Source organism: Streptomyces sp. NPDC034084 (assembly GCF_055575535.1).
In genome coordinates this window covers 62,509-118,635 of sequence record NZ_JBVISK010000001.1, presented here as the reverse complement: position 1 = coordinate 118,635, position 56,127 = coordinate 62,509, and the positions used below count along the sequence as shown (strand labels likewise).

Sequence of the window (56,127 nt, the reverse complement as noted above, 5' to 3'; positions counted from 1 at the left end):
CGGCATCGACTTCGACAACATCAAGTACTTCGTGCGGTCCACCGAGAAGCAGGCCGAGTCCTGGGAGGACCTGCCGGAGGACATCAAGAACACGTACGACAAGCTCGGCATCCCCGAGGCGGAGAAGCAGCGCCTCGTCGCCGGTGTCGCCGCCCAGTACGAGTCCGAGGTCGTCTACCACCAGATCCGTGAGGACCTGGAGGAGCAGGGCGTCATCTTCGTCGACACCGACACCGCGCTGAAGGAGCACGAGGAGCTCTTCAGGGAGTACTTCGGCACCGTCATCCCGGTCGGCGACAACAAGTTCGCCTCCCTGAACACGGCCGTCTGGTCCGGCGGCTCGTTCATCTACGTGCCGAAGGGCGTGCACGTCGAGATCCCGCTCCAGGCCTACTTCCGCATCAACACGGAGAACATGGGCCAGTTCGAGCGGACGCTGATCATCGTCGACGAGGACGCCTACGTCCACTACGTCGAGGGCTGCACCGCCCCCATCTACTCCTCGGACTCGCTGCACAGCGCCGTCGTCGAGATCATCGTGAAGAAGGGCGGCCGCTGCCGCTACACGACCATCCAGAACTGGTCGAACAACGTCTACAACCTGGTGACCAAGCGCGCCGTCGCCTACGAGGGCGCCACCATGGAGTGGGTCGACGGCAACATCGGCTCCAAGGTCACCATGAAGTACCCGGCCGTCTACCTCATGGGCGAGCACGCCAGGGGCGAGACCCTGTCCATCGCCTTCGCGGGCGAGGGCCAGCACCAGGACGCCGGCGCCAAGATGGTCCACATGGCCCCGAACACCTCCTCCAACATCGTCTCCAAGTCGGTGGCGCGAGGCGGCGGCCGCACCTCCTACCGCGGTCTCATCGAGATCGGCGAGGGTGCCCCGGGCTCCAAGTCCAACGTCCTCTGCGACGCGCTGCTCGTCGACACGATCTCCCGCTCCGACACGTACCCCTACGTGGACGTGCGCGAGGACGACGTCTCCATGGGACACGAGGCCACCGTCTCCAAGGTCTCCGAGGACCAGCTCTTCTACCTGATGAGCCGCGGCCTCACCGAGTTCGAGGCCATGGCGATGATCGTCCGCGGCTTCGTGGAGCCCATCGCCAAGGAGCTCCCGATGGAGTACGCCCTGGAGCTCAACCGGCTGATCGAGCTGCAGATGGAAGGCGCGGTGGGCTAGAGCGCCCCCCAGACCAGGCAAACGACCCGGGCTCAGTCGCTGAGCCCCGCGAGCCCGCCGCACGACGGCAGGTCCCCGGCCGGCGCCGCAAGGCGCCCGGCCGGACCGGCCCTCCGCCCGGGGCGGGCCCGTAAGACGAGGCAGGAAGAGAGCAACACGACAGCCATGGCTGAGGCTCAGAACATCCCGGCGGGCTCCACCACCGCCGGCTCGATCGCGGTGGCCGCCGAGTCCACCGTCGCCACGCGCATGAGCGCGCCCCCGTCCTTCGACGTCGCGGACTTCCCCGTCCCGCACGGCCGCGAGGAGGAGTGGCGGTTCACTCCGCTGGCTCGACTGCGTGGACTCCACGACGGAACCTTCGGCACCGCCGTCGGCGTCAAGGTCGAGATCGAGGCCCCCGAGGGCGTCACCGTGGAGACCGTCGGCCGTGACGACGAGCGCCTCGGCAAGGCCGGCACGCCCGTCGACCGCGTCGCCGCCCAGGCGTACTCGTCCTTCGAGAAGGCCTCGGTCGTCACCGTCGCCAAGGACGCCGTGCTCACCGAGCCGATCCGCATCTCCGTGCACGGCCAGGGCGGCGTCGCCTTCGGCCACCAGGTGATCGAGCTCGGCGCCTTCGCCGAGGCCGTCGTGGTCCTCGACCACACCGGTGACGCCGTGCTCGCCGCCAACGTGGACTACGTCCTCGGCGACGGCGCCAAGCTGACCGTCGTCTCCGTCCAGGACTGGGACGAGAAGGCCGTCCACGTCGGCCAGCACAACGCGCTGGTCGGCCGCGACGCCTCCTTCAAGTCGGTCGTCGTCACCTTCGGTGGCGACGTCGTCCGCCTCCACCCGCGCGTGGCGTACGCGGCCCCCGGCGGCGAGGCCGAGCTCTTCGGTCTGTACTTCACCGACGCGGGCCAGCACCAGGAGCACCGCCTCCTGGTCGACCACAACACCCCGCACTGCAAGTCCAACGTGGCCTACAAGGGCGCGCTGCAGGGCCAGGACGCGCACGCCGTCTGGATCGGCGACGTGCTCATCCAGGCCGCGGCCGAGGGCACCGACACGTACGAGCTCAACCGGAACCTGGTCCTCACGGACGGCGCCCGGGTCGACTCCGTGCCGAACCTGGAGATCGAGACCGGCGAGATCGCCGGCGCCGGTCACGCCTCGGCCACCGGCCGCTTCGACGACGAGCAGCTCTTCTACCTGATGGCCCGCGGCATCCCGGAGACCGAGGCCCGCCGCCTCGTCGTCCGCGGCTTCTTCGCGGAGCTCGTCCAGCAGATCGGTCTGCCGGACGTCCAGGAGCGGCTCCTCGCCAAGATCGAGGCGGAGCTGGAGGCCTCCGTCTGATGGCCTTCGTCCGAGTCTGCGCGCTGAGCGAGCTGGAGACCGACACCCCGAAGCGGGTCGAGGTCGACGGCACGCCGGTGTCGGTCGTGCACACCGAGGGCGAGGTGTACGCGATCAACGACATCTGCTCGCACGCGAACGTCTCCCTCTCGGAGGGCGAGGTCGAGGACTGCGCGATCGAGTGCTGGCTGCACGGCTCCAGCTTCGACCTGCGCACCGGCAAGCCCTCCGGCCTTCCGGCGACGCGCCCCGTCCCCGTATACCCCGTACAGATCCAAGGGGACGATGTGCTCGTCTCCGTCACCCAGGAGTCCTGAGTCACCCATGGCAACGCTTGAAATCCGCGACCTGCACGTCTCCGTCGAAGCCGAGAACGGCACGAAGGAGATCCTCAAGGGCGTCGACCTGACCGTGAAGCAGGGCGAGACCCACGCCATCATGGGCCCCAACGGCTCCGGCAAGTCGACCCTGGCGTACTCGATCGCCGGGCACCCGAAGTACACGATCACCAGCGGCACCGTCACCCTCGACGGTGAGGACGTCCTGGAGATGTCGGTCGACGAGCGCGCCCGCGCCGGCATGTTCCTGGCCATGCAGTACCCGGTCGAGGTCCCCGGTGTCTCGGTCTCCAACTTCCTGCGCACCTCCGCCACCGCGATCCGCGGTGAGGCCCCCAAGCTGCGCACCTGGGTGAAGGAGGTCAAGTCCGCGATGGAGCAGCTCCAGATGGACCCGGCCTTCGCCGAGCGCAACGTCAACGAGGGCTTCTCCGGCGGCGAGAAGAAGCGCCACGAGATCCTCCAGATGGAGCTCCTCAAGCCGAAGATCGCGATCCTCGACGAGACCGACTCCGGCCTGGACGTCGACGCGCTGCGTCAGGTCTCCGACGGCGTCAACCGCGTCCGTGAGACCGGCGAGGTCGGCACGCTGCTGATCACGCACTACACGCGGATCCTCCGCTACATCAAGCCCGACTTCGTGCACGTGTTCTCCGGCGGCCGCATCGTCGAGTCCGGCGGCGCCGAGCTCGCCGACAAGCTGGAGAACGAGGGCTACGAGGCCTACAGCACGAAGGGTGGCGCATCCGCGTGACTTCTGCCCATCAGGGGCTCTCCGGCCTCCTCGACACCGAGGCGATCCGCAAGGACTTCCCGCTCCTGGATCGCACGGTCCACGACGGCAAGAAGATCGTGTACCTCGACTCCGCGGCGACCTCGCAGAAGCCGCGGCAGGTCCTCGACGCGCTCAACACGTACTACGAGCGTCACAACGCCAACGTCCACCGCGGCGTCTACACGGTCGCCGAGGAGGCGACGGCGCTGTACGAAGGCGCCCGTGACAAGGTCGCGGCCTTCATCAACGCGCCGAGCCGCGACGAGGTGATCTTCACCAAGAACGCCTCCGAGTCGCTCAACCTCGTGGCCAACATGCTGGGCTGGGCCGACGAGCCCTACCGCGTGGACCACGAGACCGAGATCGCCATCACGGAGATGGAGCACCACTCCAACATCGTGCCGTGGCAGCTGCTCTCGCAGCGCACGGGCGCGAAGCTGAAGTGGTTCGGCCTCACCGACGACGGCCGTCTCGACCTCTCGAACATCGAGGAGGTCATCACCGAGAAGACCAAGATCGTCTCGTTCACGCTGGTCTCGAACCTGCTCGGCACGGTCAACCCGGTGGAGACGATCATCCGCCGCGCCCAGGAGGTCGGTGCGCTCGTCTGCATCGACGCCTCCCAGGCGGCCCCGCACATGGTCCTGGACGTGCAGGCGCTCCAGGCCGACTTCGTGGCCTTCACCGGCCACAAGATGTGCGGCCCGACCGGCATCGGCGTGCTGTGGGGACGGCAGGAGCTCCTGGAGGACCTCCCGCCCTTCCTCGGCGGCGGCGAGATGATCGAGACCGTCTCGATGCACTCCTCCACGTACGCTCCGGCCCCGCACAAGTTCGAGGCGGGTACGCCCCCGATCGCCCAGGCCGTCGGCCTCGGCGCGGCCGTGGACTACCTGTCGGCGATCGGCATGGAGAACATCGCGCGCCACGAGCACGCGATCACCGAGTACGCCGTCCGGCGCCTCCAGGAGGTGCCCGACCTGCGCATCATCGGCCCCACCACGGCCGAGGACCGCGGCGCGGCGATCTCCTTCACGCTGGGCGACATCCACCCGCACGACGTGGGCCAGGTCCTCGACGAGGAGGGCATCGCGGTCCGGGTCGGCCACCACTGCGCGCGGCCGGTCTGCCTGCGGTACGGAATTCCTGCGACCACGCGGGCGTCGTTCTATCTGTACTCCACCCCCGGCGAGGTCGACGCCCTGGTCGCGGGTCTGGAGCACGTACGGAACTTCTTCGGCTAGGGGACGGCTCGTGAAGCTGGATTCGATGTACCAGGACGTCATCCTGGACCACTACAAGCACCCCCACGGGCGCGGTCTTCGGGACGGCGACGCCGAGGTGCACCACGTCAACCCCACGTGCGGCGACGAGATCACGCTCCGCGTGAAGTACGACGGCTCGCGCATCGAGGACGTGTCGTACGAGGGCCAGGGCTGCTCCATCAGCCAGGCCTCGGCCTCCGTCCTCAACGAGCTGCTCGTCGGCAAGGAACTGGCCGAGGCGCAGAAGATCCAGGGCACCTTCCTGGAGCTGATGCAGTCCAAGGGCCAGATCGAGCCGGACGAGGCGATGGAGGAGGTCCTGGAGGACGCGGTCGCGTTCGCCGGGGTCTCCAAGTACCCCGCCCGTGTGAAGTGCGCGCTGCTCAGCTGGATGGCGTGGAAGGACGCGACCGCCCAGGCCCTGGGCGACGCGGCGGAGAGGAAGTCGGCATGACCGAGAACGCCGAGGCCACGATGAAGCCGGCCTCCGAGGAAGAAGTCCGTGAGGCGCTGTACGACGTCGTCGACCCCGAGCTGGGCATCGACGTCGTCAACCTGGGCCTGATCTACGGCATCCACATCGACGACTCGAACATCGCGACCCTGGACATGACCCTGACGTCGGCGGCCTGCCCGCTGACCGATGTGATCGAGGACCAGGCGAAGTCCGCGACGGACGGCATCGTCCGCGAGCTGAAGATCAACTGGGTCTGGATGCCCCCGTGGGGCCCGGACAAGATCACGGACGACGGCCGCGAGCAGCTGCGCGCCCTCGGCTTCAACGTCTGATCGCAGGTGTACGTGAGAACGGCCGCGCCCCTCGGGGGCGCGGCCGTTCCGCGTTCGTCTGTCCACGCCCTAGAGGAGTCCGGCCGCCCGGGCGAGTTCGGGGGCCAGGTTCTCCTTGCGGATGCGCTGGTCCACGTAGAGCAGGGCGGTCACCAGGGGCGGGAAGAAGGACACCACTGCCTGGCTGATCAGCTGGACCACGGCGAGGAAGGCGAAGAGGACCGCGAAGGAGGCGATCAGGGTGGCGGGCTCGTCGCTGGAGAAGTCCGTCGCCGCAAGCGGGGCCGAGGCCAGCAGGGAGAAGACCTGCTGGATCAGCATGCTCACCACGGAGGCCATCAGACCGGCGGCGAGCAGGAAGCCGAACACCCGCCACCAGGAGCCCCGTACCAGGGACGAGGAGCGGCGCATCGAGGCGAGGGCGCCCTGCCCCTCGATCACGGCCGCCGCCGGGGCCAGGCTGAACTTCACCCAGATCCAGAGCGCGACCGGCAGGGTGACCATCGCGCCGGCGAACGCCAGGAACGGCGCGATCAGCGGGCCGGTCCGGACCGCGAGCAGCGCCACGGTCAGGGCGACGAAGGCCCCCAGGAAGAGCACCGCCGGGAGCAGCAGCGCCAGCGAGGTCAGCAGCACGGTGCCGAAGATGGCGGGCGTGCGGGCCCAGGCCCGGCGCCACACCGCGCCGAAGGTCGTCGGCCGGCCGAGGACCGCCTCCTGGACCACCACCGGGCAGGCGGCCGCCACCACGGTGTTGGCGCAGAGGAACACGATCACGGCGACCACCCAGATGGAGCCGAAGGCGACGAGCAGCGGCCGGATGTCCTCCCACCGGGGGTCCTGGCCCGCCGGCAGGTCGAAGACGGCGAGGTCTCCGACGGCCGCGTACGCGATGCCGATCGCCGCGCCGACGACCAGGACCGCGCCGCCGTACACGGCTCCCGCCACCCCGAGCAGCTGCTTCCAGTAGCGGCCGAAGGTGGAGAAGGCGCCGCTCAGGATCGTGCCGAAGCCGAGCGGCGCCAGGGGTATCACGCCGGGCTTCGGCGGAGGGGGCGGCGGCGGATAGCCATAGCCGTAGGGCGGACCTGGCGGACCTGGGGGATACGTCATGCGGGACACCGTATAGGGCGGCGATGTGGCGGGGCCGACGAGGACTTCGCGCGGCTGCCGCGCGAGGACCCCGCCCCGCGCCCGGTCGCCGTCCTGGAAGGCATCTGCCTCCGGCTCCTGCTCATCGACGGCGGCTACGACGAGGAGTACGCGCGCGTGACCCCCGCCCGGGACCTGAACGAAGCACCGAAGCCGCCCGTCGGGGGCTCGTCGGAACCTCCCGCTGACTCGACCGACACCTGAGACCGGTTGGCCGGGGCGGGGGCCCGCCGGTTAGGTTTTCCGTCATGACCACTGCTCCTCGCACCACCGGCGCCGTCGCCGCCGGCCTCGCCACCCTCGCCGGCGACGGCACCGTTCTCGACACCTGGTTCCCCGCCCCCGAGCTGACCGACGCGGCCGGCCCGGCCGGCACCGAGCGCCTCACCCCCGACGAGGCCGTCAACGCCCTCGGCGAAGGCGCCGCCAAGGCCCTCGGCGTGGACGCCCGCCGGGGCGTCGAGGTGGTCGCCGTCCGCACCGTCATCGCCTCGCTCCACGAGAAGCCGCTCGACGCCCACGACGCCTACCTCCGTCTCCACCTGCTGAGCCACCGGCTGGTCAAGCCGCACGGCCAGAGCCTCGACGGCGTCTTCGGCCTGCTCGCCAACGTCGCCTGGACCTCGCTCGGCCCGGTCGCCGTCGACGACATCGAGAAGGTCCGGCTCAACGCCCGCGCCGAGGGCCTGCACCTCCAGGTGACCTCGATCGACAAGTTCCCGCGCATGACGGACTACGTCGTGCCCGCCGGGGTCCGCATCGCCGACGCCGACCGCGTCCGCCTCGGCGCCCACCTCGCCGCCGGTACCACCGTCATGCACGAGGGCTTCGTCAACTTCAACGCCGGCACCCTCGGCACCTCGATGGTCGAGGGCCGCATCTCCGCCGGCGTCGTCGTCGGCAACGGCTCCGACATCGGCGGCGGCGCCTCCACCATGGGCACCCTCTCCGGTGGCGGCAACGTCGTCATCTCGATCGGCGAGCGCTGCCTGATCGGCGCCGAGGCGGGCGTCGGCATCGCGCTCGGCGACGAGTGCGTCGTCGAGGCCGGTCTGTACGTCACCGCCGGCACCCGGGTCACCATGCCCGACGGCCAGATCGTGAAGGCCCGCGAGCTCTCCGGCGCCTCGAACATCCTCTTCCGCCGCAACTCGGTCACCGGCGCCGTCGAGGCCCGCCCGAACAACGCGGTCTGGGGCGGCCTCAACGACATCCTGCACAGCCACAACTGATCCGGAGGCTCCGCGTCAGCGGAGCGCGGAGTCCACCCGGACCAGCGCCTCGTGCGCCGCGCGCAGCCCGTCGGCCGTCTCCCGGCCGGCGGGCTGCAGCGGTTCGCGCACCGGGCCGCCGAGCAGCGCCTTCACGGTCACCGTGCCCGGCAGGCCCGAGGCCATCATCAGCTCGGCCAGCGGCAGGGTCCGGGCGTGGAGCCGGGCCGCGCCCGCGGTGTCGCCCGCGTCGAAGGCGTCGAGGACCGCGCGCAGCTGACGCGGCGCCACGTTCGCCACCGTACTGACGTAGCCGGCGCCGCCCACCGCGTACAGCGGCAGGTTCAGCTCCTCGCAGCCCGAGTAGTACGCGAGCCCCGTCTCCGCGATCAGCCGCGCCGAGCCGAGCAGGTCGTACGCGCAGTCCTTCACCGCCACGATCCGGGGGTGCCGGGCGAGCCGCCGCATCGTCGCGGGCTCGACCCGGGTGCCGGTGCGGCCGGGGATGTCGTAGACCATCACCGGAAGACCGGTCGCGTCCGCGACCTTCAGGAAGTGCGCCTCGACGGCCGCCTGCGGGGGACGGCTGTAGTACGGGGTGACCACGAGCAGCCCGTCCGCCCCCGCCTCCTCGGCCTGCCGGGCGAGCTCCGCGGTGTGCCGGGTGTCGGAGGTCCCCACCCCCGTGAGGACCGAGGGGCCGGGGCCGACCGCCTCGCGGACGGCGCGGACGAGCGCGGCCTTCTCGGCGTCGGTGGTGGTCGGGGACTCGCCCGTGGTGCCGTTGAGGACCAGCCCGTCGCAGCCCTCCCCGACCAGCCGGACGGCGAGGTCGCCCGCCGCGTCGAGGTCCAGCCCGCCGGCGGGGGTGAACGGGGTGACCATCGCGCAGAGGGCGCGCCCGAAGGGACGTTCAGTGTTCATCCGAGAAGTCTGTGCCCGAGCGACCGTGAAGGTCCACTTAGATCTGCTTGGTTCGAGATTTCAGTTTCTGTGAACGGTGGCCGTCTGGCATGATCGGCCGGGCGCGACAGGGGGACATGGAGAACAGCACAGCATGAGCTCACACAGCACAGCCGACGAACGGCGCGTCGCCCTCGTCACCGGCTCGTCCTCGGGCATCGGAGCGGCCGTCGCCCGACGGCTCGCCGACGCCGGCTTCCGGGTCGTCGTCAACTCCGCCCGGTCGGCCGAAGCGGGCCGGGCCCTCGCCGCCGCACTGCCGGACGCCGTCCACGTCCAGGCCGACGTCTCCGACGAAGCCCAGGCCGCCGGGCTCGTCGCGGCCGCCGTGGAGGCGTACGGCCGGCTCGACCTCCTCGTCAACTGCGCGGGCACCACCCGGTTCATCCCGCACGACGACCTCGAAGCCGCCTCGCCCGAGGTGTGGCGCCACCTCTACGACGTCAACGTCATCGGCGTCTGGCAGACCGTCACCGCCGCCGTCCCGCACCTGCGGAAGACCCGCGGCGCCATCGTGAACGTCTCCTCCCAGGCCGGCGTCCGGCCGGGCGGCAGCTCCATCCCGTACGCCGTCTCCAAGGCCGCCGTCAACCACATGACCAAGCTCCTCGCCAAGACCCTCGGCCCCGACATCCGCGTCAACGCGGTTGCGCCCGGACTCGTCGACACCCCCTGGTTCGACGGGGTGGAGGGCGCCGACGCCGCCAAGGAACACGTCGCCGGGGTCGTCCCGCTGCGCCGGATCGGCCGCCCCGAGGACATCGCCGGAGCGGTCTTCGACCTGGCCCACGCCTCGTACATCACCGGCGAGGTGCTCCTCGTCGACGGCGGCGGGCATCTGCTCGGCTAGGGCCTGCTGCTGGATCAGGACCGGAAAAAGCCCCTAGAGCGCCAGCTTGAAGCCGTCGTGGCTGCGCGCGAAGCCCAGCGAGGCGTAGAAGCGGTGGGCCTCGGTCCGCCGCTTGGCGCTGGTCAGCTGGACGAGCGCGCAGCCGCGCTCCCTCGCGCGCGCCACGGCCCGCTCCATCAGCTCCCGGCCGAGCCCGCCGCCGCGCCGGTCGGCCCTGATCCGGACCGCCTCGATCAGGGCCCGCTCGGCGCCGCCCCTGCCGAGCCCCGGGATGTACGTCGCCTGGAGGCAGCCCAGGACGAGGCCGCCGTCCACCAGGACCAGCACCTCGTTGCGCGGATCGTCCTCGATGGCCGCGAAGGCCCGCTCGTACGCCTCGGTGACGACGACCGACGCGGGGTCCACGACCGTGTCCTCGTCGGCGAGCAGGGCGAGGACGGCGGGCAGTTCAGCGCGGGTGGCGGGGCGGAGGGCGAGGTCGCGAAGGATCACGACGCGAAGTCTCCCACGACGAAGGCCCTTGACCTCGACCTTGGTTGAGGGGGGACGGTGGAGTCATCCGAGGAACAGGAGATTCCATGAACGCCGTCGCCCCCCCGATGCCCGGTCCACCGCTCCACCGGCGGCGGCGCGTCGAGCACGGGGGAGCTGCCCGTCGTCGTCATCGTCGAAGCCGACTTCGACGGGCCCGGCGCGGGGCGCCGGGAGGAGTGGGTGGACACCGTGTTCGCCGCCCTGGACGAGGACGCGGCGGCGCGACCGGTGCCCGGCGGGATCAGCGCCCAGTTCCATCTGTCCACCGACGGCGGCCGGGTCCTGAACTACGCCGAGTGGGACAGTGAGCAGGCCCATGGGGAGTGGTCGGCCGACGAGGCCCCGCTGAGCGAGGCGTGGAAGCGGGTGCGGCACCACCCCGGGCTCGTGGGCGGCAGGGTGCGGCGGTACACGCCCGCGCTCGGTCTGAACGCGGGCGTGTGACGGGGGCCGTCAGGGGCGGAAGCGCAGGACCTGGGGGTCGTGGTCGCTGTCCTGGTCGGCGAACTCGGCGTTGATGTGGACGCTGTCGTACTCGAAGTGGTGGACGCCGGGGCTGGTCAGGATCTGGTCGAGGACCTGGCTGTTGCCCTGGTACACGTACGAGTAGCGCTCGCTGCGCGGCAGCGACTTCACGGCCGGGTACAGCGCGCCGCCGTCCGTCAGCGCCTGCGTGGTGCCGGAGAACTCGAAGTCGTTGATGTCGCCGACGACGAGGACGTCCGCCTGCTTCTCGACGGCGACGATGTCCTTCACGAAGGCGTTGACGGCCTGGGCCTGGAGCAGCCGCTTGGCGTCGGAGGAACGGTTCGGCGGCTGGTGGTGCGAGACGATGGACTCGTCGCCGCCCTTCGAGCCGAAGTGGTTGGCGATCACGAAGACCGTGCGGCCGCGGAAGACGAACTCGCCCGCGAGCGGCTTGCGGCTGCTCTCCCAGGCGGCGTTCGCCGGGTCGACGCGGCCGGGGGAGAGGGTCAGCGCGGCGTGGCCCTTGGTGCCCGTCACGGCGGTGGCGGTGGTCGCGTCGCCGCCCGCGCGGTCCGTGAAGGAGACCCGCTCGGGGTTGAAGAGGAAGACCTGACGGATGTTGCCGCCGGGCTCGCCGCCGTCCTTGCCGTTCTCCGGGTCGATCGAGCGCCACTCGTACGCCGGGCCGCCGGCCGCCACGATCGCGTCCGTGAACTTCTTCACCGTCACGTCCGCGGCGACCGTGCCGTCGTTCTTGGCGCCGTTGTTGTCCTGGATCTCCTCCAGGGCGACGATGTCGGGGGAGGCGAGGTTCTCGACGACCGCCTTCGCGAGCGCGTCGAACTTCTCCTGCGGGTCGCTCGGGTCGAGGTTCTCGACGTTGTACGTCGCCACGGCCAGCTCGTTCTTGTGCTGCCTGTCCGTGGTCTCGCGCTCCAGGCCCTCGTCGACGACCGTGCCGAGGGTGCGGGCGGTCAGCGTGTAGCCGCCGAACTGGTTGAAGTCGAGCGGGCCCTCGGTGGTGCCGGTCAGCCGGTCGCCCACGTTCGCCTTGGGGAAGGGCTGCTGGGCCAGCGGGGTCAGCGACTGGATCTGGAGCCGGCCGGTGTTCTGGGACTCGTACGAGCCGTAGACCGTGCCGCCGCGCAGGTTGCGGTTCTCCCAGGGCTTCACCGTCACCCAGAGCTCCGCGTACGGGTCGGTGGCGCCGACGATCCGCGAGGAGTCGATCCGGACGTTGGTGCCCTCCAGGGACTCGTAGTAGTCCAGGGCGTACGTCTCGGGGTCCAGGGTGAGGCCGTTGATCGAGCCGCCCGCTGCCGGGTCTCCCTCGGGGGCGTACTCCTCGGGCACCGACCAGGCCGAGATCGTCACCGGGGCCGGGACCGGGTTGCCCTTCGAGACGACGGTGACGACCGGCTTGGAGATCTGGGTCAGCGACTGGTTGCCCGAGGCCAGGCCGCCGGGGACGTACTCGGTGACCGTGCCGTTCAGGCTGACCGCGTCGCCGACGGCGACGGTCGGGACGGAGCTGGTGAAGACGAAGATGCCTTCGCTGGTGGCCGGGTTCGCGTCGGCCTCCGGGTCCTGGATCCAGAATCCACGCGAGCCGTAGGTGCGGACGCCGGTGACGATGCCCGTGACGCCGGTGACCTGCTTGCCGACGAGGGGGGAGACGCGCGTCGTGCCCTGGATGTCGTGGACGCGGACGCCGGCGGCGCTCTCGGCGGTGAGCTCCGATGCGGCGCTCTCCGCGGCGGCGCTCGACGAGCCCGCGAGCAGCCCCGCGGCGAGGGCGGAGGCGACGACGGCGGAGACCGCGGCGAATCTCGGTATGGACGAAGACATCAGAGGCTCCGAGGGTGCTTGGAGGAAAGGCAGATGGATCTACGCGCGTCAATCTCTTGCGAGACCCCCGCACTTGTCAAGGGTCGACGGGTGTACGAAGGCTGACGGATCCGTGAACCGGCTGACCGGGTCCCGGATGCGTCTACCCTGAGGACCGCTCTCCGAGCCCCCTTCACCTTCACCCCCGCACGCGTCGAGGAGATCCCACAGATGTCAGAGCACCCCACCCTTCCCCCCGTTCGGCTGCGTGCGGACGCGGAGCTGGCGCGGGACGCCCTGGCCGCCCCCCTCCTCGCCCAGGCGGTCCGGCTCGCCCGCTGGGCGGGGCCCGAGACCCGGGTCGACGCGGGCGGCGAGCTCGTCGACGAGCAACTCCCCGAGGCCGCCGGGGTCCTCGGGCTCGCCGACGACGAGGACGGCGAGACCTGGGCCGGCGACGCCTGGCGGCTCGCCGTCGACACCGGGCTCGTCGCCGTCGAGGACGGCGAGGAGCGCGAGGACGCCGACGTCCCCGGGCGGGCCGGCCCCGGCGAGAACCTCGCGCTGGTCACGGGCGGTTCGCCCCAGGACGTCCTCGGCCTCTGGCTGGACGGCTTCGACGCCGTCTTCGCCGACGCCGTCGCCCCCGTCCTCGACGACCTGGACGCGATCCTCGGCGAGGACGGCGAGATCGACTTCGAGGCGCTCGACTGGGACCCCGAGACGGAGGCCGATTTCCTGGAGGGCGTCCTCGGCAACCTCTACCTCCTGACCGTCAGCGAGGGCGGTGCCGGTGAGGGCCCCGTGCCGCTGCCCGCGCTCGCCGCGTCGATGGTCGTACCCGACGACATGGGCGAGCCCACCGACGACGTCCTGGAGCAGGTCTCGGACGCGATGATGCGGCTCGACGAGCAGTTCCGGCTGCTCGAACCGATCGGGCTCGTCGAGTACCAGCCCGTCGACGAGGCCCTGATGGCCGAGGAGGGCGAGGAGCCCGCGCCGCCCGTCGACGACGAGGACGTCACCCGCTACGGCATGGTCCGGCTCACCCCGCTCGGGCTCTACGGCGTCCGGGCCCGGATGCTGGAGGCCGGCGTGGACGCCCCCGCCGTCGGCGACCTGACGGACAAGGGCGCCGACGCGCTCCTCGACGGGATCGCCGGCTACCCGGAGGCCGCGGCCCGTGAGGAGACCGCCGCGTGGCTGGCCGGCCGGGACGCGCCCGGCGCGGCCCGCGAGCTGCTGCACGCCGCCCGGGGCACCGACCCGGGCGCCCCGCTGCGCCGCCTCCACTGCCAGCAGACGCTGTCCCTGGTGGGCGCCGAGGCGGAGCCCGCCGTGCGGGAGGTCCTGGACGACGCGGAACTCGGCGGTCTCGCCCGGGTCTGGCTCGCCGAGCGCGGCGCGACGGACGTGCCCGCGCCGCCGGAGTCGATGATCTTCTGGCTGGCGATCGACACGATCGCGGCGCAGCTCGACTCGGACGGCGACCTGGAGGAACTCCAGGAGCTGATCGAGGGCCTCACCGGCCGCCACAGCGGTTTCTTCGAGGCGGCCTGGCGGGTGGAGCACCCGGCGACGGCAGAGGTCCTGGAGGCGATGGGCCGCCTCCACCGGGACAAGCCCGCGGCGAAGGAGGCCCGCAAGGCCGCCTTCAAGGCCCGCTCCCGGTCGGGCTCCTGAGCCGGGGGCGGTGAACGCGGGGGTCGCCGGCGCCCCGGCGCGGTGACACCGGGGCCGCCGGCCTCCGGTGTCGTGCCGTGGGGCGCCCGGTGGTGTTTCCGTCGTGTTCAGGCGGTGTTCTCGGGGGCGCGGCAGGGTGGCCCGCGAGATCCGGCCACCACAGGGAGACCCCACCACCATGCCGCTCAACCGCAGAGAGTTCACCCAGCAGTCCGCCCTCGCCGGCGCCGGCCTCGTGCTCACCGGGGTCGTCGGGGCGCTCGCCACCGCGCCCGAGGCGCTCGCGTCCGACGAGCCGGAGGCGTACGGGGCGGGCCACGGGCACGGCCACGGCCACGCGCTCGGGTACGGGCCGCTCGTCGCCGACCCCGACGGGATGCTCGCCCTGCCCGAGGGGTTCTCGTACCGCGTCGTCACCCACAGCGGCGTGACCCGGCTGGAGTCCGGCGAGTTCACGCCGTCCAACCACGACGGCACCGCCGCCTTCGCCGGGCCGCGCGGCACCACGTACCTGGTCAACAACCACGAGCTCAAGGGCCCCCGCGCCTCGTGGGCCCACCCCGTCCCGCTCGCGGAGGGGCTCGTCTACGACCCGGCCGCGGCCGGCGGCTGCACCGTCGTCGAGGTCCACCGCGACGGCACCGTCGCCGAGTGGGTCGGCATCGCCGGCACCTCCACCAACTGCGCGGGCGGCCGCACCGCCTGGGGCACCTGGCTGACCGGTGAGGAGACCGAGGACCTCGCCGGTAAGAACGGCATGACCAAGGACCACGGCTACATCTTCGAGGTCGACCCGCGCGACCGCCGCGCCAACCTCGCCCCGAAGCCCGTCAAGGCCTTCGGGCGCTACGCCCACGAGGCCGTCGTCATCGACCCCAAGCGCGGCCACGCCTACCTCACCGAGGACGCCTCGGGACCCAACGGGCTGCTCTTCCGCTGGGTGCCGCCGCAGGGCTTCGAGCACGGCCGCGGGAAGCTCCGTACCCTCGCCGACGACGCCGGTGTGCTCCAGGCCTTCAAGTGCGTCGACTCCTCGGGCCGTTTCGTGGACGACCTGTCCCGCGCCTCCCGGATCGGCACCGTCTACGGCGTCGACTGGGTCGACGTCCCCGACCGCGACGCCCGCACCACCCCCGTCCGCAAGCAGTTCACGGACGGCCAGGTCACCCGCGCCCGCAAGCTGGAGGGCATGTGGTGGGCCGACGGCGGCGCGTACGTCGTCTCCTCCTACGCGCGCGAGGAGAGCCCCGGCGCGGCGCACGACGGCCAGGTCTGGTTCTACGACCCGAAGCGCCGCACCCTCACCCTCAAGGTGCTCCTCGGGGTGAACGCGGCCCCCGACGAGGACGGCGCCTTCGACGGCCCCGACAACATCACCGTCTCCCCGTACGGCGGTCTCGTCATCGCCGAGGACGGCGAGGGCGTCCAGCACCTCTTCGGCGCGACCGACTCGGGCCGCACCTACCCGATCGCCCGCAACGACCTCAACGACAGCGAGTTCACCGGTGTCGTCTTCTCGCCCGACGGCGAGACACTGTTCGCCAACATCCAGACACCGGGCATCATGGTGGCGATCACCGGCCCCTGGCGCCGCCAGCCCCGCCGCTGAGGCCGCTGAACCGCTGAGACGGCTGAGACCACTGCGACCGTTGAGGCCGGAACTGATCTCTGGTCAGCTCCATGGACTGACATCTAACATGTCAGTCCATGGACGCACTGCGGCCCGTGGGCCGGACCCTGCTGCGTGACCGGGCGTACGAGGCGCTGCGCGAGGCCATCGTGCGCGGCGACCTCGCGCCGGGCGCCTCACTGAAGGACGCCGATCTCGCCGAACGGCTCGGGCTCTCGCGCGCACCCGTGCGCGAGGCCCTGGCCCGGCTCGGCGACGAGGGGCTCGTCGAGTCCAAGCCGCAGAGCTACACCCGGGTCACCCGGCCGGTCAGCCGGGTCGTCCGGGACGCGGCCTCGGTGGTGCGGGTGATGCACGAGCTCGCCGCCAGGACCGGCGTGCCGCTGCTCGGCCCCGAGGGCATCCGCACCATGCGCGAGGCCAACGAGCGCTTCGCGGCTGCTGTCCGCGCCTCCGACGTGGAGGCCGCCCTGAACGCCGACGACGAGCTCCACCAGGTCCTCGTCATCGCCAGCGGCAACCACGCCGCCGCCGCGACGATCGCCCGCTACACCCCCCTGATCCGCCGCGTCGAGCGGCGTCTCTTCGGCGACTCCGGGAGCTGCGGATCGGCCGAACTGCACGCCCGGCTCATCGAGGCGTGCGCGGCGGGGGACGCGGAGGAGGCGGTGCGGGTCACCACGGAGATCTGGGCGGCCCTGGAGCAACTGGCCGACGACGCCATCGAGGTGGCCGAGGTCACCGGCATCCCCGCGCCCGCCGGTCCTCCCGCGCCCGCCGGTCCTTCCGCGCCCGCCGGTCCTTCCGCGCCCGCCGGTCCTTCCGCGCCCGCCGGGCGTCCGTAGCGCGTTCACGCCCGTCGACCAGCCGCCGTCACCCACCGGGAGCCGCTTTGCCCCTCACCGACTTCGACCGCTACCCGCTCCTCTTCGGGCCCTCCCCGGTCCACCCGCTGGAACGGCTCAGCCACCACCTCGGCGGCGCCGCCCTCTGGGCCAAGCGCGAGGACTGCAACTCCGGTGTCGCGTACGGCGGGAACAAGACCCGCAAGCTGGAGTACCTGGTCGCCGACGCGCTCGCCCAGGGCTGCGACACCCTCGTCTCCATCGGCGGGGTCCAGTCCAACCACACCCGCCAGGTCGCCGCCGTCGCCGCCCGCGCCGGCCTGAAGTGCGTCCTCGTCCAGGAGAGCTGGGTCGACTGGCCCGACTCCGTCTACGACAAGGTCGGCAACATCCTCATCAGCCGCCTCGCGGGCGCCGACGTGCGCCTGGTGAGGGCCGGTTTCGGCATCGGCTTCAAGGAGAGTTGGGAGCAGGCCCTGCGGGAGGTGGAGGAGGGCGGCGGGAAGCCGTACGCGATCCCGGCGGGCGCCTCCGACCACCGGCTGGGCGGCCTCGGCTTCGCGAACTGGGCGTACGAGGTGGCCGAGCAGGAACGCGCGCTCGGCGTCTTCTTCGACACGGTCGTCGTCTGCTCGGTGACCGGCTCCACCCAGGCCGGCATGGTCGCGGGCTTCGCCGCGCTCGCAGAGGAGGGCGGCCCGGCCCGCCGGATCGTCGGGATCGACGCCTCCGCGAAGCCCGCCCCCACGCACGAGCAGATCACCCGGATCGCCCGGAACACCGCCGCGCTCATCGGCGTCGAGCGCGAGGTGACGGCCGCCGACGTCGAACTGGACGACCGGTACCACGCCGGGGTGTACGGCGTCCCGGACGAGACCACCCTCGACGCGATGAAGCTCGCGGCCCGCACCGAGGGCATGGTCACCGACCCCGTGTACGAGGGGAAGTCGATGGCGGGCCTGATCGACCTGGTGGACCGGGGAGAGATCGGCCGGGACTCGACCGTGCTCTACGCCCACCTCGGCGGCCAGCCCGCCCTCAACGCCTACAGCGCGCTCTTCTGATCCGGGGAGGGCCGGTCGCTCAGAGCGCCTGGGCGGCCGGCTTCACCATGCCCCGGACGGTCCGCGACTTCACGAACTCGCCGATCGCCGTCATCTCCCACTCGCCGCTGAACTGCTTGACGAGCTTGGCCATCATCACGCCGGTCTGCGGCTCGGCGGTCGTCAGGTCGAAGCGGACCAGCTCCTCGCCGGTCGCCGCGTCGATCAGCCGGCAGTAGGCCTTGGCGACCTCGGTGAACTTCTGGCCGGAGAAGGAGTTCACCGTGAAGACGAGACCGGTGGTGTCGGCCGGGAGGCGGCCGAGGTCGACGACGATCACCTCGTCGTCGCCCGCGCCCTCGCCGGTGAGGTTGTCGCCGGAGTGCTTGACCGAGCCGTTCAGGATGGACAGCTTGCCGAAGTAGCAGCTGTCCAGGTGGTTGCGCTGGGGGCCGTACGCGATGACGGAGGCGTCCAGGTCGATGTCCTTGCCCCGGTAGGCGGGCTCCCAGCCGAGGCCCATCTTGACCTGGGAGAGCAGCGGGCGGCCGCCCTTGACCAGGGACACCGTCTGGTTCTTCTGGAGGTTGACCCGGCCCTTGTCGAGGTTGATCTTGCCGCTGGAGCCGGGGGCGGCGGCAGCGGCGGCCAGGGGAGCGGCCGGGGCCGTGGCGGCGATGCGCGGGTCCATCGGGGCGGCGGGCGGCGCGGGCGGCACCGGCGGGGCGGCAGGGGCCGGGGCGACGGGGGCCGGGGTGACGGGGGTCGGTGTGACGGGCGCCGGGGCGGCGGCGGGCTCGTCGTCCACCGAGACGCCGAAGTCGGTCGCGATGCCGGCGAGACCGTTCGCGTACCCCTGGCCCACCGCGCGGGCCTTCCACGCTCCGCCCCGCAGATAGATCTCGACGACCACCAGCGCCGTCTCCGTGGCCAGCCGCGGCGGGGTGAACGTGGCGAGCACGCTGCCGTCGTCCGCGTTGCGGATGGTGGCCGTGGGCTCGATGCCCTGGAAGGTCTGGCCCGCGGCGTCCGGGCTGGCGGTCACGACGATCCTCTCGATGCCGGCCGGGACGGCGCCGGTGTCCACCAGGATCGCGTCGGGCGCCGCCCCGCCGCCGGACCGGTAGGTGACACCGGGCCCGGTGGGCTGGTTGTAGAAGATGAAGTCGTCGTCGGAGCGCACCTTGCCGTCGGCGCCGAGCAGCAGGCCCGAGACGTCGAGCCGCACGGGCGCGGCGACGTCCACCGCCACGCGCGTGGCGGTGAGAGGAATGTTCGAGCCGGGGGTCATAGCGGTCATGCCAGGGCTAACGATCCGGCCCCCTTTGCCGTTCCCTTACCAGCGGCCGGTTCGGCCACTCCGGTGACGGGGGTGGGTCCCGCCGCCCACTGCCTCGCGGCATGCCGGGCATCCCGCCGTTCCCGGTCAGATCCGTCATATGAATATTCTTTCGGTCCATGGGAGCTGTGGGGGCCGGGGGCGGCACGGGGGCGACGGGCGGAAGCTCGTTCCGGACGGAGGACGTGGACGAGGCGCGCGAGGAGCTGGACGCGCGCTACTACGCGAACCGCATGGCCGTCGTCGACCGGGAGCGGCGCCCCTTCGCGGCCCGCTTCGACACCGTGACGCTCGGGCCGCTGGTCATCGGCGACCTCACCTGCGGCGCCGACGTGCGGATGAGCTTCGGAGAGCTCGGCGCGTACCACCTCAACGCCCCTCTGAGCGGGACGATGGAGATGCGCCAGGGCGGCGGCTCCCCCGTCGTCGCGACACCCGCCGAGGCGCTGCTCCTCGACCCGGCGGGTGACACCGTCCTCGACCGCTGGAGCGGGGACTGCCGGACCCTGTCCGTGAAGGTCGGGGCGGCCGCCCTGCGCGAGCGCCTCGAACAGCTGATGGGCCGGGCACCACGCGGCCCGCTCGTCCTCGCGCCCCGCCTGGACATCACGCGCGGCCCCGGCCTGAGCTGGGTGCGCTTCGCCCGCCAGGTCGCCGCGGAGGCGCTCGCCGGGGAGGGGCTCGCCACGCACGAGCTGGTCGCCAGGCCCCTCCAGGAGGCGCTGCTCAACGGGCTGCTCCTGGCCGCCGAGCACCCCTGGCGCGAGGCGCTCGCCCACCCGGGGGAGGCGCGTCGCCCGGCCCCCGTCAAGCGCGCGATGGACGCCGTGCGGGAACGCCCCGAGCACCCGTTCACGACGACCGAACTCGCCGCCCTGGCCCGGGTGAGCGTGCGGCGCCTCCAGGAGTCCTTCCGGGAGTACGTGGGGATGTCGCCGATGGCGTACGTGCGGGAGGTCCGGCTCGACCGGGTCCGCGAGGAGCTGCGGGCGGGCGCGCCGGACGAGGTGAGCGTGAGCGAGGTGGCCTGGCGCTGGGGCTTCGCCCACCAGGGCCGGTTCGCGGCGCGCTACCGGGAGAAGTTCGGCGAGTCGCCGTCCTGGACGCTCCGGGCGAGCCGCTGAGGCGTCGGGCGGGCCCGGGAGGGGGGCGTGCGCCGGTTCGTGATTCCGTGATCCAACCCGTCGCGCAATCCGGACAGGTGCCGCGTTCCGCGGCTCGCGATGATCTTCGGCCGGGCCTACGGTGAGCTGGTCGGGTGCGCCAGGGCGCACCGTGACCCGGGCCCCGGCCGGCTCCCCCCGTATCAGTCCGGCCGGGTCCTGCGTACCCCTGTTCAGTGCGGCCAGCGGGGCGGGTCCACGCAGAAGTGGCCGCCCAGGTAGAGGTCGTCGGCGCTGCCCTCCGCCGGGAGGCCCTTGTCGGCGACGATCTTCTCCGCGTACGTCTCCGAGTCGTCCTCCGGCGCGTAGCCGAGCGCCCGAGCGGTGGAGAGGTCCCACCGCGCGCGCGTGTTGGCGGACGAGCCGTACACGACCGTGTGGGCCACGTCCTCGGCGGTGAGGGCGGCGTGCAGGAGGCGGGCGCAGTCGGCGGGGCTGAGCCACATGGAGAGCATCCGTACCGAGGTGGGCTCCGGGTAGCAGGAGCCGATGCGCACGGAGACGGTCTCGATCCCGTGCAGGTCCCAGTAGAGCTGGGCCAGGTCCTCGCCGAAGCACTTGGACAGGCCGTAGAAGGTGTCGGGCCGGTGCGGGGTGTCGACCGGGATCAGCGGTTCGCCCTCGCGCGGGCGGCGCGTGAAGCCGACCGCGTGGTTGCTGGAGGCGAAGACCACGCGGCGGACGCCCTCCTCACGGGCGGCCTCGTAGAGGTGGTGGGTGCCGGCGATGTTGGCGGCCATGATCTGCTCGAAGCCGGCCTCCAGGGAGATGCCCGCCAGGTGCACGATCGCGTCGACGCCCCGGACCGCCTCGCGCAGCGCCGCGCGGTCCGCGAGGTCGGCGACGATCGAGTCCGGGGCACCGGGCACGGGAGCGACGTCCAGGAGGCGGAGCTCGTAGCCGTACGGGGGCAGCAGCTCCCGCATCAGCGTGCCGACGCCCCCGGCGGCGCCGGTGAGCAGGACGGTGCGGGGTGCGGACATGGGGCGGGTCTCCTCCGTCGAGTGGCGTTCATTCACATGGGTGGCAACCAGAGCGGCATTCACAACCGTGGACACGCTAGGGAGCCGTCCGACGGAGCGTCAAGATCCTTGACCGAGGTGCGCAATCGTCTTGACCGGCCGATCGGCGCTGCTCTAGCGTGCGTGAGGTCAGCGTTCATGCATATGGATGAAAGTCATAACTATGCACGACGGACTTCCCTGGGAGCGCCCGTGACCACTGTCCCGCTCGCCGGCCGGCTCGACGGCCTGCTGTTCTTCCCCGTCACCGCCTTCGCACCCGACGGCTCCGTCGACCTCGGCGCCTTCCGCGCCCACGTCCGCGCCGGTGTCGAGGCGGGCGCCGCGGCCGTGTTCGCCTGCTGCGGCACCGGCGAGTTCCACGCCCTCACCCCCGAGGAGTTCCGGGTCTGCGTCGCCGCCGCCGTCGAGGAGGCCGCCGGCCGCGTCCCCGTCGTCGCCGGCGCCGGCTACGGCACCGCCCTCGCGATCCACTACGCGCGCCTCGCCGAGGAGGCCGGCGCCGACGGGCTCCTCGCCATGCCCCCCTACCTCGTCGTCGCCGACCAGGCCGGCCTGCTCCGCCACTACACCGAACTCGCCGCCGCCACCTCGCTCGACGTCATCGTCTACCAGCGGGACAACGCGGTCCTCACCCCCGACACCGCCGTCGCCCTCGCCCGCACCGAGGGCGTCATCGGACTCAAGGACGGCCTCGGCGACCTCGGCCTCATGCAGCGGATCGTCAGCGCCGTCCGCTCCGAGGGCCTCGACCTGCTGTACTTCAACGGCCTGCCGACCGCCGAACTCACCGGCGCCGCCTACCGGGGCATCGGCGTCACCCTCTACTCCTCCGCCGTCTTCTGCTTCGCCCCCGACCTCGCCCTCGCCTACCACCGCGCCCTCACCACCGGCGACGACGCCACCGTCGACCTCCTCGTCGACGGCTTCTACCGGCCGCTCGTCGAACTCCGCGACCAGGGTCGGGGGTACGCCGTCTCGCTCGTCAAGGCGGCGGTCCGCAGGGGCGGTCTGGACGTGGGCGAGGTACGGCCGCCGCTGAGCGAGCCCGCCCCCGAGCACGTCGACGCCCTCATGCTGCTCGTCGAGCGCGGCCGGGCCCTGCTCAAGGAGGCCGGCGCGTGAGGGCCGGAGCCTTCCTCTACCCCTGGGACGTCGACGGCGACCCCGCCGCGCCCGGCCTCCTCGCCGAACTCGGCCTCGCGCAGATCACCCTCGCCGCCGCCTACCACTCCACCCGGGCGCTGAGCCCCCGTCACCCGTCCCACCGGATCGTCACCGCCGAGCACGCCGCCGTCCTCTACCCGCCGGACCCCGGCCGCTGGGCGGGCCGCGCCCTCCGCCCGTACCCGGCGGGGGAGTGGGCGCCCGGCGACGCCTACGGACGGGCCGCCGAGGCCCTCGCCGGCGCCGGCCTCGACGTGCACAGCTGGGTCGTCCTCGCGCACAACTCCCGCCTCGGCGCCGAGCACCCCGAGACCTCCGTCGTCAACGCCCACGGCGACCGCTACCCGTGGGCCCCCTGCGTCGCCCGCCCCGAGGTCCGCGCCCTCCTCGTCGACCTCGCCGCCGAGGCCGCCGTCCGGCCCGGCGCGACCGGCACGGAACTGGAGTCCTGCGGCTGGTACGGCCTCGCCCACCTGCACGCCCACGACAAGACGGCCGGGATCGCCCTGGGGGAGCGCGAGCAGCTCCTCATGTCGCTCTGCTTCTGCTCCTCCTGCCGCGAGGGGTACGGGGACGAGGGCGCCGACCCCGACGAGCTGGCCGCCGCCGTACGCACCGCCCTGGAGCCCGTGTGGACCGGCCGCGGACCGGCGGGCCGGCTCGGCGCCCTGGAGGCCCCCGCCCTCGCCTGGCGCGCGCGGACCGCCCGTACCTTCCAGGAGGCCGCCGTCGCCGCCGTGCGCGCCGCCGCCCCGCCCGGCTTCCGCGTCCTGCTGCACGCCGACCCCGACCCGTACCGCTGCGGCGCCGACGCCGGCACGGACCCGGCACACGTCCTGGACCTCGCGGACGGCGTCGTCGCCCGCCCGCCGAGGCTCGCCGCCTTCGCGGACCACGCCCGTCCGGGGACCGTCCTCGCCGCCAACCTCTCCGTCGTCACCGGCATGGGCGGCGCCCCCGAGCACCTGGCGCGGGACGCCGGGTACGCGTGCGGGGCGGGCGCGACGGAACTCCGCCTCTACCACGCCGGTCTCGCCTCGGACGAGGACCTGACCGCCGTCCGGACGGCGCTGCGGAAGCTGGGATAGGGCCTGTCCGCCGGACAGGCCGGCGCCCGGCCTCACCACGCCAGGTCCTCCAGCGCGTCCAGGTCCGGCACGACCATCGCCACCGGCTCGGAGCCGTCCGCGCCGCCCACCCGCAGCTCCGCCCAGATCGTCTTGCCGCGCCGGGCGTACCGCGTCCCCCAGCGCTCCGCGTACTGCGCGACCAGATAGAGCCCGCGCCCGCCCTCGTCCGTCGTCGCCGCGTGCCGCAGGTGCGGCGAGGTGCTGCTGCCGTCCGAGACCTCGCAGATCAGCGTCCGGTCGTGGAGGAGCCGTACGCGCACCGGGTCGGCCCCGTACCGCACCGCGTTCGTGATCAGCTCGCTGAGGATCAGCTCCGCCGTGAACGCGAGCCCGTCGAGCCCCCACTCCGACAGCTTCGCCGCAGCCGCGTTCCGTACCGGCGACACCGCCGAGGGATCCCGCGGCACCTCCCACTCGGCGATCCGGCTCCGGTCGAGCAGCCGGGTCTCCGCCACGAGCAGCGCGATGTCGTCGCGCGGCGCGGGCGAGAGGAGCGTCGCCAGCACGTCCGCGCAGATCTGCTCCGGGCTCCTGCCCGGCTGGGCGAGCGTCGACCGCAGCAGCCCCAGACCCGTGTCCAGGTCGCGCCCGTGGTCCTCGAGGAGCCCGTCCGTGAACAGGACCAGCTTGCTGCCCTCCGGCAACCGCAGCTCGGTCGACTCGAAGGGCACGTCGCCCAGGCCGAGCCCCAGCGGCAGCCCCGGCGACAGCTCGGGGAACTCGACCCCGCCGTCGGGCCCCACCAGAGCAGGACCGGGATGACCCGCGCTCGCCACCGTGCACAGCCCGGACGCCGGGTCGTAGATCGCGTACAGACACGTCGCGCCGGTGATGCCCTCGTCCCGCCGCCGCCCCTCGCCGTCCGTGCCCCCCGACTCCCGGTCCTCGACCCGGCCCGTCAGCTCGTCGAGGTGGCCGAGCAGCTCGTCCGGCGGCACGTCCAGGGTCGAGAAGTTGTGCACCGCCGTCCGCAGCCGCCCCATGGTCGCCGCCGCGTGCAACCCGTGCCCCACCACGTCCCCCACCACGAGCGCCACCCGCGCCCCCGGCAGCGGGATCACGTCGAACCAGTCGCCGCCCACCCCGGCCTTCGCCGGCAGATAGCGGTACGCCACCTCCACCGCGCTCTGCTCCGGCAGCACCCGGGGCAGCAGGCTCCGCTGGAGCGTCACCGCCATCGCGTGCTCGCGCGTGAACCGGCGCGCGTTGTCGATCGCGACCGCCGCCCGCGCCGCCAGCTCCTCCGCGAACGACAGGTCCTCCTCCCCGAACGGCTCCGGGGTGTCCGCGCGCCAGAAGTTCGCCATCCCGAGGACCACCCCACGGGCGAGCAGCGGCACCGTGAGCAGCGAGTGCATCCCGTACGCCAGGGCCTGCGCCGCCCCTTCCGGATCCTGCTCCCGCCAGCCCTCCGCGGCGGCCAGCTCCGGCTCCACCACCGCGTGCGCCGCGTGCAGGGCCTTCGCCATCGGAGTGCTGGGCACGTGGAAACGGACGGTGTCCCCGACCGGCTGGAGCGGCTGGTCGGGCCGCAGCCCGCTCATCGCCGTCCGCCGCATCTCCGTGGACGTCGCAGCGGCCCCCGGGGGCTCCTCCCCGCGCAGCACCGGTTCCAGCAGCTCCACCGTCGCGAAGTCCGCGAACCCGGGCACCGCCACCTCGGCCAGCTCCTCCGCCGTCCGGACGACCTCCAGCGTCGTCCCGATCCGCACCCCCGCCTCGTACAGCAGCTGGAGCCGGCCGCGGGCCACCGCCGCCCGGCCGGTCACGGCCGCCAGCTCCGTGGTGTCCCGCATCGTCATCACGCTGCCCGCCCCGCCGCCCCCGTCCGGGAGGGTGGGCCGCACGCTCACCGCGAGCAGCCGGTCGCCGGCCCGGTGGACCTCGTCGGTCGCCGCCCGCCCCGACTCCAGGAGCTCGACCGTACGGGGATCGAGACCGAGCTCCGAGACGTGCCGCCGCTCCGCGTCCGCCGGCAGGCCGAGCAGCCGGCGCGCCTCGTCGTTGGCCAGCAGCAGCCGGTGGTCGGCGCCCATGATCAGGACACCTTCCCGGACCGCGTGCAGCACCGCCTCGTGGTGCTCCTTCATCCGGGTCATCTCCGCCGGCCCGAGACCGTGCGTCTGCCGCCGCAGCCGCCGGCTGACCAGCGCCGCGCCGCCCACGGCCGCCGCCAGGGCGCCGCATGCCGCACCGAGGAGCAGCGGCAGCCGATCCTGCACCGAGTGCGCGATGCTCTCCACCTCGATGCCGCTGCTGACCAGGCCGACGACGCGGCCCCGGTCGTCCACCACCGGGACCACGGCCCGCACGGCGTCGTTCGGCGCGCCATGGAACAGCTCCGTGTACGACTCGCCGTCCACGCTCGCCCGCGACAGGTCCCCGGTGGCCTTCTGGCCGATCAGCTCCGGCTGCGAGTCCGTGTACCGCACGCCCGAGGGGCTCAGCACCGCGATGAAGTCCACGCCCGTCGCCCGCCGGGTGGCCTCCGCCCGGCTCTGGAGCTCCGCCGTCGGATCGGGCGAGGTGAGGGCCGTGTCGATGCCGGGCGCGTGCGCGAAGGCCTCCGCGACGGCGAGCGAGCGGATCCGGGCGTCCCGCTCGGTGTCCCGCCGCTCCTGGTGGAAGGTCACGAACGCCGCCACGGCGATCACCAGGAGCGCGATCAGCGCCTCCAGGGCGAACACCTGCCCGGCGACGCTCCGAAGGCCCGTGCCGTGCCTCCTGCCCCGCTCCGCTTCTCGCGCCGGGTCCCGCCCGTGCCGCCGGGTCCGCCTCGTCATCCCGTGCTCCGGGCGATCAGGAGCGCCACGTCGTCCGGCGCGCCCGGTCGGCGCAACGCCCGCAGCAGCCGGTCACAGGTCTCCTCGAGCGGTCCGCGCGCCTCGTCGAGGAGGTGTACGAGCAGGGCGAGCCGCTCGTCGATCGAGTCCGTGCGGGTCTCGATCAGGCCGTCCGTGTAGAGCACCAGGCGGTCCCCGGGCCGGAACGGCACCCGGGTCGTCCGGAACGTGCCGCCGCCGACGCCCAGCGGCACCCCCGTGGACAGCCGCACCAGCTCGGCCGGCCCGTCCACCGGGACCCGGACGGGCGGGAGGTGGCCCGCGTTCGCGATCCTGCACCGCTGCCGCACCGGGTCGTGCACGGCGAAGAGACAGGTCGCGATGTAGTGCTCGAGCCCCGCCGTGATCCGGTCCAGATGCCGCAGGACCTGGGCGGGGGACAGGTCGAGGTCCGCGAACGCGCAGGTCGCGGTCCGCAGCCGGCCCATCGTGGCCGCCGCGTCGATCCCGCTGCCCATCACGTCCCCGACGACGAGCGCCGTCTTGTCGTCGGGCAGCGCGATCACGTCGTACCAGTCGCCGCCGACCTCGCTCGACGCGTGCGCAGGCTGGTAACGGGCGGCGACCTCCAGGCCCGTCCGCGCGGGGGGAGCTCCCGGCAGCAGACTGCGCTGGAGCGTCACCGCCGAGTTCCGCACGCTCTGGTACCAGCGCGCGTTGTCGATGCTGACGGCCGCGCGGGCCGCCAGCTCCGTCGCGAGCAGGACGTCGTCCCCGTCGAAGGGCAGCGCGTTGCGGTCCCGCTTGAGGTCGAGGGCGCCCAGCACCTCGCCGCGCGCGATCAGCGGCACCGCCAGGTACGAGTGGACCCCGGCCCGGGCGAGCAGCTCCGCGGCCTCCGGGCTCCGGGCGATCCTCGCCAGGTCGCCCGGACCCACGTGCTCCACCAGGACCGGCCGGCCGGTGTGCACGCACCGGGTGACGAGCCGGTCCGCGCCGTACATCGCGACCTCCCCGGGCGGGTCCGCCGCCGGCAGCGCCTCCGTGCCGCCCTCCGCCTTCACCGCGAGCGCCCGGAACAGTTCGGGCCCCTCGTCGGGCGCGCCGGGTCTGCGCAGCGCCAGGACCGAGTCGAGGACGTCGACGGCGGCGATGTCCGCGAGCTCCGGCACCACCACCGAGGCCAGCTCGTCGGCCGTCCGCTCCACCTCCAGGGTGGTGCCCACCCGGGCGGAGGCGTCCGCGATGAGCGCCAGCCGCCGCCGGGACCGGTCGGCGTCCGCGTCCGCCCGGTGCCGCTCGGTCACGTCGATCACCGAGGCCGCGACGCCCTGGACGCGCCCGTCGGTGCCCTCGAGCCGGTAGAAGGAGAGGGACCAGTTGTGCTCGTGCTCCGGGTCCGCCGGGGTCCGGCCCGTCACGGGGTGGTCCAGGAGGGGCCTCCCCGTGGCCAGCACCGAACGCAGCGCCGCGTCCAGGGCCGCGCCGTCGACCTGCGGGAGCATGTCGGAGATCCGCCGGCCCAGGTGCTCCGCGGCCGGGATGCCGTTGATCCGCTCCAGGGCCGGGTTCACCAGGACGTAGCGCAGGTCGTTGTCGAGGACCGCGAGGCCGATGGGCGACTGGGAGACCAGCCGGTCGGAGAGCGCGAGCTCCGTCTCGATCCGCTCGACGGTGGCGCCGTCGGCGGCGATCCCCAGCGCGTACAGGTCGCCGAGGTCGTCGGTGAGCCGCATGTTGCGGAACTCCACCCGCCGGGTGGAGCCGTCCTTGAGCCGTACGGGGAAGGTGCCCGCCCAGGCCGAGCCGCCGTGCAGCACCTCGCCGAAGAGGCGCTTCGCCTCCTCACGGTGCTCCTCGCCGACGATCAGCCGGGCCACGTACTGGCCGAGGGCCTCGCCGGCGCGGAACCCGAAGAGGGTCTCCGCCTGCGGGCTCCACAGCACGATCCGCCCGCGGGCGTCCACGACGACGGCCGCGACCCCGAGCACGTCGAGGAGCCCCTTGCCGTCCAGGGGCACACCGACCCGCCCTGTCGTCCCCGGGAAGGAACCGGCCGTCACACTGCCCTCCCTCCGCGGCGCCCACGCGCCTGTCTCCATGCTCCCCGCCCAGGGGCCGCCCCGCACCGCGAGGCACGCCCGTGGTATTCCGTGCCGGGAGGCTCGTACGCACGGTGGTGGAAACGCTGGCTCGCCGCTTACGTCCGCGTCTCCGCCCGCTTTTCGTACCGCAGCGCGAGCCCCGTCACCACCGCGCCGAGGCCCTCCCACAGGCCCACGCCGATGAAGCCGGCCGGGGCGCGGCCGGTGACGACCGCGAGGGTGAAGACGGCGCAGGTGAGCAGCCGGAAGGGGACCGTCCAGCGGAAGAAGGGCTTCCAGTCGGCGAGGGCGGCCAGGACGTAGTAGACGCCCATGTTGAGCGCGGCCATCGAGGAGGCCGTGAGGAAGACCAGGGTGTGGTCCCCCTCCGCGCGCCCGCCCTCGGGCACCGGATCGAAGCCCATGACGGTGAGCAGGGCGTCCGGGGCGACCAGGCCCACCACCCCCAGGGCCGCGGCGAGCACGCCGAAGACCGCCATGGTCCAGCCGGAGAGGGAACGGGGCAGGCGCACGGCGGTCCTCCGTGGGACGAGAGCAGGGGCACGCCCCACGATTCGCACGCGTCAGCGAATCGTGGGGCCTGCCCCTGCATATCGTGTGACGGGACCCGACGGCCAATCAGCCCCCGGCTCACGTCACTTCAGCGCCGCCTCCATCATCTTCCGCGCCACCGGGGCCGCCAGGCCGTTGCCGCTGACCTCGGAGCGGGCGGCGCCCGAGTCCTCGATCATCACCGCGACGGCGACCTGCTTCCCGGTCGAGGGGTCCTTCGCGTAGGACGTGAACCAGGCGTACGGCGTCTTGCTGTTGTTCTCGCCGTGCTGCGCGGTGCCGGTCTTGCCGCCGACCTCGGCGCCGTCCACGGCCGCGTTGGTGCCCGTGCCCTTCTCCACCACGGTCACCATCGCGCTCCGCAGCTGCTCGGCCGTCGAGGAGGAGACGATCCGCTCGGTGTCCCCGTCCTCGAACGAGGTCAGCGGGTCGCCGTCGGAGTCGACGACCCGCGAGACCATGTGCGGGGCGGCGAGCAATCCGTCGTTGGCGATCGCGGCCGACACCATGGCCATCTGGAGCGGCGTGGCGGTGACGTCGAACTGGCCGATGCCCGTCAGGGCCGTCTGCGCCCTGTCCATGCCGGAGGGGTACACGCTCGCGTAGGCGCGGACCGGGACGTCCAGTTCGGTGTCGTTGAAGCCGAACTTCTCCGCCATCGCCCTCACCTTGTCCTGCCCCAGGTCGGCGGCCATCTTGGCGAAGACGTTGTTGCAGGAGTACTGGAGCGCGGTGCGGATCGTGGCGTTCTCGCAGGGCGCGGAGGCGTTCTCGTTCCTCAGCACGGTCCGGGTGCCGGGCAGGGTGTACGGGTCGGGGCTCTTCGTCGCCGTGTCCACGGAGCCGTACAGCCCGTCCTCCAGGGCGGCGGCCGCGACGACCAGCTTGAAGGTGGAACCGGGCGGGAGCGGCTGCCGGAGCGCGCGGTTCACCAGCGGCTTGTCCTCGTCGGTGGTCAGCTCCTTCCAGACGTCGCCGTCGTTCGTCCCGGAGATCTTCGACGGGTCGTAGGACGGGGTGGAGACCATGGCGAGGATCCGGCCGGTCGCCGGATCGACGGCGACGGCCGCGCCCTTCTTGCCGCCGAGCGCCCGGTGGGCGGCCTTCTGCACGGCGGGGTCGATCGTGGTGAGGACCGTGCCCGGCTCCTGCTGCTTGCGGGTGACGGCGTCCACCGGGTTCTTCAGCCGGTCGTCGGTGCCGTCGAGGACATCGGAGTAGATGCCCTCCAGCTGGGTGGCGCCGTACGCCTGCGAGCTGTAGCCGGTGACCGCCGCGTACAGCTCGCCGTCCGTGTAGGTGCGCTTGTACGCGAGATCCGATCCCTCCGTCCTCTTCGAGCCGGTGACCGGGGAGCCGGCCACGACGATGTTCCCGAGCGGCCGCGCGTACTGCGCGATGGTCTTCCGCCGGTTCTTCGAGTCGTCCGCGAGCGCCTTGCCTTCGTACGCCTGCACCCAGGTGGCCCGCCCGAGGAGGGCGAGCACCAGGACCAGGACGAAGACCGACGTGTGCCTGATCGTCTTGTTCATCGCACTTCTGGGGACGAACGGACCGGGGGCGGACGTTCCGGATGTGTCCCGTTTCTCAGCGAACCTTCATGTCCGGAGCCCCGGAGCCCCGGCCGTCGGGGCCGGGCGCCCCGCCGTGCGATCATGCGGGAGCCCTGGGGAGGGGCCGTGGACGTACGAGAAGGGGAGGGGTCGCACGTGAGTGGGGAACGGGACGGTTCGTCGGTGCCGGACGAGGTGTGGGAGGAGTTCCTGCGGACCTCCGGCGAGAGCGCGGGCGTCGCCCCGAAGGAGCCGTCCGCCCGTGAGCGCGAGGCCGCGGGCCGGCCGCCGGCGCGGCCCGCGGAGCCGGCACCGTGGCGCGCGCACCCGCCCGTGCACATCGGGCGGCCCCCGCGGCCCCGGCGGAGGAAGGGCTGGTACGTGGCGGGGTTCGCGGCCTCCCTCGTGCTGCTCCTCGTGGCCGTGGATCCGGGGGGCCTCGTCGGCTGGTCCGGCCGCGGGGACGCGGACGGGAAGCCCCTCGCGCAGGAGTCGGCGCGGCCGGAGGAGGCGCCTCCCGCCGAGCCCGGCGGCCGGCCCACCCTCGCCGAGCCCTTCCGCGGCTCCCCGGCGGCCCACTGGGCGAACGGCACGGCCGGCATCACCGTCCCCGCCGCGAAGGCGACCGGCTGGATGACCAAGGCGGAGGTGGAGCGCGCGCTCGCCCGGACCCGCGACTTCCTCGCCGCGTCCGGCCTGGACCCGGCGGTGCTGCGCGGAGGGCGCCCGGAGAAGGCGATCGCCCTCATGAACCCCCACCAGCGCGACGTGACGACCTTCGTGACGACCTCGCTGCGCGCCCCGGACAAGGACCACGACCCGCTGCTGCTCTTCAGCCGCTTCGACCCGGCGCAGGCGCGCCCGGCCGGTGACGTGGTGAAGACCCGCGGCCGGATGACCTACCGGGAGGGGCGGCGCGGGGCCCTGGAGGTGACGGCCGACGTCACGTACGTGTACCCGGTCGCGCCGGCCGGCGGCGGCGACGAGGTCGTGCGCGTGATCGTGCGGCGGGAGACCATGGTGAGCTGGGACGACCCGGCGAAGGTGGTCACCGAGAAGGGGACCTTCAGCCTCCTGTCGTACAAGACCGACATGACGAACGGCGGTTGTGACGAGGTCACCGGCTATTTCCGGCCGGAGTTCGGCGGGGGAGGGTCCGGTGGGGGCACGAGCGGCGAGACCGTCGACCCGTACGACCGCACGGAGCCGATCACCGAGGGCCGCGACGGCTGCGGGACCGCCACGCGGTCCTGAGCCCCGGGCAGCCGCCGCCTCAGCCCGCTCCCACGAACCCCGACTCGTACGCCAGGATCACCGCCTGGGTGCGGTCACGGGCGCCCAGCTTCGCCAGGACCGCCGCCACATGGGTCTTGACCGTGGCGGGGCCCACGCCCATCCGGCCGGCGATCTCGGCGTTCGTGAGGCCCGTCGCGACCAGGCGCAGCACCTCCGCCTCCCGTTCGGTGAGCCGCGCCACCCAGGGCGGCGCCACCGGCGGCCGGCGGCGGGCGTGCTCGGCGGCCAGGCCCCGTACCGCCGCCGGGTAAAGCAGTGAGTCGCTCCGCGCGACCAGGCGGACCGCGCTCACCAGCTCCTCCGCCGCCGCCCGCTTCAACAGGAAGCCGGCCGCGCCCACGCGCAGCGCGTCGTACACGTACGAGTCGTTCTCGAAGGTCGTCACCACCACGATCCGCGGCGGCTCCGCCGTCCCGGCGAGGATCTGCTCGGTCGCCCGGATCCCGTCGATCTCCGGCATCCGCACGTCCATGAGGACGACGTCCGGCCGCGTCGCCCGCACCACCGACACCGCCTCGGCGCCCGTGGCCGCCTCGCCGACGACCTCCAGGCCGTCCTCCGCGTCCAGGATGACCCGCAGGGCCGTCCGGACCATCCGCTCGTCGTCGGCGAGGACGACCCTGACGGGGGCGCTCACCGGGGGATCCCGACCGCGAGGCGCCAGACGCCGTCCGCCGGGCCCGCCTCGGCGGTGCCGCCGAGCAACCGGGCCCGCTCGGCGATCCCGCGCAGACCGCGCCCGCCGTCGGGCCGGGTGACCGGCGGGCGGTCGGGCAGGGGGTTCTCCACGATGATCTCCAACTCCTCGGTACGGATGTCGAGCCGTACGGCGACGGGCGCGCCGCCCGCGTGCCGGGCCGCGTTCGTCAGCCCTTCCTGGACGATCCGGTACGCCTCCCGCGACAGCGCCTCCGGTACGGATCCCAGGGCGCCGTCCACCGTCAGCGCCACCCGCGGCCCCGCGCCCCGCACCAGGGCCTCCAGGGCGTCGAGCCCCGGCCCCACGCCCTCCTCGACGTCTCCGCCCCGGCGCAGCAGCCCCAGGGCTCGGTCCAGTTCGCCGACCGTGCGCCGGGTGGTCTCCTCGATCGCGGTGAGCGCCTCCCGTACGAACTCCAGGTCTGCCCGGTCGCCGTCGAGGACCCGACGGGCCGCGCCCGCCTGGAGGGTGACCGCGCTCAGGGCGTGACCGACCGAGTCGTGCAGTTCGCGGGCGAGCCGGTTGCGGGACTCGGCCTCGGCGGCGCGCCGCTCGGCCGCCGCGAGCCGGTCCGCCGGGCTCGGCCCGAGCATCAGGGGGGCCTGCCGGGCGAGCAGGGCCCCGGTCGCGGCGGCGACGGCGGTGAGGGCGAGCAGCATCAGGAGGCCGGCGGGGAGCGCGGCCCAGACCCACCAGGGCCGGTCGAGCCCCCAGTGGCGGCCGAGTTCGGACGCCCGGAGGGACGGCGAGAACGGCAGCGCCATGACCGAGGCCGCGAACGGCGGCAGCGCCAGGGTCGCCCCGCTGATCAGCGCCCCCGCGCCCAGGTGCAGGGTGAACCAGCCGGCCGTCCGGGCCCTGGCCTCCCGGCCGCGCGCCGGGCCGTCCGCGAACCGGTTCGCCGGCACCCCGCACAGCGTCCGCGCCGCCGCCACCGACATCGGCCGGGTCAGCGGGAAGAGCGCGACGACCGCGGCGAGCGGCAGCCCCACCGCGTACGCCCCGAACTGCACCCCGAGGCCGCCGGTGAACAAGCCGCCGTCGCCGGCCAGCGGCCCCACGACCAGCGTGCCGACCATCCAGAACGGCATGAACAGGGCGCCGCCCAGGATCAGATGGAGCCAGCGCAGCCTGGCCCGCTGCCCGAACAGGGCCCGCACCGGTCTCACGCCCCGGCGCTCCGGCGCCGCTGGGCCGCGCTTCTCTTCAGAAAAGCCGCCACGCACACGGCGAGGAGGAACCCGGTGATCATGTCGCCAGCGTAGGACAGTTGTACGAGCCCGGGGGTCTGCTTGGTCGGATCCGGCTCCGGCAGCAGCGCGACGAGCGACAGATAGGCGCCCCAGCAGCCGACGGCGGCCGAGGCCGTCCAGGCCAGGGCGAGCGTGGTGCGGACCCGGAACCGGGCGGGCCTGCGCAGCACCAGGAAGAGGGTGAGGACGACGGCGACGGCGAGGAAGCCGAGCCGCTCTGCCTCCAGGACGTAGAAGTCGGAGTCGCGTTCGGCGACGCGCCGGGCGGACAGGCCCGTGGTCGAGCCCGCCGCCCAGAGCAGGTGGAGCGTGCCGGGCACGAGCGCGGTCACCGCGCCGGTCGCGGCGAGGGCCCGCGTGCCCGGCCCGGACGTACGGGCGGACAGTTCGCCGAGCCGCCCCCGCCACAGCCGGCCCCAGCGGTCCCGGGCGTACAGGGCGAAGAGGGAACCGAGGGCGAGGCCCTGGAGGATGAACCCGCCGTACACGACGGCGAAGACCCACTCGTCCAGGAAGGGTTCCCTGGGCGCGGCGGTCTCCGCGCCGCCGCCGGTGACGACGGCGGCCGCGAGCTGTGCCGGGTAGCCGGTCATGATCGGGGCGAGCAGTCCGGTCGCCGCCCACATGGGCAGCGCGAGCAGCCAGGCGGGGAACCTGCGGCCCCAGGCCTGGGTGAGCAGCAGGGCGAGGACGACGACCAGGGCGTCGGCCACCACCGAGACCGCGTTGGCGATCACCAGCGTCTGCCGGTGCTCCAGGAGCACGCTCCCGGCCGGGATGCCGAGCTCACCGCCCGCCACCCAGACGATCTTGAGCGCGATGTACGGGAGGCAGGCGAGGATCGCGAGGGCACGCAACGCCCGGCGGGCGGCGCTCGGGCGGTGGCCGGCGGCGGCCGCCGGGGCGGCCGGGGAAGGCACGGTCTGTGTCATGGCTCCACGCTCCCGCGCGGGCCCCGGCCGCCACCTCCTGCCCAGCGGTGAACCGCCTCCGCCGCACGGGGGAGGAGCCCTCCTCCGTCCGTCACCCGAACCCGAGTCGACCCGTGATTCCGGTGTCCCCCTCGCCGAGCGCGCGTGACCGGGTGAACCGTGGGGTCAGAGGCGGCGGGTCGCCAGCGTCAGCCGGTCCCGCGCGTCGAACAGCGCGTCCTTGATCATCTGCTCGTGGGCCGGGGTGAGCCGCGCCACCGGCACCGAGCAGCTGATCGCGTCCCGCGCCGGGGTCCGGTAGGGGATCGCGACGCCGAAGCAGCGCAGCCCCAGGGTGTTCTCCTCGCGGTCCACCGAGTAGCCCTGCTCGCGGATGACGTGCAGCTCCTCGATGAGCTTCTCCCGGTCGGTGATCGTGTGCTCGGTGAGCGCCGGGAGCGACTCCGGGAGCAGCTTGCGCACCTGCTCGTCGCTGTGGGTGGCGAGCAGCGCCTTGCCCAGCGAGGTCGAGTGGGCGGGCAGCCGGCGCCCGACGCGGGTGAACGGCCGCAGGTAGTGCTGGGACTGACGGGTCGCCAGGTAGACGACGTTGGTGCCGTCGAGCCGCGCCAGGTGGATGGTCTCGGTGGTGTCGTCGGAGAGCCGGTCGAGGGTGGGCCGGGAGGCGGCCACCACCTCGTCGCCGTCGATGTACGAGGTGCCGACGAGCAGCGCCCGCACCCCGATCCCGTACCGTGTCCCCGTCGCGTCCGTCTCCACCCAGCCCAGCTCGACCAGGGTGCGCAGCAGCATGTACAGGCTGGACTTGGGGTAGCCGACGGCCTCCTGGACGGCGGCGAGCGAGTGCATCCCGGGGCGCCCCGCGAAGTACTCGAGCAGCTCCACGGTCCGCACCGCGGACTTCACCTGTGCCCCACCCGCGTCGGCAGTCGCCATGGCCCTCGCCCCTTTTCCGTTGTCCGGCCGTCCACCGGCCACCCCGGCCGGCCGGGGCCCCTTGTGGAGACGGCCGGGCCGTCAATAGAGTCCCGTCCAGATGCGTTCATCTACGGGAACTGTGTTCAGAATAGCGAACAGGGGCGTGGCGGTGGCGGCAGAACCAGTGTGGAGTGTGGACCCCCGGACGGGGAAGTCGCGCGAGCAGGTTGCGGTGGAGGCCACAGCCGAGGAGGTCGACCGCGCCGTCAGGGCCGCGCACGCCACCCGCGAGGCCCTCGCCGACCGTGCGGTGCGGGCCGCCTTCCTCCGTACCGCGGCCGATCTCCTCGACGCCTCGGGCGAGCACGTCGTCGAGGCCGCCGACGCCGAGACCGCTCTCGGACCCGTCCGCCTCAGCGGCGAACTCGCCCGCACCACCGCCCAGTTGCGTGCCTTCGCGGACGTCGTCGAGGATGGCTGGTTCCTCGACGTCCGGATCGACGCGCCCGACCCCACGGCCACTCCGCCCCGGCCGGACATGCGCCGCTGGAAGATCCCGCTCGGCGTCGTCGCCGTCTACGCCGCCAGCAACTTCCCGCTCGCCTTCTCCGTCCCCGGCGGCGACACCGCGAGCGCCCTCGCGGCCGGCTGCCCCGTCGTGGTCAAGGCCCACCCCGACCACCCGGCCACCTCCGAGCTCTGCGCCTCCCTGCTGCGCCGGGCCGCCGCCAAGGCCGGACTCCCCGAGGACGTCGTGGTCCTCGTCCACGGCTTCGACGCGGGCGTGGAACTCGTCCGCCACCCGCTCGTCGCGGCGGCCGGTTTCACCGGCTCGATCCGCGGCGGCCGCGCCCTCTTCGACGCGGCCGTCGCCCGGCCCGTCCCCATCCCCTTCCACGGCGAACTCGGCTCCCTCAACCCCGTCGTGGTCACCGAGGCCGCCGTCGCGGAGCGCGCCGAGGAGATCGGCGCGGGCCTGGCCGGCTCCATGACCCTGGGCGCCGGCCAGTTCTGCACCAAGCCCGGCTTCGTCCTCGCCCCCCGGGGGGAGGACGGCGACCGCTTCCTCGACGCCCTCACCGCCGCCGTCAGCGAGACCGAACCGGCCGTCATGCTCGACCACCGGATGCGCGACGCCTTCGTCGCCGGGGTCGCCGAGCGGGCCGCGCTCGCCGGTGTGGACACCCCGGTCACCCCCGGCGCGGGCGGCCCCCACACCGTCAGCGCCGGAGTCCTCGCCGTGGACGCCGCGGCGCTCGCCGGTGGTGACCACCACCTCCTCCTGGAGGAGTGCTTCGGTCCGGTCACCGTCGTCGCCCGCTACTCCACCCGCGAGGAGGTGACCGCCGCCCTCGGCCTGCTCCCCGGCAACCTCACCGCCACCCTGCACATCGCCGCGGACGCCGCCGAGGACCCCGACGCCGCCCCGCTGCTCGCCGCGCTCACGCCCCTGGCCGGCCGCGTCCTCGTCAACGGCTGGCCCACCGGCGTCGCCGTCGCGCCCGCCCAGCACCACGGCGGCCCCTACCCGGCCACCACCTCCACCTCCACCTCGGTCGGCGCGACCGCGATCGAGCGCTGGCTGCGCCCGGTCACCTACCAGTCGACCCCCGACCACCTCCTCCCGCCGGAACTCCGCGACGACAACCCGCTGGGCGTGCCGAGGCGCTGACCGCCGGTGCGACGGCACCGGCCGGGACTGGCGAGGAGCTGACCGCCGGTGCGACGGCAACCGGCCGGGGCTGCCGACGCGCTGACCGCCGGTGACGGCACCGGCCGGCGGCCCGCGAGGCGTTGACCGCCGGTGACGGCACCGGCCGGGGCCCGCGAGGCGTTGACCGTCAGTGCTCCACGCGCACCACGATCTTTCCGAGGTGCGTGTTCGACTCCATCAGCCGATGGGCGTCGGCGAGCCGCTCCAGACCGTCGAAGGTCTCGGCGATCACCGGCGCCAGGGAGCCGTCCCGCAGCCCCGAGCCGATGAACCCGGCCGCGCGCCGCCGCCCCTCCGCAGTCGTGGCGAGGGCCCCGTTCGCGTACGCGTGCGTGGTCAGCGGCCAGTTCCGCGACAGCTCGACCGGCCGAGGGTCCAGCCAGCCGTACAGCACGGCGGTGCCACCCGTCCGCAGCGCGTCCCCGAGGTGCGCGAAGCCGGGCCCGCCGATCGCGTCGAAGGCCAGGTCGGCGCCCGCCCCGCCGGTGATCCGCCGCACCTCCCCGACCAGGTCCTCGGTGTCCGTGGCGATCACGTGCGCGGCCCCCAGTTCGAGGAGCCGCTTCCGCTTCCCCTCGCCGCGGGTGGTGGCGATCGGTACGGCCCCGACCCGCAGCGCCGTCTGGATCGCGGCCGTCCCCACCCCGCTCGACGCGCCCGTGATCACCACGTGGTCACCGGGCCCCAGCCCGCCGGTCAGCACCATCCCGCCGTACGCGGTGAAGTAGCTCAGCCAGACCGCCGCCGCCGTCACCGCGTCCACCCCCGCGGGCCGGGCCACCACGTACTCCTCCGGGAGCACCACCCGCTCCGCGTACACCCCGTGGATCCCGAAGTCGAAGTTGGCCGCCGCCATCACCGGGTCGCCCGGGGCGTACGCGGTGACCCCGGCGCCGACCGCCTCGACCACGCCCGCCGCCTCGTAGCCGAGCCGTGAACCCGGCAGCGTCGCCGGGTAGTAGTAGGTGCCGGCGCGGAACAGCGCCTCGGCGCGGTTGAGTCCGATCGCCTCGACCCGCACGAGCACCTCCCCGGGGCCGGGGGCCGGCAGCGGCACCTCCTCGACCGTCAGTACGTCGGGGCCGCCGAGCTCGTGGAAGAGAACTGCCTTGGTCGTCATGCCTGTTGTCGTCATGACCTCGACGTTAGGAGCGGTGGGCAAGACGATCCATGTCCTCCCGGCTCGCAGTCATGCCCGATCGTCTCGGGCGCTACCGTTCAGGCCATGGACGTACTGAGCGATGCCATCGCCGCCATGCGCACCGGGCGCCCCCACTCCTCCCGCACCGTCCGCTTCGCCCCCTGGGGCTTCCGCTTCCCTCCCAGCGAGGGCGCCGGATTCCACGTCGTCCTCCAGGGCACCGCCTGGCTCCTCCCCCCGGACGACGGCGCCCCCGTCCGACTCGGCCCCGGCGACGTCGTCCTCCTCGCGCACGGCACCGGGCACGGCCTCGCCGACCGGCCCGACACCCCGCTCGTCGACGCCCTGCCCGCCCCCGACGGCTCCTGGCCCACCCGGCCCGACCGGGGACCCGTCGGCGCCGAGGAGACCCTGCTCCTCTGCGGCGCCTACCAGCTCAGCCGGGCCCGCGCCCACCCCCTGCTCACCGACCTGCCACCGTACGTCCACCTCCCCGCGCGCGTCGGATCCCACCCCCGGCTGCGCGCCGCCGTCGACCTGCTCGGCGCCGAACTCGCCGAATCGCAGCCGGGATCCGACGCCATCGTCCCCGCGCTCCTCGACACCCTCCTCCTGTACCTGCTGCGCACCTGGTGGCTCTCCGAACGCGCCGACCGCTCCACCGGCTGGTCGGCCGCCCTGAGCGACCCGGCCGTCGCGGGCGCGCTGCGCGCCCTCCACGGCGACCCCGCCAGGCCGTGGACGGTCGAGGAACTGGGCGCGCTCGGGGGCCTGTCGCGCGCCGCCTTCGCCCGCCGCTTCACCGCCCTCGTCGGACGCCCGCCCCTCGCGTACCTCACCTGGTGGCGCATGACCACGGCGGGTCGCCTCCTCCGCTCCGACGACCTCCCCCTCCGCGCCGTCGCCGAACGCTCCGGCTACGCCTCGGAGTTCGCCTTCGCCAAGGCCTTCAAACGCGAGTACGGGGTGGCGCCGGGCCGGTACCGCAAGGGCGCCTAGGGCGTTCCCTGGCGTGTACGGCGCGGCAGCCGCAGCGAGGCCAGGGCCGTCACGGTCAGCAGGCCGGCGCTGATCAGGAGGCTCGTGTGCAGGGCCGTCCTCACGTCCTGGGCCGCGAGCGAACCGAAGACCGCGATCGCGAGGGCGCCCGCCGTCTGCCGGATCGCGTTCAGGAGCCCCGCCGCCGTGCCCGCCCGCTCCGCCGGGACGGCCTCCATCATCGCCGCGATCAGCGGCGGCAGGGAGAAGCCCGCCCCCAGCGCGAGCGGTACGAGGAGCATGGCCTGCGCCGGCCGCGAGGAGTCCGCGTCCACCGTGAGCAGGCCGAGGAGGCCGGCCACCGCGACCGCCTGGCCCACCACGATCGGCAGCCGCGCCCCGTACCGCGCCGCCACCCTCGCCGACAGGATGTTCACCCCGGCCAGCAGCCCCGTCATCGGCAGGAACATCAGCCCCGCGCCGAGGGCCGAAAGCCCCAGCACCTGCTGGAAGAAGAGGCTGAACACGAAGACCATGCCGTAGAAGGCCACGCTGTTCGCCGACCCCGCCGCCGCCGCCACCGCCACCGTCGTGTTCCGGAACAGCCCGAGCGGGACCATCGGATGCCGCCGTCGCGCCTCGATCAGCAGGAACGCGGCGAACGAGGCCACCGCGACGCCCAGCGCCCACCGGGCCTCCGTGCCGCCCTCGATGGCCGCGAAGGTCAGCGCCCCGAGCGCCGTCATCGCCGTCAGCTGCCCCGGCAGGTCCAGCGGCGCCGGCCGGCGCTCCGAGCGGGCCACCCGGATCAGCAGGGCGAGCGCGAGGAGCCCGAGCGGCAGGTTGATGAAGAAGATCCCGCGCCAGCTCCAGGCCGTGGTCAGCGCCCCGCCCGCGACCGGACCGAGGGCCACCGCGACCGTGCCGCCCGCCGCCCACAGCGACACCGCCCGGGCCCGCCGCACCGGATCGCCGTACGCCTCCCGTACGAGTGCCAGTGAGGCCGGCAGCATCAGGGCCGCCGCCGCGCCCTGCACCGTCCGGGCCGTCAGGAGCGCCGGGAGGCCCGGGGCCAGACCGCAGGCGGCCGAGGCGAGCGTGAAGACGACGACGCCCGCCCCGTACGCCCGGCTCGCCCCGACCCGGTCGGCCAGCGCCCCGCTGGAGAGCAGCAGCGCGGCGAAGGCCAGCGTGTACGAGTCGACCACCCACTGCAGGCCGGACATCCCGGCCCGCAGGTCGGCGCCGATCGCGGGCAGGGCGACGTTGACGACGGAGGTGTCGAGGGTGATGAGGGCGAAACCGAGCATGGCCGCTGCGAGCGCGGGCCCGGGGGAGGGGGCGTCGCGACGGACGACCGGCTGGGTGGTGAGCACTGTTGAGGACATGCCCCCAGCTTCGTGACCTGCGAGCCCGTACAGTAGTGGCGGGAATGCCATACGACCGGAGGTTCTGGCCATGACCGTCGAGTCCCGCGTCCGGCGCGTCGCCGTGATCGCCGCCCCTCCCGTCTCGATGTTCAACCTGGCCATCCCGGAGATGCTGTTCGGCAAGGTCGAGATCGACGGCGGACCGGGGTACGAGACGGTCATCTGCGCCCCCGACCCCGGACCCGTCACCACCACCGGCGGCCTCGACCTGGTCGTCCCGCGCGGGCTCGACGCCGTCGACGGCGCCGACACCGTGATCCTGGCGGGCAGCGGCGCGTACACCGACCCCGACCCGCGCATCCTCGACGTCCTGCGCGCGTCCGCCGCCGGAGGCAAGCGGATCGCCTCCATCTGCACCGGCGCCTTCGCGCTCGCCGAAGCCGGACTGCTCGACGGCCGGGCGGCGACGACCTACTGGGCGTACCGGCCGCTGCTCGCCGCCCGGCACCCGGCCGTCGACCTCCAGGACGACGTCCTCTTCGTCCAGGACGGCCCCGTGCTCACCTCCTCCGGGTACGCGGCGGGCATCGACCTCTGCCTGCACGTCATCCGCACCGACCACGGCGCCGCCGTCGCCAACACCGTCGCCCGGCTCGCCCTCGTCGCGCCCGTCCGGCCCGGCGGCCAGACCCAGTTCACCCAGACCCCGCTGCCGCCCGAGCGCGGGGTCTCCTTCGCCGACACGCGCGCGTGGGCGATGGAACACCTCGACGAACCCCTCGGCCTCACCGACCTCGCCCGGCACGCCGGGGTCTCCGTCCGCACCCTCTCGCGCCGCTTCCACGCGGAGACCGGCGTCAGCCCGCTCCAGTGGCTGCTCCACCAGCGCGTCGAGCGGGCGAAGGAGCTCCTGGAGACCACCTCCCTCGCCATGGACCAGGTGGCCCGCGCGAGCGGCCTCGGCACCGCGGACTCCCTCCGCCGGCACCTCCTGCGCCGCACCGGCCTCACCCCCGGCGCCTACCGGTCCACCTTCAGCCGCCTGACGAGCGCCGGAACGGCCTGACGCCCGGTGCTCCGCCTCACACCGGGGCCCGAAACGGAATGAAGCGGGCCGATGGGCGCGTTCCCCTCGACGTCCACCCCACCGGCAATCCCTCGGAGAGAAGTCACATGCGCGTCGAGATCTGGAGCGACATCGCCTGCCCCTGGTGCTACATCGGCAAGGCCCGCTTCGAGAAGGGGCTCGCGGCCTTCGCCCACCGCGACGACGTCGAGGTCGTGCACCGCTCCTTCGAGCTCGACCCGCACCGCGCCAAGGGCGACACCGGCCCCGTCCTGGAGATGCTGGCCAAGAAGTACGGCCGCACCCTCGACGAGGCCCGCGCCATGGAGGCGCACGTCGCCTCGAACGCGCACTCCGAGGGCCTCGACTACCGCACCGAGGGCCGCGACCACGGCAACACCTTCGACATCCACCGGCTGCTGCACCTCGCCAAGGAGCGCGGCCGCCAGAGCGAGCTCCTGGACCTCGCCTACCGGGCCAACTTCGCCGAGGAGCGCTCCGTCTTCGACGCCGAGACCCTGGTGGCGCTGGGCGTGGAGGCCGGCCTCGACGAGACCGAGGTCCGCGCCGTCCTCGCCGACGAGACCGCCTACGCCGGGGCCGTACGGGAGGACGAGCGCGAGGCAGCCGAACTCGGCGCCACCGGCGTGCCGTTCTTCGTCCTCGACCGCCGCTACGGCGTCTCCGGCGGCCAGCCCGCCGAGGTCTTCACCCAGGCCCTGGAGCAGGCCTGGCAGGGCCGCGCCCTCCAGCCGGTCGGCTCCGGCGCGGAGGTCTGCGGTCCGGACGGCGCCTGCGAGGTTCCGGGCGCCTGAGCGGACGCACACCCCCCGCGACCTGCGAAGATAAGGGCGGCTTGGGGATTCCCCGCGGTCGGATCACCATTGACGGGTGATCGCGGGGAATCCAGGGTGGGGACATGGATTCCCTTGACCAGCCGCTCGGGGGCGCCGAGTTCGCGCCCAAGAAGACCTACCTGAACACCTCCGCCTGCGGTCTGCTGCCCCGCCGGACCGTCGAGGCCGTCACCCTCCTCGCCGAGGAGACCGCCGACGGCCGCGCCGGCGGTGCGGGCAGCTTCGACATCGTGGACGAGGCCCGCGCCGCCTTCGGCCGGATCGCCGGCGTCTCCCACGAGCGCGTCGCCGTCGGCAGCTCGGTCGCGGTCCACTGCGGGATGATCGCCCAGTCGCTGCCCGCCGGGGCCGAGGTCCTCTTTCCCGAGGGCGACTTCTCCTCCGTCATCACCCCCTTCACGGTCCGCGGGGACCTCAAGATCCGCTTCGTGCCCCTGGACCGGCTCGCCGAGTCCGTCCGGCCCGAGACCGCGCTCGTCGCCTTCTCCGCCGTGCAGTCGGCGGACGGGCGCACGGCGGACTTCGCGGCGGTACGGGAGGCGGCGGCCGCCCACGGCGCGCGCACCCTCCTGGACGCCACCCAGTCGGCGGGCTGGCTGCCGCTGAACGCGGGGGAGTGGGACTACACGGTCGCCGGCGGCTACAAGTACCTGCTCTGCCCGCGCGGCGCGTCCTTCCTCACCGTCACCGAGGAGGCGCAGGACTCGCTCCTCGCGATCCACGCGGGCTGGGTCGCGGGCGAGGAGCTGTGGGTGAACAGCTACGGCCCGGTCCGTGAACTGGCCCACTCCGCCCGCCGCTTCGACGAGCCGGCGGCTTTCCTCTCGTACCACGGCGCGGCCCGCTCGCTCGCCCTCCTGGAGGAGATCGGCATCGAGCGGATCGAGGCCCACGACAAGGGGCTCGCGGCCCGCTTCCGCTCCGGGCTCCTCGCCCTCGGGCACGCGCCGGTCATGGACGACTCGACGGTCGTCGCCGTCCCCGGCCTCGGGGACCGGGAGGACGCGCTGCGCGAGGCCGGCGTCCTGCTGTCGGTCCGCGCGGGCAATCTGCGGGCGTCGTTCCACCTGTACAACACGGCGGCGGACGTGGACCGCGTCCTGGAGGTCCTGGCGGGCTGAGCCGCCGCGGGCGCCGGCGCCCGTCGGGGACGGCCGTCAGCAGAGCCCGCCCGGCCCCGACGGGCAGGCGTCCTCATCGCCCGCCTCCTCCGTCAGGTTCTCGCCCACGAGGCCGAGCAGACGGGCGAGCTCCGCCCGGTCGGCCGGGTCGAGCCCGGCCAGTGTGCGCTCCTCCAGGTCCGCCCAGGCGCCCTCGACCCCGGCGCGCAGGGCCAGGCCCTGCTCCGTCGCCTTCACCAGGACCGCGCGCCGGTCGGCGGGGTCCGGGCTGCGGCGGACGTAGCCGCACTGCTCCATGCGCTGGAGCATCTTCGTCACCGTGGAGGGGTCGAGGCCGAGCGACTGGATCAGCTCCGACTGACGGACCGGCCCGCAGTCCCACAGGCGCATCATCATCAGCTCCTGGCCCGGGTAGAGCCCGAGGTCCCGCAGCCGCCGGCCCATGGCGATCCGGTGGAGCCGCGCGACCCACGCGAGGGTGTGGCTGACCGTCCCCCCGCAGGCGGCGGCGGGCCGCGCCCCGGCGGACGGGGCGGTACAGACGGGGTCGGTGCCTGACATGCGGCCTCCTCGGGACGGGCTTGCCACAAGATTACCTTGGTCGGCCAATGAATGGGTTACAGTGGCAACGGCCCGATTAGTTGGCCGACCACATATTTCTGTGAGGGACAGCCGTGACCACTGCGTTCGACCCCATCGACCTCGCCGGAACCCGCCTCGCCAACCGCATCGCCATGGCCCCGATGACCCGCAGCCGGGCCAACGGCCAGGACGGCACCCCCACGGCGGTCGTCGCCGAGTACTACGCCCAGCGCGCCTCCGCCGGACTGATCATCACCGAAGGCGTCCAGCCGGTTCCCGAGGGCCAGGGCTACCCCAACACCCCCGGACTCCACAGCCGGGAGCAGATCGCCGCCTGGCGCGAGGTCACCACCGCCGTCCACGAGCGCGGCGGCCGCATCTTCGCCCAGCTCATGCACTCCGGCCGGATCGGGCACCCCGACATTCTCGACGGCGACCTCCACCCCGTCGGCCCCTCGCCCGTCGCCGCCGCCGGCCAGGTCTACACCCACGAGGGCCCCAAGGACTTCGTCGCCCCGCGCGAGCTCACCGGCGACCAGGTGCGCGAGGCCGTCGCCGGTTTCGCCTCCGCCGCCCGGAACGCCGTCGAGGCCGGCTTCGACGGCGTCGAGATCCACGGCGCCAACGGCTATCTGATCCACCAGTTCCTCGCCTCCGGCTCCAACCACCGCACCGACGAGTGGGGCGGCCCGGTCGCGAACCGCGTCCGCTTCGCCGTCGAGGTCGTGAAGGCCGTCGCCGACGAGATCGGCCCCGAGCGCACCGGCCTGCGGATCTCCCCGGCCAACACCCTCAACGACATCAGCGAGACCGACACCGAGGAGCTCTACACCGAGCTGCTCACCGCGATCGAGCCCGTCGGCATCGCCTACCTCCACGTCCTGGAGACCGGTCCCGAGCGCCGCCCGCTCGTCCTCGACCTGCGCAAGCGGTTCGCCGGCACCTTCATCCTCAACCCCGCCACCGGCGGCGCCCCGACCGGCGCCGAGTCGCTGGCCCTCGTCGAGGACGGCACCGCCGACCTCGTCGCGTACGGCAGGCTGTTCATCGCCAACCCCGACCTGCCCGCCCGCCTGCGCACCGGCGGCCCCTACGCCACCCCGGACCCCGCCACGATGTACGCCGGCGGCCCCCAGGGCTACATCGACTACCCGGCGCTGTAGTCCGGGGTACGGGAAAGGGGGCGGGAGTCGTGGACTCCCGCCCCTTCCGCGTACGAACCGCTACCAGGCCTCCGTGACCGCCCGGCGCGCGCCCTCCAGGTCCACCGCGCGGCCCGACTCGCCGAGCGCCGCGCCCAGGGCGGCGAGCGAGGACTGCACGGCCCCCGGCGTCGCGTCCACCCCGTAGTGGTTGACCCGGATCATCTCCTTGGCCAGCGCCCCGCCGCCCGCGATCAGCGGCAGCGACGGATCGGCCGCGAGGGCCCTCGCCACCAGCTCCGAGGCGTCGACGCCCGCGGGCGTGCGCAGCGTCGTCGCCACCGGGGCCGCGTCCTTCGCCTCGTACACATACGGCTCCAGACCGCCGCCCAGGGCCAGCGCGCCCGCGCGGGTCGCGGCCGCCGCCGAAGCGTGCCGGGCCATCAGCGCGTCCAGACCCTCCGCCTCGATCCGCTCCACGCAGGCCTCCAGAGCCAGCATCTCCAGCTGCGCCGGAGCGTGCAGGAGCGCCTTCCGGCCACCGTCGATCCAGCGCTCCTTCCAGTCCAGGAGGGAGAGGTACGAGCGGCGCGGGGCGGCCGGGTTGGCGGCGAACCGCTCCCAGGCCCGCGCGCTCACCGACACCGCCGACACACCCGCGGGCCCGCCCATCGCCTTCTGCGCGCCGATGATGCACATGTCCACGCCCCAGGCGTCCGGAAGCACCGGCTCCGCGCCGATCGACGCCACCGCGTCCAGGTAGAACAGCGCGCCGTGCGCCCGCACGACCTCGCCGATCTCCGCCACCGGGTTGGTGTTCCCGGTCGCCGCCTCCGCGTGCACGAGCGACACGAAGTCGGTCTCCGGGTGCTCGGCGAGCGTCCGCTCCACCTGCTCCGCCGTCACCGCCGTGTGGAAGGGCACCTCCAGGTCGACCACGGTCGCCCCGCAGTCCCGCAGCCAGTTCCCGAAGGTCTGACCGTACGGGCCGGTGACGATGTTCAGCGCCGTCGAACCGGCCCGCGCCCCGCTGCGGATGCACCCCTCCAGGGGCAGCAGCGCCTCGCCCTGGGTGATCACCACGTCCTGCTCCGTGGAGAGCAGGGCGGCCACCCGGCGCTCGATCGACGCGAAGTGCGCGGCGGTCAGCGGGGCCAGGTCCAGCAGCGGATGTGTCACGGTCACGGCGGTGCCTTCTTCGGTTCGGATACGGGCGGGTAGGGCCTGGGTCAGGGTACCCAGGGGCCTCGTAGAGTGCAGACATGAGCGATCACGAGGTGCTGCACGTGAAGGGGCGGGTGCTCGTCGGCCCGGAGGACGTCCGCGACGAACTGTGGTGCGTCGACGGGCGGATCACCTTCGAGCGGCCCGCCGTGGAGGCGGTGACCGTCGAGGGATGGGCGCTCCCCGGTCTCGTCGACGCCCACTGCCACGTCGGTCTCGACCGGCACGGACCCGTCGACGAGGTCACCAGCGAGAAGCAGGCCCTCACCGACCGGGACGCCGGCACCCTGCTCATCCGGGACGCGGGCTCGCCCTCCGACACCCGCTGGATCGACGAGCGCGAGGACCTCCCGAAGATCATCCGGGCGGGACGGCACATCGCCCGCACCCGCCGCTACATCCGCAACTACGCCCATGAGATCGAGCCGGCCGACCTCGTCGCGTACGTCGGCCGGGAGGCCCGCCGCGGCGACGGCTGGGTCAAGCTCGTCGGCGACTGGATCGACCGCGAGGTGGGCGACCTCACCGCCTGCTGGCCGCGCGCCGAGGTCGAGGCGGCCATCGCGGAGGCGCACCGGCTCGGCGCCCGGGTCACCGCGCACTGCTTCGCCGAGGACTCGCTGAGGGACCTGGTCGAGGCGGGGATCGACTGCATCGAGCACGCCACGGGCCTCACCGAGGACACCATCCCGCTCTTCGCCGAACGGGGCGTCGCCATCGTCCCGACCCTCGTCAACATCGCGACCTTCCCGCACCTCGCCGACGGCGGCCAGGAGAAGTTCCCCCGCTGGTCGGCGCACATGCGCCGCCTCCACGAGCGGCGGTACGACACCGTGCGCGCCGCCTTCGACGCGGGCGTGCCCGTCTTCGTCGGCACCGACGCGGGCGGCTCCCTCGCGCACGGGCTCGTGGCGGAGGAGGTCGAGGAGCTCACCAAGGCCGGGATCCCGCCGATCGACGCGCTCGCGGCCACCGCCTGGGGGGCCAGGGCCTGGCTGGGCCGCCCCTCCCTGGAGGAGGGCGCCCCGGCCGACCTCGTCGTCTACGGCGAGGACCCGCGCGCGGACGTCCGCGTCCTCGCGGCGCCGCGCCGGATCGTCGTCAACGGCCGGGTGGTGGGCTGACGCCGGCGGCCGGACCGCGTTCGCCCGGCGGCCGTCAGCGGGTCAGGAACGCCAGCCGGGCCCGCTTCTCCGGGATGAAGACCTCCGGCAGGTCCACCTCGGGGAGCACGACCTCCGGACCCAGCTCGAAACCGGCCCGCACCATGCGGGCGATCGCCTTCTCGTTGCCGGCGTCGGGCTCGATCACGATCCGGGTGTGGTCCGTCAGCGAGAAGTCGACGAGCGCGGTGAGCAGCCGGCCCGTGAAGCCTGGCTCGGGGGCGAGCCCGGGCGCGACGAACAAGTGCACGCCGATGTCGCCCTGCCGCACCTCGTAGCACTCGCTCACCCGGTCCGCCGCCGGGTCGTACGTCTGGAAGAGGGCGACCGGCTCCCCGTCCCGGCTGACGAGGTAGCCGTGGTGCGTGGCCAGCGAGTCGAGGTGTGCGTAGATGTCCCGGACCTGCTCGACGGTGGTCCCGACCATGCCCCAGAAGCGCGCGCGTTCCTCGTTGACCCACCGGTGGAGGAGCGGGGCGTCGCCGTCGGGGTCGACGGGCCGGACCGTGACGGTCCCGAAGCCCTCGACCGTCTGGACGTGTACGGCGGTGGTCATTCCTGCTCCTTCGTGAGCTTCTGCCAGTCGGTGGTGACGGGGGCGAGCTCGCCCCGGAGCCACAGGGGGAGTTGGTCGCGGTGGTGGGGGTCGCCGGGGACGCCGGACGCGCCGAACGGCACGATCCAGCGGCTGTGCTCCCGGTCGGCGAGGTCCCAGACGTACCGCGCCGCGGAGGCGCGGGCGCTGCGGTCGGTCCACCCGGGCACGCTGGACGTGGAGAGCACGCAGTCGTGGTCGCCGCCGAGCCCCGGCCACCGGTCGTCGTCCGGGTCGGGCAGCGCCTGCCAGGGCGCGAGCCGGTGCGTCACGCCCCAGGCGGCGGGCGGCTCGCCGGCGCCGACCTCGTCGAGCGCCTCGCGCACGATCCGGTCGACGTCCCCGGCCGGCACGGGTCCGGCCACGAGCAGCGTCTCCAGGGAGAGGCCGACGCGCGGTCCGAGGGCGAGCCAGGGCCGGAAGAGGTCGGGGTACGGGGCGGGTTCGCGCAGCGCCGCGAACGCCTCGTGGCCGGCGAGCCGGCGCACGACGGCCCCGCGCACGGCCGCGTAGAGACCGGCGTCGGCGCTCTCCGCGTCCATCCGCCGGTCCCAGGCGAGCAGCCGCTCCCGGACGCCGGACCCTGCGGGGGAGAGGTCCCCGGCCGCGCGGCGTACGGCTTCCAGAAGGCGGGCGGCCGAGGGGTTGTCGGTGTCCGAGTGGATCGCGGCCGTCGTCTCCGGGGTCCAGGCCGCCGAGGCGCCGAGCAGTTCGTCGATCCGGGCGGCCCGGTGCGGCGGGGCGAACTCGACACCCAGGGGCGCGGCCAGGCCCCGCGCGTTGGCCATCACGGCGTGGCCGTGGACCTCGGCGCGGGGCAGCGGCGCCGGCGCGTCGGCCCAGGCGTGCGCGGGGTCCCAGGCGGGCACGACGCGAAGGGAGTTGGCCCGGTTCCGTACGGGTACGTGGCCGGCGACCCGGTGCAGGAGCCCGCCGCGGGAGTCGGCGGCCAGGACGACGTTCACCGGCTCGACCCAGCCGTCGAGGGCCGCGTCCACGTCGGCGACGGTCCGGGCGCGCAGCAGCGCGGGCAGCACGCCGAAGCCGAGCTCCCCGGTGACACGCGGCGGGTACCGCAGGGCGAGCGCCTCCCACGAGGGATCCCCGCCCCGGGCCTCGGTGTCCACCGCCGGGGCGCCGCCCCAGGGCTCGGAGTCCGTCCCGATGATCACCGGACCCCGGGCCGTCTCGATCACCTCGATCAGCACCGGTTCCGCGTCCGCGACCTCGATGGTCTCCGTGTGCGTGGTCGCCGGGGCCCAGCCGGTCGGGCCGAGGGCCTCCAGGGTGCCGTCCGGGAGCCGGCGCAGCCGTTCCCGGTACAGGTCCTGGTAGTCCGCCATCGCGTTGGTGATCGCCCAGGCCACCGGCCCGGTGTGGCCGAAGTGGGCGAGGCCGGGGACACCGGGCACGGCGAGGCCCACCACGTCGTACGCGGGGCAGGCGAGCCGGATCTGCTGGTAGACGCCCGGCGCCTCGATGAACCGGTGCGGGTCGCCGGCCACCAGGGCCGCCCCGCTCGCGGTCCGTCCGCCCGACACGACCCAGCCGTTGGATCCCGCCGTGCCGGGCCCGTCGGCGGCGAAGAGCTCCGTCCACTCCTCGCCGAGCCGCCGGGCGACCTCGTCCCGCCACAGCTTGGTGGGGAAGCCGGCGAAGAGGATGTGGGTCGAGAGCCAGACGGCGAGCGGGGTCCACGGCTCCCACCGGCCGGGCGCGAGGCCGGTCCGCGCGAACTCGGGTGCGCGGGAGGCCCCTTCGGCGAGACCGTCGTTGACCCCGTCGACGTACGCCCGCACCCACGCGGCCGTCGCCGCGTCGGTCTCCTCGAGGCGTACGAAGCAGCGGCGGGCGGTGTCGGCGAGCCGGGCCCGCCGGGCGAAGGTGTCCCAGCCGAGCTCGGCGGTGCCGAGGAAGGCGGCGCTCGTGCCCTGGGCCCGGTGCCGCTCGACCTCCAGCTGCCAGGCGCGGTCCCGGGCGGTGACCCGGCCCTGGGCGAAGACGAGTTCGTCCGGGCCCGCCGCGCGCAGATGGGGGATGCCCCAGGCGTCCCGGTAGACCTCGATGCTCACGGAGACCCCGATCCCGTCCTGTCCGCTCGGACACGTTTCCGCCAGCGCTGATTAGGTTAGGCTGGCCTAAATTAATCTACAGGATGCCGGTGGGTGATCGATGCGCGCCGGGTTGACGATCCGTGACCTGGGGATGTCGTGGGTCGTTCTCACCTCTCCCGGGTGCGCGTCCCCGTACGAAACGCGCGGGACAACCGGGAACGGTTGTGTCGAGAAAAATCGAAAATGAACACGGAAACCCCCCTTTGGAGTGAACTCACCTCAGGCGACTGCCGGTTCACTCTCCGTGCGTAAAGATTCCGGTGTCTCAAGTCGCCGAGGCCGCGCCGACCCACCGTCCCCGTGGTGAGCGGCCGGCGACGCCATGTCTCCTGTGGGGGTTCCACCATCTTGAACAGCAACACCTTCCGCATGCCCGTACGCCGTTCCGCCGCCGCCGCGACCGTCGCCGCCCTGGCCGTCGGCCCCGTGCTCCTCGCGGCCCCGGCGGCGCACGCCACGGGTGGCGAAGGGCGCGCCACCGCCACCGTGCTCCGGGCCGGCCTCGACGTCTCCCTGCTCGGCAAGACCGTGGACGTGCCGGTACGGGCCACCCTCAACGAGGTCGAGGCGCCGGAGAGCGAGAAGGAGACCGCGCTCTCGGTGAAGGTGCGGGGAGCCGAGGGCGGCAAGCCGATCGACCTCCTCAAGGCCGACGTCGCCACCGCCGACGCGACCGTGGACGAGAAGAAGGCCGAGGGGTACGTCAACCTCGTCAAGGCCCGGGTCCACGTCCCCGGCATCCCGCTGCTCTCCCTCATCGAGGTCGAGAAGGTCACCTCCAAGGCACTGTGTGAGGTGGGGAAGAAGCCGGTGGCCCGGTCCAACGTCCTCGGCCACGTCACCGTCTTCGGCAAGAAGACCACCCTGTCCTCGGCCGGCCGGACCCAGGTCGCCGTGCCGGGCGTCGGCGAGGTCACCCTGGACCTCTCCCGTACGTCCACGACCTCCCGCACCGCCGCGGCCACGGCCCTCGAACTCAAGGTGGAGGTCAACCCGCTGAAGCTCGGCGTCGCCGAGGTCAACGGGACGGTGACCCTCGCCGAGGCCACCTGCGAGACCCCCAAGGGCACGGCCCCGACCGAGAAGCCCACCGAGAAGCCGACGGAGAAGCCCACCGAGCAGCCCACGCACCAGCCCTCGGCCAAGCCCAGCGACGCCGGCGGCATCAAGACCCACAACGGCGGCACCACGCCCACCGAGAACCTCGCCGAGACCGGTGGCAGCTCCACCACCCCGTACATCGCGGGCGGGGCGCTCGCCCTCCTCGTCGCGGGTGGCGGCGCCCTCGTCGTGACCCGCTCGCGCGCCCGCTCCCGCGGCTGACGGCCCGAGGGGGAAGCGCAGGGGGGCGCCGGGCGGGGAAACGAGGGGTCGGGGAGGGCGGCGGTGACGACACCGCCCTCCCCGACCCTCTTCCGTTCACCCGGCGGGGTCGCCGGCTCAGCCGCCGATCAGCAGCGCCTGGTCGAGCGCCTGCAGGAACCGGTTCGTCGTCGCCCGGTCCCGGACCGCGAGCCGCAGCCAGTGCCGGTCGAGCCCCGGGAACGTGTCGCCCCGACGGGCCGCGAACCCCAGCGACCGCAGCCGCTCCCGGACCACGTCCGCCCCGTCGATCCGCAGCAGCACGAAGGGGCCCTCCGCCCCCGCCACCGTCCGCACCTCGTCGAACTCCGCGAGTCCGGCGAGCAGATGGGCCCGCTCCACACCGATCCGGTGGGCCGCGTGCTCCGCCTCCGCGAGCGCCGCCCGCGACATGCACGCCTCCGCCGCCACCAGCGCCGGCGTCGACACCGGCCACAGCGGCTGCGTCCGTTCCAGGGCCGCGACCGTCTCCGGCTCGGCGAGGACGTACCCGATCCGGAGCCCGGCGAGCCCCCAGGTCTTGGTCAGGCTCCGCAGCACCACGAGCCCCGGCAGGTCGGTCCGCCCGGCCAGCGACTCCCGCTCGCCCGGCACCGCGTCCATGAACGCCTCGTCGACCACCAGGGTCCGGCCCGGACGGGCGAGCGCGGCGATCGAGGCGGCCGGATGCAGCACGGAGGTCGGATTCGTGGGGTTGCCGATCACCACCAGATCCGCGTCCTCCGGAACCGCCGCGGGATCCAGCCGGAAACCGTCCTCCTCACGCAGCAGCACCCGGCCCACCTCGTGCCCGGCGTCCCGCAGGGCCGCCTCCGGCTCGGTGAACTGCGGATGCACCACCACCGGCCGCCGCACCGGCAGGGCCCGCGCGAGCAGCACGAAGGCCTCCGCCGCGCCGGCCGTGAGCAGCACCCGGTCCGACGGCAGATCGTGCCGCTCGGCGACCGCCGCCCGCGCGACCCGGCCGTCGGGGTAGGCCGCGAGACCGGTCAGCGAGTCGGCGATCCGTCTCCGCAGCCAGTCCGGCGGGGTGTCCGTCCGGACGTTGACCGCCAGGTCGATGAGTTTCTCGTCCCGGACCTCGGCGTCACCGTGGTGGCGCAGGTCGTGGGCGTCGGTATGCGTGTGCATGTCCATGGCCGCCGTCGTGTGGGGGGTGGGGATGGTGGGGGGTGAGCCAGGCTCGCCAGCGATGTACCCGTGCGTCAAGGGCAACAACCGTGCGACAGGCCTCACTTCGTTCGGACGAAACCGGACAGAAGTGGCGATCGCGCAGGTCACGCTCCGGGACTTCCGCTTCGGGACGAGCAGCACCGCGCCCGCCCCGCCGCCCTCCGCCGCCGATACCGCTCCCGTCCCCGCGCCCTCCGCCGCCGGCATCGCGCCTCCCCCTGGGCCCCCCATCGCCGGCGCCACGTCCGCCCCGCCGCCCCCCGCCGCCAGCAGTGCCGCCGCCTCCGCCACGGACGCCGTGCCCGTCGCGGCCAGCGGCAGCGCCGAGGGGTGCGGTACGGGCACGGCGGCCAGCTCCCCGGCCGTGAACCCCCGCACCGGCACCCCGAGGGCCGCCGCGGCCTCCGTGATCCCCGGTTCCGCCGCCCGCGCGTCGAGCGTGGCGAGCGACCGGACGTCCGCGCCCGTCAGGCCCGCCTCCCGCAGGACCGCGCCCACGAGCGCGAGCACCTCGTCCACCGGCGCCCCCGGCCGGGCCCCGACGCCGAGGTGCGCGGACGCCGTCCCATCCGATAGCAAAGGCCCATGGCTGCAGTCGTCGCGCTGGGCGCGTTCCTCATGACGCTCTTCGGCGGCTGGGTCGCCGGGCGCGTCACCGACCGCCGCCACCTCGTCCTCGGCCTCGCCGGCGGGCTCATGCTCGGCGTCGTCGGACTCGACCTGCTGCCGGAGGCCCTGGAGGCCGCGGGGGTGAAGGTCTTCGGTGTCCCGGAGGCGCTGCTGCTCTTCGTCGGCGGCTTCCTGCTCGCCCACGTCGTCGAGCGGCTCCTCGCCGTCCGCCGGGCCGCGCACGGGGCCGGCGCCGACCAAAGGGCCCCGCAGGTCGGTCTCACGGCCGCCGCCGCGATGGTCCTGCACAGCCTCATGGACGGCGTCGCGCTCGGCGCCGCCTTCCAGGTCAGCGGCGGCATGGGCGCCACCGTCGCGCTCGCCGTCATCACCCACGACTTCGCCGACGGCTTCAACACGTACACGATCACGAGCCTCTACGGGAACGCCCGCCGCAAGGCGGTCGCCATGCTCGTCGCGGACGCCGTCGCCCCGCTCGTCGGCGCCGGGCTCGCCACCCTGTTCACCCTTCCGGAGGAACTGCTCGGCGCCTATCTCGGATTCTTCGGCGGCGCCCTGCTCTACCTCGCCGCCGCCGAGATCCTGCCGGAGGCCCACCACACGCACCCCGCCCGCTCCACCCTGCTGTGCACGGTGGCGGGCGTGGCCTTCATCTGGCTCGTGGTGGGCGTCTCCGGCGGCTGATCTCACGCGCAGTGCTCCACGAAGCGCGCGGCGACCTCCGGCGACCCGGCCCAGTGGGTGTGCACATAGCTGGCGTGCACCCCGCCCTGCACGAAGCCCTCGACGCGCCGCTCCGGCTGCCGCAGCCCCCAGGCAGCCAGCGGCCCGGCGCCCGGCTCGATCACGGTGCGGTGGAACTCGTGCCCCCGCAGCCGCGCCCCGGCGGGCGCGAGGACGCTGTCGCTGACGGCGACGGCGTCCCGGTACCCGAGCGTGAGCCGCTCGGACATCCGCGCGTCGGCGTCGAGCACACCGCACATGGGCCTGCCGTCGAGCGACCGCGCCAGGTACAGCAGCCCGGCGCACTCGGCGGCGACCGGCGCGCCCGAGGCGGCGAGCCCGGCGACGGCCTTCCGCAGCGGCTCGTTGGCCGACAGCTGCTCGCCGTACATCTCGGGGAAACCGCCACCGATGACGAGTCCGCTCGTCCCCTCGGGGAGAGCCTCGTCCCGGAGCGGGTCGAACGTCACGACCTCCGCTCCGGCGGCCCGCAGCAGCTCCGTGTGTTCGGCGTACGAGAAGGTGAACGCGGCCCCGCCGGCGACGGCCACGACGGGCCTCCGGCCGGTGCCCTGCGGAACGCCCGCCCCCAGCCCGTGCGGCTCCCACGCCTCCGCGCGCAGTTCGGGCGCACTGCGCGCGAGCGCCAGCAGCGCCTCCATGTCGCACCCGGCCAGAACCTGCTCCGCCTGCGCCGCCACCGCCTCCACGGCCTGGGCCTGCCGCTCGGCGACCGGCACGAGCCCGAGGTGCCGCGACGGCGTGGCCACGGCAGGCGCCCGCCGCAGCACGCCGAGCACCGGCACCCCCGACTCCCCGAGCGCCTCCCGCAGCAGATGCTCGTGCCGGTCCGTCGCGACCTTGTTGAGGATCACGCCCCCGATCCGCACCTCCGGGTCCCAGGACGCGAAGCCGTGCACGAGCGCCGCCACCGACCGGGACTGCGAGGACGCGTCGACGACCAGGACCACCGGCGCCTTGAGCAGCTTCGCCACCTGCGCGGTGGACGCCAGCTCGCCCTGGTCGGCGGCCCCGTCGTACAGGCCCATCACCCCCTCGACCACGGCCAGGTCGCAGCCGCGTGCCCCGTGCAGGAAGAGCGGCGCGATCAGCCCCGTACCGCACATGTACGCGTCGAGGTTGCGGCCCGGCCGGCCGGTCGCGAGCGCGTGGTAGCCCGGGTCGATGTAGTCGGGCCCGACCTTGTGCGGGGAGACGGCCAGACCACGGCCGGCGAACGCGGCCATCAGGCCGGTCGCGACCGTGGTCTTTCCCGCGCCGGAAGACGGCGCGGCGATGACGAGACGTGCTACCACTCGATGCCCCGCTGGCCCTTCTGACCGGCGTCCATCG

Annotated in this window: 49 protein-coding genes and 1 pseudogene (2 of these 50 cut by a window edge); 27 read left to right on the top strand and 23 right to left on the bottom strand. The window is 73.7% G+C overall.

The window, feature by feature from the left end:
- The 7 genes from sufB to ACZ51I_RS00540 all read left to right on the top strand — a co-directional run.
- Positions 1-1,189: the 3' portion of a Fe-S cluster assembly protein SufB gene (gene sufB, locus ACZ51I_RS00570; RefSeq protein ID WP_468870562.1), read on the top strand. The gene continues 227 nt to the left of window position 1, outside the view; the window shows 1,189 of its 1,416 coding nt (coding positions 228-1,416); its start codon lies off the left edge, out of view; it ends in the stop codon at positions 1,187-1,189.
- Positions 1,190-1,354: 165 nt separating this feature from the next.
- The gene (gene sufD, locus ACZ51I_RS00565; protein ID WP_468870560.1) at positions 1,355-2,533 is read left to right on the top strand and encodes a Fe-S cluster assembly protein SufD; all 1,179 of its coding nucleotides are present in this window, start codon (positions 1,355-1,357) and stop codon (positions 2,531-2,533) included.
- Positions 2,533-2,850: a bifunctional 3-phenylpropionate/cinnamic acid dioxygenase ferredoxin subunit gene (locus ACZ51I_RS00560; protein ID WP_468870559.1), complete on the top strand. Its 318-nt coding sequence runs from the start codon at positions 2,533-2,535 to the stop codon at positions 2,848-2,850. Before sufD ends, ACZ51I_RS00560 begins: the two co-directional genes overlap by 1 nt.
- A 7-nt stretch (positions 2,851-2,857) precedes the next feature.
- Positions 2,858-3,625, top strand: a complete 768-nt coding sequence (sufC, locus tag ACZ51I_RS00555; protein WP_384143233.1) for a Fe-S cluster assembly ATPase SufC — start codon at positions 2,858-2,860, stop codon at positions 3,623-3,625.
- Positions 3,622-4,890, top strand: coding sequence for a cysteine desulfurase (locus ACZ51I_RS00550; RefSeq protein ID WP_468870558.1), 1,269 nt, complete (start codon positions 3,622-3,624; stop codon positions 4,888-4,890). The genes sufC and ACZ51I_RS00550 overlap by 4 nt, the downstream gene beginning before the upstream one ends.
- Positions 4,891-4,900: 10 nt before the next feature.
- Positions 4,901-5,365 carry a Fe-S cluster assembly sulfur transfer protein SufU gene (sufU, locus tag ACZ51I_RS00545; RefSeq protein ID WP_468870556.1) on the top strand — a complete coding sequence of 155 codons (465 nt, stop codon included), beginning with the start codon at positions 4,901-4,903 and terminating at the stop codon, positions 5,363-5,365.
- Positions 5,362-5,700: a metal-sulfur cluster assembly factor gene (locus ACZ51I_RS00540; protein WP_468870554.1), complete on the top strand. Its 339-nt coding sequence runs from the start codon at positions 5,362-5,364 to the stop codon at positions 5,698-5,700. Before sufU ends, ACZ51I_RS00540 begins: the two co-directional genes overlap by 4 nt.
- Positions 5,701-5,769: 69 nt before the next feature.
- Here the strand turns inward: ACZ51I_RS00540 and ACZ51I_RS00535 are convergent, their stop codons facing one another.
- Complete coding sequence (locus tag ACZ51I_RS00535) at positions 5,770-6,813, bottom strand: DUF7847 domain-containing protein (protein WP_468870553.1); 1,044 nt, start codon at positions 6,811-6,813, stop codon at positions 5,770-5,772.
- A gap of 287 nt (positions 6,814-7,100) precedes the next feature.
- On the opposite strand from ACZ51I_RS00535, the gene dapD reads away from it, so the two are divergent.
- Positions 7,101-8,084 (top strand): 2,3,4,5-tetrahydropyridine-2,6-dicarboxylate N-succinyltransferase, encoded by a 984-nt coding sequence (gene dapD / locus ACZ51I_RS00530; RefSeq protein WP_468870551.1) that lies wholly within the window; start codon positions 7,101-7,103, stop codon positions 8,082-8,084.
- Between the two features lie 15 nt (positions 8,085-8,099).
- Here dapD and dapA read toward each other — a convergent pair whose 3' ends face one another.
- On the bottom strand, positions 8,100-8,987 hold the full coding sequence (dapA, locus tag ACZ51I_RS00525) for a 4-hydroxy-tetrahydrodipicolinate synthase (protein ID WP_468870549.1): 888 nt from the start codon (positions 8,985-8,987) through the stop codon (positions 8,100-8,102).
- 133 nt (positions 8,988-9,120) lie between these two features.
- Between dapA and ACZ51I_RS00520 the strand changes: the two genes are divergently transcribed.
- Entirely contained in the window at positions 9,121-9,876 is a 756-nt protein-coding gene (locus ACZ51I_RS00520; protein WP_468870547.1) for an SDR family NAD(P)-dependent oxidoreductase, read from the top strand.
- 33 nt (positions 9,877-9,909) lie between these two features.
- Here the strand turns inward: ACZ51I_RS00520 and ACZ51I_RS00515 are convergent, their stop codons facing one another.
- Complete coding sequence (locus ACZ51I_RS00515) at positions 9,910-10,368, bottom strand: GNAT family N-acetyltransferase (protein WP_468870545.1); 459 nt, start codon at positions 10,366-10,368, stop codon at positions 9,910-9,912.
- A 156-nt stretch (positions 10,369-10,524) separates the two neighbouring features.
- On the opposite strand from ACZ51I_RS00515, the gene ACZ51I_RS00510 reads away from it, so the two are divergent.
- Complete coding sequence (locus ACZ51I_RS00510) at positions 10,525-10,854, top strand: antibiotic biosynthesis monooxygenase (protein WP_468871656.1); 330 nt, start codon at positions 10,525-10,527, stop codon at positions 10,852-10,854.
- Between the two features lie 9 nt (positions 10,855-10,863).
- Here the strand turns inward: ACZ51I_RS00510 and ACZ51I_RS00505 are convergent, their stop codons facing one another.
- On the bottom strand, positions 10,864-12,726 hold the full coding sequence (locus ACZ51I_RS00505; protein ID WP_468870544.1) for an endonuclease/exonuclease/phosphatase family protein: 1,863 nt from the start codon (positions 12,724-12,726) through the stop codon (positions 10,864-10,866).
- A 210-nt stretch (positions 12,727-12,936) separates the two neighbouring features.
- On the opposite strand from ACZ51I_RS00505, the gene ACZ51I_RS00500 reads away from it, so the two are divergent.
- The 4 genes and pseudogenes from ACZ51I_RS00500 to ACZ51I_RS00485 all read left to right on the top strand — a co-directional run bounded on the left by ACZ51I_RS00500 (position 12,937) and on the right by ACZ51I_RS00485 (position 17,927).
- Positions 12,937-14,388 (top strand): hypothetical protein, encoded by a 1,452-nt coding sequence (locus ACZ51I_RS00500; RefSeq protein WP_468870542.1) that lies wholly within the window; start codon positions 12,937-12,939, stop codon positions 14,386-14,388.
- A 178-nt stretch (positions 14,389-14,566) separates the two neighbouring features.
- On the top strand, positions 14,567-15,997 hold the full coding sequence (locus ACZ51I_RS00495; protein WP_468870541.1) for an alkaline phosphatase PhoX: 1,431 nt from the start codon (positions 14,567-14,569) through the stop codon (positions 15,995-15,997).
- A gap of 98 nt (positions 15,998-16,095) precedes the next feature.
- Positions 16,096-16,734, top strand: a pseudogene (locus ACZ51I_RS00490) (GntR family transcriptional regulator); the annotation flags it as partial.
- Positions 16,735-16,910: 176 nt separating this feature from the next.
- Positions 16,911-17,927 (top strand): 1-aminocyclopropane-1-carboxylate deaminase, encoded by a 1,017-nt coding sequence (locus tag ACZ51I_RS00485; protein ID WP_468870539.1) that lies wholly within the window; start codon positions 16,911-16,913, stop codon positions 17,925-17,927.
- Between the two features lie 19 nt (positions 17,928-17,946).
- On the opposite strand, the gene ACZ51I_RS00480 is transcribed toward ACZ51I_RS00485, so the two are convergent.
- Positions 17,947-19,206: a TerD family protein gene (locus tag ACZ51I_RS00480; protein WP_468870538.1), complete on the bottom strand. Its 1,260-nt coding sequence runs from the start codon at positions 19,204-19,206 to the stop codon at positions 17,947-17,949.
- 158 nt (positions 19,207-19,364) lie between these two features.
- On the opposite strand from ACZ51I_RS00480, the gene ACZ51I_RS00475 reads away from it, so the two are divergent.
- A complete protein-coding gene (locus tag ACZ51I_RS00475) occupies positions 19,365-20,369 on the top strand; it encodes an AraC family transcriptional regulator (protein WP_468870537.1) in 1,005 nt (334 codons plus the stop codon).
- Between the two features lie 212 nt (positions 20,370-20,581).
- On the opposite strand, the gene ACZ51I_RS00470 is transcribed toward ACZ51I_RS00475, so the two are convergent.
- Entirely contained in the window at positions 20,582-21,391 is an 810-nt protein-coding gene (locus ACZ51I_RS00470) for an NAD-dependent epimerase/dehydratase family protein (RefSeq protein WP_468870535.1), read from the bottom strand.
- Between the two features lie 231 nt (positions 21,392-21,622).
- Here ACZ51I_RS00470 and ACZ51I_RS00465 point away from each other — a divergent pair, with 231 nt between their 5' ends.
- Together ACZ51I_RS00465 and ACZ51I_RS00460 are read left to right on the top strand one after the other, a co-directional pair.
- A complete protein-coding gene (locus ACZ51I_RS00465) occupies positions 21,623-22,555 on the top strand; it encodes a 5-dehydro-4-deoxyglucarate dehydratase (RefSeq protein ID WP_468870534.1) in 933 nt (310 codons plus the stop codon).
- Positions 22,552-23,685: a hypothetical protein gene (locus tag ACZ51I_RS00460; protein ID WP_468870533.1), complete on the top strand. Its 1,134-nt coding sequence runs from the start codon at positions 22,552-22,554 to the stop codon at positions 23,683-23,685. Before ACZ51I_RS00465 ends, ACZ51I_RS00460 begins: the two co-directional genes overlap by 4 nt.
- Before the next feature lie 32 nt (positions 23,686-23,717).
- On the opposite strand, the gene ACZ51I_RS00455 is transcribed toward ACZ51I_RS00460, so the two are convergent.
- From ACZ51I_RS00455 to ACZ51I_RS00440, 4 genes are all read right to left on the bottom strand, one after another.
- Entirely contained in the window at positions 23,718-26,510 is a 2,793-nt protein-coding gene (locus ACZ51I_RS00455) for a SpoIIE family protein phosphatase (protein ID WP_468870531.1), read from the bottom strand.
- Positions 26,507-28,573 carry a SpoIIE family protein phosphatase gene (locus ACZ51I_RS00450; protein WP_468870530.1) on the bottom strand — a complete coding sequence of 689 codons (2,067 nt, stop codon included), beginning with the start codon at positions 28,571-28,573 and terminating at the stop codon, positions 26,507-26,509. Before ACZ51I_RS00450 ends, ACZ51I_RS00455 begins: the two co-directional genes overlap by 4 nt.
- A gap of 137 nt (positions 28,574-28,710) precedes the next feature.
- Complete coding sequence (locus ACZ51I_RS00445) at positions 28,711-29,094, bottom strand: hypothetical protein (protein WP_468871655.1); 384 nt, start codon at positions 29,092-29,094, stop codon at positions 28,711-28,713.
- Between the two features lie 156 nt (positions 29,095-29,250).
- Positions 29,251-30,699: a peptidoglycan D,D-transpeptidase FtsI family protein gene (locus ACZ51I_RS00440; protein ID WP_468870528.1), complete on the bottom strand. Its 1,449-nt coding sequence runs from the start codon at positions 30,697-30,699 to the stop codon at positions 29,251-29,253.
- A 204-nt stretch (positions 30,700-30,903) separates the two neighbouring features.
- Between ACZ51I_RS00440 and ACZ51I_RS00435 the strand changes: the two genes are divergently transcribed.
- Positions 30,904-31,974: a hypothetical protein gene (locus tag ACZ51I_RS00435; RefSeq protein ID WP_468871654.1), complete on the top strand. Its 1,071-nt coding sequence runs from the start codon at positions 30,904-30,906 to the stop codon at positions 31,972-31,974.
- 19 nt (positions 31,975-31,993) lie between these two features.
- Here the strand turns inward: ACZ51I_RS00435 and ACZ51I_RS00430 are convergent, their stop codons facing one another.
- From ACZ51I_RS00430 to ACZ51I_RS00415, 4 genes are all read right to left on the bottom strand, one after another.
- Complete coding sequence (locus ACZ51I_RS00430; protein ID WP_468870527.1) at positions 31,994-32,653, bottom strand: response regulator transcription factor; 660 nt, start codon at positions 32,651-32,653, stop codon at positions 31,994-31,996.
- A complete protein-coding gene (locus ACZ51I_RS00425) occupies positions 32,650-33,885 on the bottom strand; it encodes a sensor histidine kinase (protein ID WP_468870526.1) in 1,236 nt (411 codons plus the stop codon). Before ACZ51I_RS00425 ends, ACZ51I_RS00430 begins: the two co-directional genes overlap by 4 nt.
- Positions 33,882-34,901, bottom strand: coding sequence for a hypothetical protein (locus tag ACZ51I_RS00420; RefSeq protein ID WP_468870524.1), 1,020 nt, complete (start codon positions 34,899-34,901; stop codon positions 33,882-33,884). The genes ACZ51I_RS00425 and ACZ51I_RS00420 overlap by 4 nt, the downstream gene beginning before the upstream one ends.
- Before the next feature lie 165 nt (positions 34,902-35,066).
- A complete protein-coding gene (locus tag ACZ51I_RS00415; RefSeq protein WP_468870523.1) occupies positions 35,067-35,837 on the bottom strand; it encodes an IclR family transcriptional regulator in 771 nt (256 codons plus the stop codon).
- Between the two features lie 151 nt (positions 35,838-35,988).
- Between ACZ51I_RS00415 and ACZ51I_RS00410 the strand changes: the two genes are divergently transcribed.
- On the top strand, positions 35,989-37,491 hold the full coding sequence (locus tag ACZ51I_RS00410) for an aldehyde dehydrogenase (NADP(+)) (RefSeq protein ID WP_468870522.1): 1,503 nt from the start codon (positions 35,989-35,991) through the stop codon (positions 37,489-37,491).
- A gap of 169 nt (positions 37,492-37,660) precedes the next feature.
- Here ACZ51I_RS00410 and ACZ51I_RS00405 read toward each other — a convergent pair whose 3' ends face one another.
- Entirely contained in the window at positions 37,661-38,668 is a 1,008-nt protein-coding gene (locus tag ACZ51I_RS00405; RefSeq protein WP_468870520.1) for a zinc-dependent alcohol dehydrogenase family protein, read from the bottom strand.
- Between the two features lie 90 nt (positions 38,669-38,758).
- Here ACZ51I_RS00405 and ACZ51I_RS00400 point away from each other — a divergent pair, with 90 nt between their 5' ends.
- Positions 38,759-39,673, top strand: coding sequence for an AraC family transcriptional regulator (locus tag ACZ51I_RS00400; RefSeq protein WP_468870519.1), 915 nt, complete (start codon positions 38,759-38,761; stop codon positions 39,671-39,673).
- Here the strand turns inward: ACZ51I_RS00400 and ACZ51I_RS00395 are convergent.
- Positions 39,670-41,040: an MFS transporter gene (locus ACZ51I_RS00395; RefSeq protein WP_468870518.1), complete on the bottom strand. Its 1,371-nt coding sequence runs from the start codon at positions 41,038-41,040 to the stop codon at positions 39,670-39,672. The genes ACZ51I_RS00400 and ACZ51I_RS00395 overlap by 4 nt on opposite strands.
- A gap of 70 nt (positions 41,041-41,110) precedes the next feature.
- Here ACZ51I_RS00395 and ACZ51I_RS00390 point away from each other — a divergent pair, with 70 nt between their 5' ends.
- From ACZ51I_RS00390 to ACZ51I_RS00380, 3 genes are all read left to right on the top strand, one after another.
- Complete coding sequence (locus ACZ51I_RS00390) at positions 41,111-42,088, top strand: GlxA family transcriptional regulator (protein WP_468870517.1); 978 nt, start codon at positions 41,111-41,113, stop codon at positions 42,086-42,088.
- Between the two features lie 107 nt (positions 42,089-42,195).
- A complete protein-coding gene (locus ACZ51I_RS00385; protein WP_468870516.1) occupies positions 42,196-42,903 on the top strand; it encodes a DsbA family oxidoreductase in 708 nt (235 codons plus the stop codon).
- 104 nt (positions 42,904-43,007) lie between these two features.
- Entirely contained in the window at positions 43,008-44,066 is a 1,059-nt protein-coding gene (locus tag ACZ51I_RS00380) for an aminotransferase class V-fold PLP-dependent enzyme (RefSeq protein ID WP_468870514.1), read from the top strand.
- Positions 44,067-44,102: 36 nt separating this feature from the next.
- On the opposite strand, the gene ACZ51I_RS00375 is transcribed toward ACZ51I_RS00380, so the two are convergent.
- On the bottom strand, positions 44,103-44,627 hold the full coding sequence (locus ACZ51I_RS00375; protein ID WP_468870513.1) for a MarR family winged helix-turn-helix transcriptional regulator: 525 nt from the start codon (positions 44,625-44,627) through the stop codon (positions 44,103-44,105).
- Between the two features lie 113 nt (positions 44,628-44,740).
- On the opposite strand from ACZ51I_RS00375, the gene ACZ51I_RS00370 reads away from it, so the two are divergent.
- A complete protein-coding gene (locus ACZ51I_RS00370; protein WP_468870512.1) occupies positions 44,741-45,811 on the top strand; it encodes an alkene reductase in 1,071 nt (356 codons plus the stop codon).
- Between the two features lie 60 nt (positions 45,812-45,871).
- Here the strand turns inward: ACZ51I_RS00370 and ACZ51I_RS00365 are convergent, their stop codons facing one another.
- Entirely contained in the window at positions 45,872-46,969 is a 1,098-nt protein-coding gene (locus tag ACZ51I_RS00365; RefSeq protein ID WP_468871653.1) for a pyridoxal-phosphate-dependent aminotransferase family protein, read from the bottom strand.
- An 83-nt stretch (positions 46,970-47,052) separates the two neighbouring features.
- Between ACZ51I_RS00365 and ACZ51I_RS00360 the strand changes: the two genes are divergently transcribed.
- Positions 47,053-48,138, top strand: a complete 1,086-nt coding sequence (locus tag ACZ51I_RS00360) for an amidohydrolase family protein (protein WP_468870511.1) — start codon at positions 47,053-47,055, stop codon at positions 48,136-48,138.
- Between the two features lie 34 nt (positions 48,139-48,172).
- Here ACZ51I_RS00360 and ACZ51I_RS00355 read toward each other — a convergent pair whose 3' ends face one another.
- Both ACZ51I_RS00355 and ACZ51I_RS00350 read right to left on the bottom strand, forming a co-directional pair.
- Positions 48,173-48,733, bottom strand: a complete 561-nt coding sequence (locus ACZ51I_RS00355; RefSeq protein WP_468870510.1) for a GNAT family N-acetyltransferase — start codon at positions 48,731-48,733, stop codon at positions 48,173-48,175.
- Positions 48,730-50,844 carry a penicillin acylase family protein gene (locus tag ACZ51I_RS00350; protein WP_468870509.1) on the bottom strand — a complete coding sequence of 705 codons (2,115 nt, stop codon included), beginning with the start codon at positions 50,842-50,844 and terminating at the stop codon, positions 48,730-48,732. Before ACZ51I_RS00350 ends, ACZ51I_RS00355 begins: the two co-directional genes overlap by 4 nt.
- A 390-nt stretch (positions 50,845-51,234) precedes the next feature.
- On the opposite strand from ACZ51I_RS00350, the gene ACZ51I_RS00345 reads away from it, so the two are divergent.
- Positions 51,235-52,209 (top strand): SCO1860 family LAETG-anchored protein, encoded by a 975-nt coding sequence (locus tag ACZ51I_RS00345; protein ID WP_468870507.1) that lies wholly within the window; start codon positions 51,235-51,237, stop codon positions 52,207-52,209.
- A 117-nt stretch (positions 52,210-52,326) separates the two neighbouring features.
- On the opposite strand, the gene cobC is transcribed toward ACZ51I_RS00345, so the two are convergent.
- A complete protein-coding gene (cobC, locus tag ACZ51I_RS00340; RefSeq protein ID WP_468870505.1) occupies positions 52,327-53,940 on the bottom strand; it encodes an Rv2231c family pyridoxal phosphate-dependent protein CobC in 1,614 nt (537 codons plus the stop codon).
- Between the two features lie 66 nt (positions 53,941-54,006).
- Here cobC and ACZ51I_RS00335 point away from each other — a divergent pair, with 66 nt between their 5' ends.
- Complete coding sequence (locus ACZ51I_RS00335) at positions 54,007-54,735, top strand: ZIP family metal transporter (protein ID WP_468870504.1); 729 nt, start codon at positions 54,007-54,009, stop codon at positions 54,733-54,735.
- 2 nt (positions 54,736-54,737) lie between these two features.
- On the opposite strand, the gene ACZ51I_RS00330 is transcribed toward ACZ51I_RS00335, so the two are convergent.
- Positions 54,738-56,090 carry a cobyrinate a,c-diamide synthase gene (locus ACZ51I_RS00330; RefSeq protein WP_468870503.1) on the bottom strand — a complete coding sequence of 451 codons (1,353 nt, stop codon included), beginning with the start codon at positions 56,088-56,090 and terminating at the stop codon, positions 54,738-54,740.
- Positions 56,084-56,127, bottom strand: partial view of a cob(I)yrinic acid a,c-diamide adenosyltransferase gene (cobO, locus tag ACZ51I_RS00325; protein ID WP_468870501.1) — the final stretch only. It continues 565 nt past the right edge of the window; only the last 44 of its 609 coding nucleotides appear in the window; its start codon lies off the right edge, out of view; it ends in the stop codon at positions 56,084-56,086. Before cobO ends, ACZ51I_RS00330 begins: the two co-directional genes overlap by 7 nt.

Excerpts from the sequence above, each read along its gene's own strand:
- ACZ51I_RS00360 (WP_468870511.1), top strand. The coding sequence starts at position 47,053 with ATGAGCGATCACGAGGTGCTGCACGTGAAGGGGCGGGTGCTCGTCGGC.
- ACZ51I_RS00470 (WP_468870535.1), bottom strand. The coding sequence starts at position 21,391 with ATGTCCGCACCCCGCACCGTCCTGCTCACCGGCGCCGCCGGGGGCGTC.
- ACZ51I_RS00535 (WP_468870553.1), bottom strand. The coding sequence starts at position 6,813 with ATGACGTATCCCCCAGGTCCGCCAGGTCCGCCCTACGGCTATGGCTAT.
- ACZ51I_RS00375 (WP_468870513.1), bottom strand. The coding sequence starts at position 44,627 with ATGTCAGGCACCGACCCCGTCTGTACCGCCCCGTCCGCCGGGGCGCGG.
- ACZ51I_RS00395 (WP_468870518.1), bottom strand. The coding sequence starts at position 41,040 with ATGTCCTCAACAGTGCTCACCACCCAGCCGGTCGTCCGTCGCGACGCC.
- ACZ51I_RS00335 (WP_468870504.1), top strand. The coding sequence starts at position 54,007 with ATGGCTGCAGTCGTCGCGCTGGGCGCGTTCCTCATGACGCTCTTCGGC.
- ACZ51I_RS00390 (WP_468870517.1), top strand. The coding sequence starts at position 41,111 with ATGACCGTCGAGTCCCGCGTCCGGCGCGTCGCCGTGATCGCCGCCCCT.
- ACZ51I_RS00355 (WP_468870510.1), bottom strand. The coding sequence starts at position 48,733 with ATGACCACCGCCGTACACGTCCAGACGGTCGAGGGCTTCGGGACCGTC.
- ACZ51I_RS00405 (WP_468870520.1), bottom strand. The coding sequence starts at position 38,668 with ATGACGACAACAGGCATGACGACCAAGGCAGTTCTCTTCCACGAGCTC.
- ACZ51I_RS00445 (WP_468871655.1), bottom strand. The coding sequence starts at position 29,094 with ATGGCGGTCTTCGGCGTGCTCGCCGCGGCCCTGGGGGTGGTGGGCCTG.
- ACZ51I_RS00540 (WP_468870554.1), top strand. The coding sequence starts at position 5,362 with ATGACCGAGAACGCCGAGGCCACGATGAAGCCGGCCTCCGAGGAAGAA.
- ACZ51I_RS00505 (WP_468870544.1), bottom strand. The coding sequence starts at position 12,726 with ATGTCTTCGTCCATACCGAGATTCGCCGCGGTCTCCGCCGTCGTCGCC.
- ACZ51I_RS00380 (WP_468870514.1), top strand. The coding sequence starts at position 43,008 with ATGGATTCCCTTGACCAGCCGCTCGGGGGCGCCGAGTTCGCGCCCAAG.
- ACZ51I_RS00400 (WP_468870519.1), top strand. The coding sequence starts at position 38,759 with ATGGACGTACTGAGCGATGCCATCGCCGCCATGCGCACCGGGCGCCCC.
- dapA (WP_468870549.1), bottom strand. The coding sequence starts at position 8,987 with ATGAACACTGAACGTCCCTTCGGGCGCGCCCTCTGCGCGATGGTCACC.
- dapD (WP_468870551.1), top strand. The coding sequence starts at position 7,101 with ATGACCACTGCTCCTCGCACCACCGGCGCCGTCGCCGCCGGCCTCGCC.
- ACZ51I_RS00560 (WP_468870559.1), top strand. The coding sequence starts at position 2,533 with ATGGCCTTCGTCCGAGTCTGCGCGCTGAGCGAGCTGGAGACCGACACC.
- ACZ51I_RS00455 (WP_468870531.1), bottom strand. The coding sequence starts at position 26,510 with ATGACGAGGCGGACCCGGCGGCACGGGCGGGACCCGGCGCGAGAAGCG.
- ACZ51I_RS00440 (WP_468870528.1), bottom strand. The coding sequence starts at position 30,699 with ATGAACAAGACGATCAGGCACACGTCGGTCTTCGTCCTGGTCCTGGTG.
- ACZ51I_RS00415 (WP_468870523.1), bottom strand. The coding sequence starts at position 35,837 with ATGGCGACTGCCGACGCGGGTGGGGCACAGGTGAAGTCCGCGGTGCGG.
- ACZ51I_RS00385 (WP_468870516.1), top strand. The coding sequence starts at position 42,196 with ATGCGCGTCGAGATCTGGAGCGACATCGCCTGCCCCTGGTGCTACATC.
- ACZ51I_RS00495 (WP_468870541.1), top strand. The coding sequence starts at position 14,567 with ATGCCGCTCAACCGCAGAGAGTTCACCCAGCAGTCCGCCCTCGCCGGC.
- sufC (WP_384143233.1), top strand. The coding sequence starts at position 2,858 with ATGGCAACGCTTGAAATCCGCGACCTGCACGTCTCCGTCGAAGCCGAG.
- ACZ51I_RS00480 (WP_468870538.1), bottom strand. The coding sequence starts at position 19,206 with ATGACCGCTATGACCCCCGGCTCGAACATTCCTCTCACCGCCACGCGC.
- ACZ51I_RS00420 (WP_468870524.1), bottom strand. The coding sequence starts at position 34,901 with ATGACACAGACCGTGCCTTCCCCGGCCGCCCCGGCGGCCGCCGCCGGC.
- ACZ51I_RS00520 (WP_468870547.1), top strand. The coding sequence starts at position 9,121 with ATGAGCTCACACAGCACAGCCGACGAACGGCGCGTCGCCCTCGTCACC.
- ACZ51I_RS00500 (WP_468870542.1), top strand. The coding sequence starts at position 12,937 with ATGTCAGAGCACCCCACCCTTCCCCCCGTTCGGCTGCGTGCGGACGCG.
- sufD (WP_468870560.1), top strand. The coding sequence starts at position 1,355 with ATGGCTGAGGCTCAGAACATCCCGGCGGGCTCCACCACCGCCGGCTCG.
- ACZ51I_RS00475 (WP_468870537.1), top strand. The coding sequence starts at position 19,365 with ATGGGAGCTGTGGGGGCCGGGGGCGGCACGGGGGCGACGGGCGGAAGC.